The organism is Streptomyces luteogriseus (assembly GCF_014205055.1).
Classification (GTDB): Bacteria; Actinomycetota; Actinomycetes; order Streptomycetales; family Streptomycetaceae; genus Streptomyces; species Streptomyces luteogriseus.
In genome coordinates this window covers 2,166,435-2,223,300 of record NZ_JACHMS010000001.1, presented here as the reverse complement: position 1 = coordinate 2,223,300, position 56,866 = coordinate 2,166,435, and the positions used below count along the sequence as shown (strand labels likewise).

Annotated in this window: 50 protein-coding genes and 3 pseudogenes (2 of these 53 only partly in view); 25 read left to right on the top strand and 28 right to left on the bottom strand. The window is 70.4% G+C overall.

The features are described from left to right. The 4 genes from BJ965_RS09705 to BJ965_RS09690 all read left to right on the top strand — a co-directional run. On the top strand, positions 1-287 hold the end of the coding sequence (locus BJ965_RS09705) for a bifunctional acetate--CoA ligase family protein/GNAT family N-acetyltransferase (RefSeq protein ID WP_184908301.1). 2,539 nt of this gene lie to the left of the window's left edge; the window shows 287 of its 2,826 coding nt (coding positions 2,540-2,826); its start codon lies off the left edge, out of view; it ends in the stop codon at positions 285-287. Between the two features lie 51 nt (positions 288-338). Next, positions 339-926: a DUF5998 family protein gene (locus tag BJ965_RS09700; RefSeq protein WP_030845526.1), complete on the top strand. Its 588-nt coding sequence runs from the start codon at positions 339-341 to the stop codon at positions 924-926. Further along, entirely contained in the window at positions 926-2,122 is a 1,197-nt protein-coding gene (locus tag BJ965_RS09695) for an alkaline phosphatase family protein (RefSeq protein WP_184908300.1), read from the top strand. Before BJ965_RS09700 ends, BJ965_RS09695 begins: the two co-directional genes overlap by 1 nt. 63 nt (positions 2,123-2,185) lie before the next feature. Next, positions 2,186-2,836, top strand: coding sequence for a thymidine kinase (locus tag BJ965_RS09690; RefSeq protein ID WP_184908299.1), 651 nt, complete (start codon positions 2,186-2,188; stop codon positions 2,834-2,836). Positions 2,837-2,936: 100 nt separating this feature from the next. Here the strand turns inward: BJ965_RS09690 and lpdA are convergent, their stop codons facing one another. From lpdA to BJ965_RS09615, 15 genes are all read right to left on the bottom strand, one after another. Continuing rightward, positions 2,937-4,343, bottom strand: coding sequence for a dihydrolipoyl dehydrogenase (gene lpdA, locus BJ965_RS09685; protein ID WP_184908298.1), 1,407 nt, complete (start codon positions 4,341-4,343; stop codon positions 2,937-2,939). Between the two features lie 19 nt (positions 4,344-4,362). Then, a complete protein-coding gene (locus tag BJ965_RS09680) occupies positions 4,363-5,889 on the bottom strand; it encodes a class I adenylate-forming enzyme family protein (protein WP_184908297.1) in 1,527 nt (508 codons plus the stop codon). A gap of 164 nt (positions 5,890-6,053) precedes the next feature. After that, positions 6,054-6,524, bottom strand: a complete 471-nt coding sequence (locus BJ965_RS09675) for an ester cyclase (protein ID WP_184908296.1) — start codon at positions 6,522-6,524, stop codon at positions 6,054-6,056. Beyond that, on the bottom strand, positions 6,521-7,777 hold the full coding sequence (locus BJ965_RS09670) for an MFS transporter (protein WP_184908295.1): 1,257 nt from the start codon (positions 7,775-7,777) through the stop codon (positions 6,521-6,523). Before BJ965_RS09670 ends, BJ965_RS09675 begins: the two co-directional genes overlap by 4 nt. 10 nt (positions 7,778-7,787) lie before the next feature. After that, positions 7,788-8,231, bottom strand: coding sequence for a 3-aminobutyryl-CoA ammonia lyase (locus BJ965_RS09665; RefSeq protein ID WP_184908294.1), 444 nt, complete (start codon positions 8,229-8,231; stop codon positions 7,788-7,790). A 9-nt stretch (positions 8,232-8,240) separates the two neighbouring features. After that, positions 8,241-8,714, bottom strand: coding sequence for a holo-ACP synthase (locus BJ965_RS09660; RefSeq protein WP_184908293.1), 474 nt, complete (start codon positions 8,712-8,714; stop codon positions 8,241-8,243). Between the two features lie 10 nt (positions 8,715-8,724). After that, positions 8,725-9,567: a hypothetical protein gene (locus BJ965_RS09655; protein WP_184917001.1), complete on the bottom strand. Its 843-nt coding sequence runs from the start codon at positions 9,565-9,567 to the stop codon at positions 8,725-8,727. Positions 9,568-9,569: 2 nt separating this feature from the next. Next, a complete protein-coding gene (locus tag BJ965_RS09650; RefSeq protein WP_184908292.1) occupies positions 9,570-9,827 on the bottom strand; it encodes an acyl carrier protein in 258 nt (85 codons plus the stop codon). Between the two features lie 49 nt (positions 9,828-9,876). After that, positions 9,877-11,148: a diaminopimelate decarboxylase gene (locus BJ965_RS09645; protein WP_184908291.1), complete on the bottom strand. Its 1,272-nt coding sequence runs from the start codon at positions 11,146-11,148 to the stop codon at positions 9,877-9,879. Continuing rightward, entirely contained in the window at positions 11,145-12,143 is a 999-nt protein-coding gene (locus BJ965_RS09640; RefSeq protein WP_184908290.1) for a ketoacyl-ACP synthase III family protein, read from the bottom strand. Before BJ965_RS09640 ends, BJ965_RS09645 begins: the two co-directional genes overlap by 4 nt. Before the next feature lie 26 nt (positions 12,144-12,169). Continuing rightward, the gene (locus BJ965_RS09635; protein ID WP_184908289.1) at positions 12,170-13,120 is read right to left on the bottom strand and encodes a ketoacyl-ACP synthase III family protein; all 951 of its coding nucleotides are present in this window, start codon (positions 13,118-13,120) and stop codon (positions 12,170-12,172) included. Then, entirely contained in the window at positions 13,117-19,299 is a 6,183-nt protein-coding gene (locus BJ965_RS09630; protein WP_246545874.1) for a type I polyketide synthase, read from the bottom strand. Before BJ965_RS09630 ends, BJ965_RS09635 begins: the two co-directional genes overlap by 4 nt. A gap of 65 nt (positions 19,300-19,364) precedes the next feature. Then, a complete protein-coding gene (locus BJ965_RS09625; protein ID WP_184908288.1) occupies positions 19,365-20,378 on the bottom strand; it encodes an ester cyclase in 1,014 nt (337 codons plus the stop codon). Continuing rightward, positions 20,375-21,718, bottom strand: coding sequence for an NAD(P)/FAD-dependent oxidoreductase (locus BJ965_RS09620; protein WP_184908287.1), 1,344 nt, complete (start codon positions 21,716-21,718; stop codon positions 20,375-20,377). The genes BJ965_RS09625 and BJ965_RS09620 overlap by 4 nt, the downstream gene beginning before the upstream one ends. A gap of 55 nt (positions 21,719-21,773) precedes the next feature. Continuing rightward, positions 21,774-22,811 (bottom strand): 3-oxoacyl-ACP synthase, encoded by a 1,038-nt coding sequence (locus BJ965_RS09615; RefSeq protein WP_184908286.1) that lies wholly within the window; start codon positions 22,809-22,811, stop codon positions 21,774-21,776. A 367-nt stretch (positions 22,812-23,178) separates the two neighbouring features. Here BJ965_RS09615 and BJ965_RS09610 point away from each other — a divergent pair, with 367 nt between their 5' ends. Beyond that, on the top strand, positions 23,179-23,712 hold the full coding sequence (locus BJ965_RS09610) for a sigma-70 family RNA polymerase sigma factor (protein ID WP_184908285.1): 534 nt from the start codon (positions 23,179-23,181) through the stop codon (positions 23,710-23,712). A 110-nt stretch (positions 23,713-23,822) separates the two neighbouring features. On the opposite strand, the pseudogene BJ965_RS09605 reads toward BJ965_RS09610, so the two are convergent. After that, a pseudogene (locus BJ965_RS09605) lies at positions 23,823-24,624 on the bottom strand (VOC family protein). Between the two features lie 250 nt (positions 24,625-24,874). On the opposite strand from BJ965_RS09605, the gene BJ965_RS09600 reads away from it, so the two are divergent. Beyond that, positions 24,875-25,723: a sulfurtransferase gene (locus tag BJ965_RS09600; RefSeq protein WP_184908284.1), complete on the top strand. Its 849-nt coding sequence runs from the start codon at positions 24,875-24,877 to the stop codon at positions 25,721-25,723. Between the two features lie 115 nt (positions 25,724-25,838). On the opposite strand, the gene sepH is transcribed toward BJ965_RS09600, so the two are convergent. Next, positions 25,839-26,867 (bottom strand): septation protein SepH, encoded by a 1,029-nt coding sequence (gene sepH / locus BJ965_RS09595; protein WP_184908283.1) that lies wholly within the window; start codon positions 26,865-26,867, stop codon positions 25,839-25,841. Between the two features lie 427 nt (positions 26,868-27,294). On the opposite strand from sepH, the gene BJ965_RS09590 reads away from it, so the two are divergent. Then, positions 27,295-27,729, top strand: coding sequence for a hypothetical protein (locus BJ965_RS09590; RefSeq protein WP_184908282.1), 435 nt, complete (start codon positions 27,295-27,297; stop codon positions 27,727-27,729). Here BJ965_RS09590 and BJ965_RS09585 read toward each other — a convergent pair. After that, positions 27,653-28,972, bottom strand: coding sequence for a D-arabinono-1,4-lactone oxidase (locus BJ965_RS09585; RefSeq protein ID WP_184908281.1), 1,320 nt, complete (start codon positions 28,970-28,972; stop codon positions 27,653-27,655). The two genes, BJ965_RS09590 and BJ965_RS09585, sit on opposite strands and share 77 nt — an antisense overlap. Next, positions 28,932-30,170, bottom strand: coding sequence for an MFS transporter (locus BJ965_RS09580; protein WP_184908280.1), 1,239 nt, complete (start codon positions 30,168-30,170; stop codon positions 28,932-28,934). Before BJ965_RS09580 ends, BJ965_RS09585 begins: the two co-directional genes overlap by 41 nt. 166 nt (positions 30,171-30,336) lie before the next feature. Between BJ965_RS09580 and BJ965_RS09575 the strand changes: the two genes are divergently transcribed. After that, entirely contained in the window at positions 30,337-31,464 is a 1,128-nt protein-coding gene (locus BJ965_RS09575) for a ferrochelatase (protein WP_184908279.1), read from the top strand. Between the two features lie 8 nt (positions 31,465-31,472). After that, a complete protein-coding gene (locus BJ965_RS09570; RefSeq protein WP_184908278.1) occupies positions 31,473-32,303 on the top strand; it encodes an inositol monophosphatase family protein in 831 nt (276 codons plus the stop codon). Positions 32,304-32,473: 170 nt separating this feature from the next. Here the strand turns inward: BJ965_RS09570 and BJ965_RS09565 are convergent, their stop codons facing one another. Then, positions 32,474-32,647: a hypothetical protein gene (locus BJ965_RS09565; protein WP_179878997.1), complete on the bottom strand. Its 174-nt coding sequence runs from the start codon at positions 32,645-32,647 to the stop codon at positions 32,474-32,476. A gap of 415 nt (positions 32,648-33,062) precedes the next feature. Between BJ965_RS09565 and BJ965_RS09560 the strand changes: the two genes are divergently transcribed. From BJ965_RS09560 to BJ965_RS09545, 4 genes are all read left to right on the top strand, one after another. After that, the gene (locus BJ965_RS09560; RefSeq protein WP_003993508.1) at positions 33,063-33,716 is read left to right on the top strand and encodes a response regulator transcription factor; all 654 of its coding nucleotides are present in this window, start codon (positions 33,063-33,065) and stop codon (positions 33,714-33,716) included. 6 nt (positions 33,717-33,722) lie between these two features. Then, complete coding sequence (locus tag BJ965_RS09555) at positions 33,723-34,970, top strand: sensor histidine kinase (protein WP_184908277.1); 1,248 nt, start codon at positions 33,723-33,725, stop codon at positions 34,968-34,970. 406 nt (positions 34,971-35,376) lie between these two features. After that, the gene (locus BJ965_RS09550; RefSeq protein ID WP_003993510.1) at positions 35,377-35,673 is read left to right on the top strand and encodes a DUF4193 domain-containing protein; all 297 of its coding nucleotides are present in this window, start codon (positions 35,377-35,379) and stop codon (positions 35,671-35,673) included. Positions 35,674-35,686: 13 nt separating this feature from the next. After that, complete coding sequence (locus BJ965_RS09545; RefSeq protein ID WP_184908276.1) at positions 35,687-36,655, top strand: hypothetical protein; 969 nt, start codon at positions 35,687-35,689, stop codon at positions 36,653-36,655. Between the two features lie 45 nt (positions 36,656-36,700). On the opposite strand, the gene BJ965_RS09540 is transcribed toward BJ965_RS09545, so the two are convergent. Beyond that, on the bottom strand, positions 36,701-37,159 hold the full coding sequence (locus BJ965_RS09540) for a DUF3093 domain-containing protein (RefSeq protein WP_184908275.1): 459 nt from the start codon (positions 37,157-37,159) through the stop codon (positions 36,701-36,703). Between the two features lie 58 nt (positions 37,160-37,217). Here BJ965_RS09540 and BJ965_RS09535 point away from each other — a divergent pair, with 58 nt between their 5' ends. From BJ965_RS09535 to BJ965_RS09500, 8 genes are all read left to right on the top strand, one after another. Then, positions 37,218-37,802, top strand: a complete 585-nt coding sequence (locus tag BJ965_RS09535) for a PaaI family thioesterase (protein ID WP_184908274.1) — start codon at positions 37,218-37,220, stop codon at positions 37,800-37,802. 86 nt (positions 37,803-37,888) lie between these two features. Further along, entirely contained in the window at positions 37,889-38,458 is a 570-nt protein-coding gene (gene dut / locus BJ965_RS09530; protein WP_184916995.1) for a dUTP diphosphatase, read from the top strand. 1 nt (position 38,459) lies between these two features. Continuing rightward, positions 38,460-39,212 (top strand): DUF3710 domain-containing protein, encoded by a 753-nt coding sequence (locus tag BJ965_RS09525; RefSeq protein ID WP_184908273.1) that lies wholly within the window; start codon positions 38,460-38,462, stop codon positions 39,210-39,212. 160 nt (positions 39,213-39,372) lie between these two features. Then, positions 39,373-40,548 carry an alginate lyase family protein gene (locus BJ965_RS09520; RefSeq protein ID WP_184908272.1) on the top strand — a complete coding sequence of 392 codons (1,176 nt, stop codon included), beginning with the start codon at positions 39,373-39,375 and terminating at the stop codon, positions 40,546-40,548. A 174-nt stretch (positions 40,549-40,722) separates the two neighbouring features. Continuing rightward, positions 40,723-43,266 (top strand): sensor histidine kinase, encoded by a 2,544-nt coding sequence (locus BJ965_RS09515; RefSeq protein ID WP_184908271.1) that lies wholly within the window; start codon positions 40,723-40,725, stop codon positions 43,264-43,266. Then, a complete protein-coding gene (locus BJ965_RS09510) occupies positions 43,263-43,946 on the top strand; it encodes a response regulator (protein ID WP_030845575.1) in 684 nt (227 codons plus the stop codon). Before BJ965_RS09515 ends, BJ965_RS09510 begins: the two co-directional genes overlap by 4 nt. Before the next feature lie 41 nt (positions 43,947-43,987). Continuing rightward, positions 43,988-44,386: an OB-fold nucleic acid binding domain-containing protein gene (locus BJ965_RS09505; protein ID WP_184908270.1), complete on the top strand. Its 399-nt coding sequence runs from the start codon at positions 43,988-43,990 to the stop codon at positions 44,384-44,386. A gap of 3 nt (positions 44,387-44,389) precedes the next feature. Beyond that, complete coding sequence (locus BJ965_RS09500; RefSeq protein WP_142158689.1) at positions 44,390-45,124, top strand: DUF3159 domain-containing protein; 735 nt, start codon at positions 44,390-44,392, stop codon at positions 45,122-45,124. A gap of 126 nt (positions 45,125-45,250) precedes the next feature. Here BJ965_RS09500 and BJ965_RS09495 read toward each other — a convergent pair whose 3' ends face one another. Both BJ965_RS09495 and BJ965_RS09490 read right to left on the bottom strand, forming a co-directional pair. Next, complete coding sequence (locus BJ965_RS09495; protein WP_030845583.1) at positions 45,251-45,925, bottom strand: potassium channel family protein; 675 nt, start codon at positions 45,923-45,925, stop codon at positions 45,251-45,253. Continuing rightward, a complete protein-coding gene (locus BJ965_RS09490; protein ID WP_184908269.1) occupies positions 45,925-46,596 on the bottom strand; it encodes a potassium channel family protein in 672 nt (223 codons plus the stop codon). Before BJ965_RS09490 ends, BJ965_RS09495 begins: the two co-directional genes overlap by 1 nt. A 248-nt stretch (positions 46,597-46,844) precedes the next feature. Here BJ965_RS09490 and BJ965_RS09485 point away from each other — a divergent pair, with 248 nt between their 5' ends. The 3 genes from BJ965_RS09485 (at position 46,845) to BJ965_RS09475 (ending at position 51,581) form a co-directional block, all read left to right on the top strand. Further along, entirely contained in the window at positions 46,845-47,813 is a 969-nt protein-coding gene (locus BJ965_RS09485; protein ID WP_184908268.1) for a PfkB family carbohydrate kinase, read from the top strand. 265 nt (positions 47,814-48,078) lie between these two features. Continuing rightward, a complete protein-coding gene (locus BJ965_RS09480; RefSeq protein WP_184908267.1) occupies positions 48,079-50,130 on the top strand; it encodes an APC family permease in 2,052 nt (683 codons plus the stop codon). Between the two features lie 122 nt (positions 50,131-50,252). Further along, positions 50,253-51,581, top strand: a complete 1,329-nt coding sequence (locus BJ965_RS09475) for a class I SAM-dependent RNA methyltransferase (protein ID WP_184908266.1) — start codon at positions 50,253-50,255, stop codon at positions 51,579-51,581. 514 nt (positions 51,582-52,095) lie between these two features. Here the strand turns inward: BJ965_RS09475 and BJ965_RS09470 are convergent. Continuing rightward, positions 52,096-52,560 carry a barstar family protein gene (locus tag BJ965_RS09470; RefSeq protein ID WP_184908265.1) on the bottom strand — a complete coding sequence of 155 codons (465 nt, stop codon included), beginning with the start codon at positions 52,558-52,560 and terminating at the stop codon, positions 52,096-52,098. A 1,080-nt stretch (positions 52,561-53,640) separates the two neighbouring features. Here BJ965_RS09470 and BJ965_RS40415 point away from each other — a divergent pair. Beyond that, a pseudogene (locus BJ965_RS40415) lies at positions 53,641-53,804 on the top strand (YjbQ family protein); the annotation flags it as partial. Between the two features lie 95 nt (positions 53,805-53,899). Here the strand turns inward: BJ965_RS40415 and BJ965_RS09465 are convergent. The 4 genes and pseudogenes from BJ965_RS09465 to BJ965_RS09445 all read right to left on the bottom strand — a co-directional run. After that, positions 53,900-54,229 (bottom strand): hypothetical protein, encoded by a 330-nt coding sequence (locus BJ965_RS09465; RefSeq protein WP_184908264.1) that lies wholly within the window; start codon positions 54,227-54,229, stop codon positions 53,900-53,902. 250 nt (positions 54,230-54,479) lie between these two features. Further along, positions 54,480-55,435 (bottom strand): annotated as a pseudogene (locus BJ965_RS39885) (RHS repeat-associated core domain-containing protein); the annotation flags it as partial. A 659-nt stretch (positions 55,436-56,094) separates the two neighbouring features. Next, positions 56,095-56,415, bottom strand: coding sequence for a hypothetical protein (locus BJ965_RS09450; protein ID WP_184908261.1), 321 nt, complete (start codon positions 56,413-56,415; stop codon positions 56,095-56,097). Between the two features lie 20 nt (positions 56,416-56,435). Further along, positions 56,436-56,866, bottom strand: the 3' end of a protein-coding gene (locus tag BJ965_RS09445; protein WP_184908260.1) for a putative T7SS-secreted protein. Its footprint extends 4,291 nt past the window's final position; the window shows 431 of its 4,722 coding nt (coding positions 4,292-4,722); the start codon falls outside the window, past its right edge — the gene reads right to left on this strand; it ends in the stop codon at positions 56,436-56,438.

The following is a 56,866-nucleotide window of genomic DNA, read 5'->3' as shown; positions in this document are numbered from 1 at the left end:
GGCTGATCCCGGTCACGGACCGGGAGGCGAACTCGCTGGTGCGTTCGATCCGCACCGCCCCGCTGCTGTTCGGCTGGCGCGGCTCCGCACCGGCCGACACCCGTGCCCTGGAGGAGCTGCTGCTGCGGGTGTCCCGGCTGGTCGACGACCACCCCGAGGTCGTCGCGGTCACCCTGGAACCGGTCGTCGTCGCCTCACACGGTCTGAGCGTCCTCGGCGCCTCCGTGCGTCTCGCGCACCCGCCCGCCCGCGACGACCTCGGCCCGCGGACCCTCCCCGCGTACTGACAGGGGGCGAGCTGTCCCTCGCAGTCAGTGGTCCCCCGTAGGATGGGCGTCATGGCCAAGACCAGTACGACGACCCAGGGGCTGCGGGCGGCGATCGAGCGCAGCGGCTACTACCCGGCCCTCGTGGCCGAGGCGGTGGAGGCCGCCGTGGGCGGCGAGCCCATCCGGTCGTACCTGGTCCACCAGGAGACGACGTTCGACCAGAACGAGGTCCGGCGGCACGTGACGGTGCTCGTCCTCACCGACAACCGCTTCATCGTCAGCCACACCGACGAGCAGGCCGCCGACAGCACCTCCCCGACGCCGTACGCCACGACATCGACGGAGTCCGTGAAGATCGGCCGCATCTCGTCGATCGTGGTCAGCCGTGTGGTCGCCAACCCCGAGTCCTACAAGCCGGGGACCCTGCCCCGCGAGGTCGTCCTGACCATCGGCTGGGGCGCCGTCTCCCGTATCGACCTGGAGCCCGCCGCGTGCGGCGACCCCAACTGCGAGGCGGACCACGGCTACACCGGCAACTCGACGGCGGACGACCTCAGCCTGCGCGTCAGCGAGGCCGGAGACGGACCGGAGACCGTGCGCGAGGCGCTCGCCTTCGCGCAGTCCCTCTCCGAGGCGACCGCGGACACGACCCGCTGATGGCACAGCCCAAGACGGCCTGGGACCAGTACCCGGAACCGCTCACCGTCGCCTCCGCTCCCGTCCCCGAGTACGGCAGCGGATCGCTCGCCGATCTTCTGCCCACCCTGGCCGCCGGCCTGGGCGTCCCGGGCATGAACGCCGCGATCGGCGAGCTGACCCCCGCCGACCGCAACTGCGTCTTCCTGATCGACGGCCTCGGCTGGGAGCAGCTGAGGGCGCACCCCGAGGACGCCCCCTTCATGGCGTCCCTGCTCGCCACCTCCCGCGGCGGCACCGGGCGTCCGCTCACCGCCGGCTACCCGGCGACCACGGCGACCTCCCTCGCCTCCGTGGGCACCGGCCTGCCGCCCGGTGCGCACGGCCTGCCCGGCTACACCGTCCGCAACCCCGACACCGGCGAGCTGATGAACCAGCTGCGCTGGCAGCCGTGGACCCCGCCCGGCCCCTGGCAGCCGTACCCCACGGTCTTCCAGCTGGCGCACGCGGCCGGGGTGCACGCGGCGCAGGTGTCGTCCCCGACCTTCGAGAACACCCCGCTGACCAAGGTCGCGCTCAGTGGTGGAACGTTCCTCGGGCGGCTGTCCGGCGAGGACCGCGTGGACCTGGCGGCCGAGCAACTCGCCGCGGGCGACCGCTCCCTGGTGTACACCTACTTCGCCGAGGTCGACGGCGCCGGCCACCGCTACGGCGTCGACTCCGACACCTGGCGCGGCCAGCTCATGTACGCCGACCGCCTCGTCCAGCGCCTGGCCGAGCAACTGCCGCCGCGCAGCGCGCTCTACGTCACCGCCGACCACGGCATGATCGACGTGCCCTTCGACGAGCAGCACCGCATCGACTTCGACGAGGACTGGGAGCTGAGCGCCGGGGTCGCCCTGCTCGGCGGTGAGGGCCGCGCCCGCCACGTGTACGCGGTGCCCGGCGCGGCGAACGACGTCCTGACCTGCTGGCGCGAGGTGCTCGGCGAGCAGTTCTGGGTGGCCTCACGCGACGAGGCCATCGCGGCGGGCTGGTTCGGCCCGCAGATCGATGAACGGGTGTACGGAAGGATCGGTGACGTGGTCGCCGCCGCGCGGGACGACGTTCTGCTCATCGCCTCCGAGCGGGAGCCGAAGGAGTCGGCGATGGTCGGCAACCACGGGTCCATGACCCCCGCCGAGCAGCTGGTCCCCCTGCTCGAAGTACGCTCCTGAGACGACCCCGCCCCGCCCCACACCACGCCCTGTCCTTCCACGCCGAAAGGTGCTCAACTCCACATGCCCGAGCTGGTGTTCTTCTGCGGAACGATGGACTGCGGGAAGTCGACGCTGGCTCTCCAGATCGAGCACAACCGCTCGGCGCGCGGCCTGCAGGGCATGATCTTCTCGCGCGACGACCGCGCCGGCGAGGGCAAGCTGTCCTCACGTCTCGGCCTGGTGACGGACGCGGTGGAGGTCGGCGACGGGCAGGACCTCTACGGCTACCTCGTCGACCATCTCTCGCAGGGCGGCCGCGCGGACTACGTGATCGCCGACGAGGCGCAGTTCCTCGCCCCGGAGCAGATCGACCAACTGGCCCGTGTGGTCGACGACCTGAGCCTCGACGTCTACGCCTTCGGCATCACGACCGACTTTCGGTCCAAGCTGTTCCCCGGCTCGCAGCGGCTGGTGGAACTGGCCGACCGGGTCGAGGTCCTCCAGGTCGAGGCCCTGTGCTGGTGCGGAGCCCGCGCCACCCACAACGCCCGCACGATAGGCGGGGTGATGGTCGTCGAGGGCGCCCAGGTGGTCGTCGGCGACGTCACCCACTCCGCCGACGAGGTCGGGTACGAGGTCCTGTGCCGCCGTCATCACCGCCGCCGGATGACGAGCGCATCAGCCCGTGCCGGCGCACTCTCGCCGGATGTCCTGCCCATCGCATCCGCCTGAGTGCCGTGGGCCGGGAAGCCGGGGCACATCACCTACCTGCCGCCGGCCGCCGCTGCCCTCTGGAGCCTCGGCAACCGACGAACGGCGGCCAGGTCGGTCCCTACATGTTGATCATGTGTCCGGCGAGGCCGTGGACCGCTTCCTTCACCGCCTCCCCGAGCGTGGGATGCGCGTGGATGTTGCGGGCGACTTCATGCACCGTCAGGTCCCACTGCTGGGCCAGGGTCAACTCGGGGAGCAGCTCCGTCACCTCGGGGCCGATCAGGTGGGCGCCCAGCAGCTCTCCGTGCCGTCCGTCGCTGATGATTTTGACGAAACCGGTGGGATGGCCGAGCCCGTGGGCCTTCCCGTTGGCCGTGAAGGGGAACTTCGCGACCTTGACGTCGAACCCCCGCTCCCTGGCTTCGGCCTCCGTCCAGCCGAAGCTCGCGATCTGCGGCTGACAGTAGGTGGCGCGTGGAACCATCGTGAAGTCGAGTTCCATGGTGTCGGCGTCCGCGATGGTCTCGGCGGCGACGATGGCCATCGCCTCCGCGGCGTGCGCCAGCATCAGCTTCGCCGTGACGTCGCCGATGGCGAAGAGGTGTGGAACGCTTGTCCGGCCGCGGGCGTCGACATCGATCGCGCCGCGCGCGGTCAGCCGTACGCCGGTGTTCTCCAGGCCGTATCCGCGCACGCGCGGGGCGAAGCCGATGGCCTGGAGGACCCTGTCGGCCTCCAGGACCTCCTGCCGGCCCTCGCGTGTCACGGTGACACGCACCTTGGAGGCCGGGTCGGTGTCGTCGATGGCCTCGACGCGGGTGGAGGTGAGCACCTGGATGCCCAGCTTGCGGTAGTGCCGGGCGAGTTCCGCCGAGACGTCGGCGTCCTCCAGCGGCACCAGACGGTCGAGGAACTCGACGATGGTGACCTTGACCCCGTAACTGTTGAGCACGTAGGCGAACTCGACGCCGATGGCGCCCGCGCCCGCGATGACGATGCTCTCCGGCAGCGTCTCGGAGAGGATCTGCTCCTCGTAGGTGACGACCCGCTCGCTCCTTGACGTGCCCGGGAGTAGGCGGGTGGTCGCCCCGGTCGCGATGACACAGTGGTCGAAGGTCACGGCCTCGGTGCCACCCGCGGCCAACTCCACCCGCAACGTGTGGTCGTCGGTAAACGTGCCCCGGCCGTCGTACTCGGTGATGCCGTTCTTCTTCATCAAGTAGTGGACGCCGTTGACCCGGCCGTCGGCCACCTTGCGGCTGCGCCGGAACGCCTCGCCGTAGTCGAAGCTGACGCTGCCCTCGACCCTGATACCGAAGGTCTTCGCCTCGCGGGTGAAGATCTGGGCCAGTTCGGCGTTGCGGAGCAGCGCCTTGGACGGGATGCATCCGACGTTGAGGCACACCCCGCCCCAGTACTTCTCCTCCACGACGGCCGTCCGCAGCCCGAGTTGCGCGGACCGCACCGCGGCCGTGTAGCCGCCGGGCCCGGCGCCGAGAACGACGACATCGAAGTGTGAGCTCATGATCCGGTCTTCCCTCCGTTCACGCCGAGCCGGTCAGGCCGGAGCGGCCCTCGATGGTGGTGGCGAGTTTCTTGCGGTCGACTTTCCCGTTGCCGCTCAGCGGTAGTTCCTCCAGAACGACGCAGCGCCGCGGGACCTTGAACTCCTCGATCTGCTCGCGCATCCTGTCGAGAACCTGCTCCGCGCCGATCTCCGCGACCACGGCGAGGACGGCCGGCTTCTTGCCGGACGGCGGCAGGACGGCGGCCGAGACGACTCCGGGCACCCGATGCGCGGCGGCCTCGACCTCGGTGGCGCTGACACGGAAGCCACGCTCCTTGTACAGGTCGTCGCGGCGGCCGGAGAAGTACAGGTACCCGTCCTCGTCCACGTGGCCGTAGTCACCGGTGCGCAGCTCGGGGAAGAGGCCGTCGCGACGCGGGAAGCGCTGGGCGTTCAGTTCGGGCCGCCGCCAGTAGCCGGCCATCACGTGCGGGCCGCGGACGACGATCTCACCCACGACGCCGGCGGGCACGGGGTCACCGTCGTCGTCGACGACGAGGATCTCGGTGCCGGGCAACGGCAGTCCGCAGGAACCGGGGCGTTCCAGGTCCCCGTCCGGTGGCATGATCACGGCGCGCTTGCACTCAGTCAGGCCGTACATCACCTGGGCGCGCAGTCCGGGTATCGCGGCACGCAGCGCGTTGACCGTCTCGGTCGACAGAGCGGCACCGGTGTTGGTCACCAGCCTGAGCGGCGGGCGCTGGGCCGAGGCCCGCTTCAGCAGCCACACCAGCGACTCGGCGACCGATGGGACGGCGGGCAGGACGGTCGCCTTGCTGTCCAGCAGACTGCGCAGCAGGGCCGGTCCGGCCTCGGCCGCGCTGCCGAGCACGACGTGCGCACCGCTGAGGGTGCCGAGGAAGACCTGGTAGAGGCCGTAGTCGAAGGAGAGCGGCAGAGGACAGTAGACGACGTCCTCGTCCTGGTACCCCAGAACCTGCTGAATGGCCCGGGCTGCGAAGACGACCTGCTGATGGGTGCTCACCACGGCCTTGGGAAGGGAGGTGGTGCCCGAGGTGTAGATCAGGCAGACCGGGTCGACGGCGAGCGGCCCGGGTACGGTGATCGGCTCCACGGGGGCGGCCGTGCCGGGCTCGGGGAACGCGACCGGCAGCAGGTCTTCGGGGCGGGCGGCGACGATGCCCCGGTCCCGCGCGGTCTGGCGCGACGCGGGATCGTCTGCTACGACGAGGCTCGGCTCGCAGTCGTCGAGCACATGCTCCAGCGGTACGCCCCGCACTTGCTCGTGGAGGACGGACCATGGGGCGCCGAGGCGGGAGGCCGCGAAGACGAGCGCGGGGATCAGCGGCCCCGAGGGCACGGCGATGACCACGCGTCGGCCTCGCTCGACGCCTTGGGCGTGCAGCCAGGCGGCCAGCCGGTGGCTGGCGTCACGCAGGGCCGTGAACGTCGTGGTGGACCCCGCTCTGCTGACGGCCGGGCGCTCTGGCCAGGCCTGGGCTGCGACGTCCAGGAGGTGGTGAAGGAGCGTGTTCTCGGACAACTTGCTCAGTTCCCTTCAGGCGACGACTCCCCCGTCGCCATGTCGAATGGCTCGATCGCCCGGGCACCGGTCCCGGCACCGTCGTGCCGGAACCGGTGCCCGGCCACGGCACGACGAATCGGCGCGGGCCGTTCCCGACCCTCTCCTCGGGTGCGTCCGTGAGGTCAGGGGCCGGGCACGGCGCCCAGCTGGGACAGCAGTCCGAGGGCGTCGGACAGCACCCAGTACTCGGCGATCTTGTCGTTCTCGAGACGGACGATGGACATACCGGAGTAGCTGACGGCTGTTCCCGGGGCGACGGTGGCGGTGGGGGCGCCACCGGCGTAGGTGCCGGTCACGGTGTATCCGCCGGCGACGAGGTCGCCCTCCGCGAGGGGTCCGGGACACGTGGTGAAGCGCACGTCGTGCAGGAGCGTGCGGACTGCGGTGACCCAGTCGAGCAGGCCGTCGCGGGTGGTGATCTGTCTGGAGTCGGGAAAGCCGAGGTAGCGGGCCAGTTCGGCGCTGTGCACGGTGAAGTCGTCGGCGATGAACTCCGGTGTGTCGGCGAAGTCCACCTCTCCGTTCCACAGGTCGACGAAGCGCTCGAAGAGCGCCTTGCCGTGATCGGTCGGCGCGAGGCGGGTGTCGGTCATGCCTTCGCCCCGGTTTCCGGCGTGGGCGCCGCGACCGCGCTGGAGGCATCGGCCTTGCCGGCCACCCGGACGCCGATGAGCAGGGGCAGCACGGCGAGCGCGCAGGCACCGCAGATCGCGCCGATCACACCGAAGGAGACGCCGTTGTCCAGAAGGAGGGCGGCGATGGTGGTCGCCAGCGTCATTCCGCCGTACTGGGCGGAGCTGTTGAGTGCGAGTGCGGTGCCGCGCGTCTCCGGCCGCAGCTCGCTCACCAGGGCGTTGAGGGAAGGCTGGCCGACGCCGACCGCCGTACCCCAGATGACGAAGACGACGAGAACGGGGACCAGGTGGTCGCCGATGAGGGCCACGGAGGTCACTCCGGCGGCCGCGACCAGAGCGGCCGCGACGATCACGGTGCGCTTGCCCAGTTTGTCCGCGATACGGCCGCCCAGCAGCGCACCGGCCATGCTGCCGGCGCCCGATCCCATGATGGCGAGACCGGTCTGCGCCTCGTTGAAGCCGAAACGCTCGGCGTAGAAGACACCGATGTTGGAGAACATGCCGTACAGGGCGAAGGCCCACAGCAGGGTGCAGCCGAGCACACAGAGCACGGCGGGCGTCGTCACGGCGCGGCCGACCATGCCGAGATAGACGGCCACGGGGCTCTTCGTGCTGTGCTGTTGCGCCGCCGGCGGCACCGTCGCGGGGATCATCGAGAGCACCAGCGCGCACACCAGGACGGCCACCCCGCCGACGGCGAAGAACGCGACGCGCCAGCCCGCCAGATGGGCGAGGTAGGAACCGAGCGGCACTCCGATGACGGTGGAGCTGAGCAGACCTGCCACCACGATGCCCATGACCTTGCCCCGACGCTCGAAGGGGAAGGTGTCCGCGATCATCGCGTAGACACTGGGCATGATCATCGCAGCGCCCAGACCGGCCAGGGCGCGGCAGCCGAGCAGCAGGGTGAAGTGGGAGGTGGCGCCCGTCAGGGCGTTGCCGAGGGCGAAGACGACGAGGCCGCTCGTGAGGACCGTGCGACGGCCCAGCCGGTCCGACATGGCGCCGCACAGGGGGGCCGCGAGCGCGAACAACAGGGCGTAGGCGCTGACGAAGAGACCACCCAGCCGGGCTGCTGTCCCGGTGTCCTCGGCGATGGCCGGTACAAGCGGAACGGTGATCATCGAATCCAGGCCCACCAGGAAAGCACTGGCTACGGCTACGAGCAGCACCCGGCTGGGCTGCGGGGACGTGTTTGCGGATAAGGACATGACACCTTTCTCACTCTGCTCGGGACTCGTCGGCGTTCGCCGTCCCCACGGCGCCGGCGGACGGACGCCGCGCGGCGTCGCGGGGAATCACGGCGGTGCCCACCGCCCGGCAGACGACCACGGGTTCACCGAGCAGTTCGGCTCGGGTGGCCCCTTGCTCGTACCGGGCGGCAATGTATTTACGTGCCGTGAATTCCACGACGCGCCGGAGTCTACTCCTGCCCACCAGAAGTCCGCTCACCTCGATGTAATCACCGACATACACGGGCGTCTTGAATTCGATCTCACTGTAGCCACTGAGCAGACCCTCGTCCCCGTCCATTCGGACGGTGATCTCTGTCACAACGTCGCCGAACAATTGAAGTATCCGGGCGCCGTCGACAAGATTTCCGCCGTAATGGGCGTCCTTTTGAGTCATTCGCGCGCGAAGCGTCGCGGTAACTGTTTCAGACATGCTTCGACCTCACTCCGACCGTCCGCCGCGCACCGACTCGCGCAAGGCGATTTCTTCCAGGACCGTCCGTGCGGTCGCTCCGGCGTCACCGGTTCGTGACGCCGTCTCGTGGTCGCCGTGGCCCAAGGCCACGGCGACCACGTACTCCCCCTTGTGCGCGATGGACACCGTCAGGTCCGACAGCCCGATCTCCGCCGCCCTGCGCTGTGCCGCCCCCGTCAGCCGCACCAGGGGCCCTGACCGCGCCCCGCGGGTGACGCAGATGTGCCGGGGCAGCAGCCCGCCGCGGCACCCCGTGCCGAGCACCTTGAGCACCGCCTCCTTCGCGGCGAACCGGCCGGCGAGGAACTCCCGCGCCCGCTCCCGGCCGAAACCGTCGGCGAGGGCCAGCTCGTCGGTGGCGTAGGTGTACCGGCGGAACCACGGGCGAGCCTGGAGTCGGTCCAGTTCGCCCAGGCCGAGGACATCGATCCCGATGCGCATCCCGGCCGTCCTACCCGGCCCCGCCGGGAGCCGAGGGCGAGCGGAACACGGCCAGCTGCCCCTCCTTCGTCAGTGGATCGACGTCGCCGAGGACCACCGTGGCGGTGTCCCGGCACCAGTCCTGCCAGTGACGGGCCAGTTCCAGCCACACACTCGTGCAGTAACTGGTCTCCCCGGTGCGGCTGATCCGAGCCCCGGCCGCGTCCACGGCGTCCTCCTGGACGCCCGGGCCGAGCACCAGCAGCGTCCCCGCCGGGTCGGCGGCGGCCAGCTCGCTCAACCGGGCGGCGGTGTCCTCCGGTGACGCGAACGACTCGACGCCGGAGAGGGCCGGCCCGCCCTCCCCGTCCGGCCCGCCTGCGTCGCCGAGCACGAGCAGGGCGCCGGAGTCGGTCAGGTCCCGGGTGTCCACGAGCGGATGAGCGGTCGGCAGGGTGGTCTGCTCCAGGACGGCGAGGACGGCCCGTCGCGCCCGGCCGGCACGCTGGTAGGCGGCGATGATCCGCAGTGCGGTGAACGGGGCGGCGAGGCCCTGCTCGGACACGCAGAAGCTCTGCGCCGCACCACCGAGCAGCATGTTCAGGTGCGACGCGACCGCGGTGAACGGGTGCACGTCGGGCAGCGCATGGGTGACGACCACCAGGTCCGCGGGGCCGTCGATTCCCACCGCCGTGACCAGCTGGTCCACGAGGTCGCGGTGGGACACGTTGGCCCCCTCGCGCAGGCGCTGCTCGTCGACGGTGGAACCGAACGGCTCCACCAGGTCACGGAAGAAGCCGACGATGGACGGATCGTCGTGGTACGGCCGGCGGGGCGGGTCGGCGATCGCGGCGGCCGAGCGCAGGACCGGCATCGTCACTTCCCCTCACCGAGCAACCGCTGAAGGTAGGCGGTGAGCGTACCCACGGTCATGAAGTCGTCCATGTCCAAGGTCTCGGGGTCGATGGCGACGTTCATGCTGTCCTCCAGGGACATGAGCATCTCCATCACCGAGGTCGAGTCCAGGTGCAGGTCCTCGAAGAGCCGCACATCAGTGGTGAGCCCGCTCACCTCGCGTTCGAGCACCTCGGTGAGCGCGGTCTCGACCGACTCGACGACAGCCGTGTTCTCCATGGGGTTCCATCCTCTTGTCGAAAAGCCAATATCCGGGGGAGCGGAAACGTCAGAAAGCGATGAGGTGCTGCTTGCCCAGCAGGTCGTCCACGACGTCCCGGCGGCGCACCAGATGGGCGGTGCCCTGGTGGACCATGACCTCGGCCGGGAACCCGTGGCTGAGGAAGAGCCCCGGCGACGCCGACGGCCCGTACGCTCCGGAGCGCTCCACCCCGATGAGGTCCCCGGGACGCACCTCGGGGAGCGCGACCCGCTTGCCGATGACGTCGTTGGGTGTGCAGAGGGGGCCGGTGACCGTGTACTCGCCGGTGGGATCCTCGTGGTAGCGGGTCAGCGAACGAATAGGGAAATTCCGCTTGACGAAGCTCCCCACCCCTACGGCGGCCATGTGGTGGTTGGTCCCGCCGTCGGCCACCACGAACCGCTCGCCCATGGATTCCTTGACGTAGCGGGCCCTGGTCACATAGGTACCGCACCCGGCGGTGAGATAGCGGCCGAGCTCGTTGATCAACCGGCAGTCCGGGTGGTCCTCCAGGAATGGGGTGACCGTCGCCTCGATGCCCGCCGCGAGTTCCGGAATATTCAGGTCCGGTTCATTGTCGAAGTACGGTATCCCAAAACCTCCGCCGAAATCTACGATACCCAGTTCGATTCCGGTCTCGTCGGCGAGGGAAGAGGCAACGGACAGAATCTCCCGAGTGTTGTGGACCAAATCCTCGTGGCGAAGGAAACGCGTTCCCATATAGGCGTGGAAACCGGTGACCCGGGTGCGCCGCAGCCCCTTCAGCAGCCTGCCGGCACCGCGCAGCAGGGCCACGTCGATGCCGAACTGGCGTGGTTTACCGCCCATCGCGAGCCCCGACCCCTTGGTGTGGAAGTCCGGATTGACACGCAGCATGACCGGCACGTCGGCGCGGCCGGCCGCCACGGCCATGTCGTCCAACTCCGCCAGTTCCTCCAGCGACTCGCACACGATGGCGCGCAGCCCCGCGGCGAGGCATGCCTCCAGCTCCGCGCGGGTCTTGCCGGGACCGAGGAAGATCGTGTCCGCCGGCGCGATACCGGCCCGCCGCGCCGTCTCGAGCTCCACCAGCGACGACACCTCGGCACCCGCGCCGAGGCCGCCGAGGTAGCCGCAGACACTGATGTTGGGGTTGGCCTTGAGTGACAGGTAGATGTCGACCGCGGGGTGCGTCAGACCGCGCAGTTCGTCGTAGGTCCGGCGCAGGACGTCCGCGTCGTACACGTACAGCGGCGTGCCGAACTCGTCGGCCAACGCCGACACCGGCAGTCCCTGCACATGGAATTCGGTGGCGGTCATGCCGCTTCCCTCCCCGCTTTCCGCTCCGTCCCCGCTGGAGTGACGGACGCCCCGTGAGTGATGACCATGGCCGCGAAGGTGGCACCCAGGCCCACAGTCGCGAACAGGTAGTGCCGCCCAGGAACCAGTCGCCCCGCCTCACGCAACGTCGTGTGGTTGAGGAAGACGTCCGAGGCGAAACAGTGGCTGAAGCGCTCCACGTTCTCCAGGAACACCTGCGCACGCGGTATGCCCAGCTCGTTGATCGTCTGACGCCACGACTGGAGGTTGACGTTGTGCGGAACGACCAGGTCGATGTCCGCGAACTCCAGCCCCGCCGCGACGACGGCACGCCGCATGACCTTCGCGAGTTCCGGCGCGTACACCTTCGAGAAGCGCAGCGACCTCTCCTCGTCCAGCAGCATCGCGGCCGCGAACTCGCCCATCGTGCTGGTGACGTAGGACCGCACCGCGTCGCCCGCTCCGTCCAGCGTGACGAGACAGGCCGCCGCGGCGTCGCCCATGATGGCCACGTCCTCGATGAGCTGGATCTTGGGGGAGAACGCCTGCTCCCCGGTCACGACCAGGGCACAGTCACCTGGCCTCCCCTCCGCCCGCAAGAGCTCGCCGGCCACGTCGACGGCGGCCATCCCGCTCGCACAGTTCTGATGGCTCAGTCCGAAGGCCTCGGCCCGGTGCAGCCCGAGCCGGTCCCTGATCTCCCGCGCGGGATCGAGGTGAGCCGGTGCCACCGCCTGCGTGGTGTGGGCGTACAGCACGTGTCGGACCCGGCTCGCGGTGCTCTCATCGGCGACCACGCGGCGGGCCGCCGGCAGCACGACGTCGAAAAGGCTCAGCTTTGGGTCGAAGCGGATCTCCTTGAGCCCGTGCACCCGCTGGAAGAGCCGGAGCTTGGTACGGCGCAGCCCCAGCCGGTCCACCAGGTCCTCGATCGGCACCCTGCGATCGGGCGCGTACGACGCCATCGCCTCGAGGGTCGTGACTCCCGTGTTCACTGCCGAACTCCCCCCTCCGTTCTTGGTCATCGCGGCCCTCGGTAGGTCAGGACCGCGGCGTGGAAGGTGGCGCCCGCGCCAACCGAGGCCATCACGTAGTGCCGGCCCTCCGTCAGTCGGCCCTCCTCGCGCAGCGTCGTGTAGTTGACGAAGACGTCCGAGGCGAAGCAGTGGCTGTAGCGAGCGACGTTGTCCAGGAAGACCCGCTCGGACGGCACGTCCAGCTCCGCGATGGTCTGCCGCCACGCCATCAGGTTGACGTTGTGCGGGATGATCAGATCGACGTCGGACAGCGAGAGCGAGGCCTCGTCGACGGCCCGGCGGACCACCTCCGCGAGCGTCGGGGCGTACACCTTCCCGAACCGGGCCAGCTCTTCCGCGGGCAGGGAGACGAGGTCCGAGAACTCGCCGAGGGTACGGCTGACGTGAGACAGGACGGGGTGGCCGGTGCCGTCCGCGGCGACCAGGCAGGCCGCCGCGGCCTCCCCCATGATCGCCGTGTTCGGAACCAGCCGGACCAGCGGGGAGAAGGACTTCTCACCCGTCACCACCAGCGCCCGGTCGCGGGGGTCGCCGCCGCGCAGCAGCGCGCCGGCGACGGCAAGGGCGCCGAGCCCGGTGGCGCAGTTCTGCTGGGTCAGCGAGAAGGCCTCGGCGTGACCCAGCCCGAGCCGGTCCCGCACCTGCCGGGCGATGTCGGTCGCCGGCGGTGCCACCTGGTGGATGGCCCGGGCATGGATCACGTACCGCACCCGGTGCGGCTCGGCGAGCCCGGCCACGATGTCCCGGGCCGCCGACACCACCATGTCCACCAGGGGAACTTCCTCGTCGAGCCGCAAGGTGTGCAGCCCGTGCACCCTGCGGAACAGCGCGACCTTCGCCCGGCTCAGACCGAGAGGCCGGGCCATCGCCTCCACCACGACCGTGCGGTCGGGCATGGCGGACTCGATCCTCTCCAGGGTCAGCAGGGGCGTCATACGTCACCCCCCTCCCGGTCCGCAGGGAGGGCCGTCCGGAGCCAGTCGTCCACCGCACGAGCCGTCGTCGCCGCGTGCTCGCCCAGCATCGTGAAGTGGTCACCGGGTACGTCGACGACCGTGTCCGCCAGCGGCCAGCGCGGCCGGTCGTGCGTTCCGGAACGCTTCTGGGCCCGCACCAGCAGGGTGGGCACCCCGGTGCTCTCCGGCGCCCAGCCGTCGAAGGCACGCAGGTAGCCGCCCATCGCGATCAGCCGGTGGTCGTCCATCCAGACGCTGCTCTCCGGGGCGAGCATCTGGTCGGCCACCATGGAGAGGTCGTCCAGGTCCAACGGGCAGGCGAGAGTGTCGATCAGCACCACTGCCCGGGGCGCCGCGCCCCGCTCCACCAGCCGCCGCGCCACGGCGTGGGCGATCCAGCCACCGGTGGACCTGCCGAGGAGCACCAGCCCTCGGTCTCCGGCGAGATCCAGGGCGGCCTGCGCCTGCGCGTCGGCCAGGGCCGCGAGCGACGCGGGCAGCCCCTCGCCGGGAGCGAATCCGGGAAGCGGCGGGACCGACACCGCACGGCCAGGCAGAGCGGAGGTGAAGGTGGCGTACTCCTGCGGCCCGGAGATCGCGATCATGGAGGGGAAGCAGACCACCACGGGTCCGTCCTCCGGCCCGGCCGCCTTCGGGAAGGCGGCCGGCGTCGCGCTCCCGTCGAGGGGCGGCCGCAGCCTCGACGCCGTGACGAGCAGATCCACCGCCTCCCCGAGTCGATGCCGTTCATGGGCGTCGCGGAAGAGACCGACCAGGGTCTCCCCGCCGTCATGTCCCGTAGCCGGTGCCCCGGCCGTGACGGCTCCGAGCTGACCGTCCACGAAGACGGCCAGCTGGGCCGGCGTCGGATGGTCGAAGACCGCGGTGGCGGGGAGCCGCAGACCAGTGGCCCGGTTCACCGCGTTGCGCAGCTCCAGCGAGGTCAGCGAATCGAATCCCAGGTCCCTGAAGGAGGTCTCGGGGTCGACGGCGTCGGCGCTGTCGTGGCCGAGCACTCCGGCGACGGCGGCCGACACCGCCTCGGTGACGGCCTTCGACCGCTCCGCACCCGCCAGCCCGGCCAGCCGGTCGTGCAGGGTCGGACCTGCCGTGACGCCCGTGGCGGGTGCGGCGGACGCGGAGCGCCGTGCCGTGCCGCGCACCAGGCCCCGCAGCAGGGGCGGCAGCGGCTGTGCCGAGTCGCGCAGGGCCTTGCGGTCCAGCCGCACCGGCACCAGGACGGGCCGTCCGCTCGAGCACGCGGCGTCGAACAGGGCCGTGCCCTGGTCGGGGGAGATGGCCAGGACCCCGTAGCGCTCCATCCTCTTGAGGTCGGCGGCCCCGAGCGTGCCGGCCATGCCGCCGCTGGGCTGCCACATGCCCCACGCGAGCGCGGTGGCGGGCAGCCCCCGGGCGGCGCGGTGCTGGGCCAGGGCGTCGAGGAAGGTGTTGCCTGCCGCGTAGCTTCCCTGTCCCGGGCTGCCCAGCGTCCCGGCGACCGAGGAGAACAGCACGAACGCCTTCAGGCCGGCGCCCTCGGTGAGTTCGTGCAGGTGCAGGGCCGCGTCCGCCTTGGGCCGCAGCACTGTGTCCAGCCGCTCGGGTGTCAGCGAGGTGACGACCCCGTCGTCGAGGACGCCCGCGGTGTGGACCACCGCGGACAGCGGATGCTCGGCCGGGATGGTGCCGAGGAGCACGGCCAGCGCCTCACGGTCGCTGACGTCGCACGCCGCGAGGGTGACGTCCGCACCCAGCCGGCGCAGTTCCGCTCCGAGTTCGGCGGCTCCGGGCGCGGAGGGCCCCGAGCGGCTGGTGAGCAGCAGCCGGCGGGCGCCGTGCTCGGTCACCAGATGCCGGGCGAGCAGCGCCCCCAGTTCGCCGGTGCCGCCCGTGATCAGAACGGTGCCCTGCCAGGCGGCCGGATCCGGCTCGACGTACACCGGGCCGGTGGACCTGACCAGGCGGGGAATGACCAACGAACCGCCGCGCACGGCGAGTTGAGGCTCACCCGAGGTCAGCGCCGCCTCCAGGGCCGCGCCTCGGAGCTGTTCGCCGATGTCGCCGTCACCGTCGATGTCGACGAGGACGATACGCTCGGGCGCCTCCGACTGGGCCGACCGGACCAGACCCCACACCGGGGCCGCGGCCAGGTCGAGAACGTCCTCGCCGGGTTGCGCCGCGACGGCCCGGCGGGTGACGAGCACCAGCCGGGACGGAGCCTCAGGCCCCCCGGTCAGCCAGGCCCGCAGCAGTTCCAGCACCTGGCCGGTGGTCTCCCGCAGAGCGCCCGCGAGGTCCGAACCGGAGGTTCCGGCACACTGCACGACGGTGTCCTGGGCCATGCCGCCGTCACCCTTCAGCGCCTCCAGCACGGCCGACGGGGTGTCGAAGTACCGTGCCGTGCGTGCCGGGACGGTGCGGGAAGCCGACGGGAGCTCCGTCCAGTCCACGTGGTGGAGCCCGTCGGGCGCGGTCGCGCGGGCGGCGCCGAGTTGCTCGCCCGACGCGGCACGGGAGACGAACCCCTCGACGGTGACGACCGGGTTGCCCTCGGGATCCGCGGCCGTGAGTGTGACCGTGTCGGCGTCCTGGCGGGTGTAGCGGACACGCAGCGAGGAGGCTTCGAGCGCGTGCAGCCGCACGCCGTTCCAGGAGAAGGGCAGCCGGCCGGAGGGGATGCCCGCACGCAGCTCCTCCCACGCCAGGGCGTGCAGGGCCGCGTCCAGCAGGGCCGGGTGCAGCCCGAACAGCGCCGCCTCCGCCGCGGGCTCCTCGGGCAGGTCGACCTGCGCGAACAGCTCCTCTCCCCGCCGCCACACCGCGGTCAGGGCCTGGAAGGCGGGTCCGTAGGCGAAGCCGGAGTCGGCCAGCCGGTCGTAGAGGCCGTCGAGGTCCACCTCGACGGCGTCCCGTGGCGGCCACTCGGCGACGCCGGTCTCCGGCGCGGCCTGCGCGGCGCGGGTGAGCCGGCCGGCCGCGTGCAGCGTCCACACCGCTTCGTCGTCCCCGGCCTCGTCGTCGGCCCGGGAGTGCAGGGTCACCGGACGGCGGCCGTCCGGCTCCGGAGGGCCGACGATCAGCTGGACCCGGATGCCGCCCTCCTCCGGCAGGACCATCGGCGCCTGGAGCGTCAGCTCCTCCACCGTCTCGTACCCGGTGTGGGCACCGGCCAGGTTCGCCATCTCCAGCAGTGCGGTACCGGGCACCAGTGTCGTGTCGAAGACGACGTGGTCGGCGAGCCACGGGTGGGTCGGGCGGGAGAGACGGCCGGTGAAGACCGCGGTGTCCCCGGCGGCCAGGGAGGTGACGGCACCGAGCAGCGGGTGGTCGGCCGGGGTGAGGCCGACCGAGGAGACGTCGCCGGGAGCGTCCGGCTCGTCGAGCCAGTACCGCTGCCGCTGGAAGGCATAGGTGGGCAGGTCGACACGGCGTGCCCCGAGGCCCGCGAAGAACGCCTCCCAGTCCGCGGAGACGCCGCGGACGTGCAGCTCGGCGATGGCCGTGGTGAGGGAGTGGGGTTCGGGGCGGTCCCGGCGCAGCAACGGCACGACCAGGGCGTCGTGTTCGTCGCCGAGGCACTGCCGGGTCATGGCCGAGAGGGTCCCGTCCGGGCCGAGCTCGACGAACGTCCCGACCTTGTCCTCCCGCAGCGTGGCGACCGCGTCGGTGAACCGTACGGCCTCGCGCACGTGCCGCACCCAGTATTCGGCCCGGCCCAGGGTGTCCGCACCGGCCACCTCTCCGGTGACGTCCGAGACCACGGGGATGACGGGAGCCGCGAACGTCAGGCCCTCCACCACGGCGGCGAAGTCGTCCAGCATGCCGTCCATGTGCGGCGAATGGAACGCGTGGCTGACCGTGAGCCGCTTGGTCTTGCGTCCCTCCTGCTCGAAACGCGCGGCGACGGCGGTGACGACGTCCTCGTCACCGGAGAGGACGAGCGAGCCGGGGCCGTTGAGCGCGGCGATCGACGCGCGGTCCTCGACGCCGGCGAGAGCGGCGAGGGCTTCCTCCTCGGTGGCCTGTACGGCGACCATCGCGCCGCCCCCGGGCAGGCCCTGCATGAGCCGCCCGCGGGCCGCGACGAGCTTGGCCGCGTCGGGCAGCGAGAGCACCCCGGCGACATGCGCGGCGGCGATCTCCCCGATGGAGTGGCCGGTGACGAAGTCCGGCCGCACACCCCAGTCTTCGAGCAGCCGGAAGAGCGCCACTTCCAGAGCGAACAGGGCCGGCTGGGTGTACTCGGTCCGGTCGAGCAGACCACCGGAGTCGTGGTCGGCGAAGACGACCTGGCGCAGCGGTCGGGCGAGGTGCTCGTCGAGCGCGTCGCACACGGCGTCCAGGGCGGCGGCGAACGCGGGGTAAGTGGCGTACAGGTCACGGCCCATGCCCAGTCGCTGGCTGCCCTGGCCGGTGAAGAGGAACGCGGTCTTGCCTGCCGCCCGGGCCTGGCCGCGGACGGCGTGCGCGGTGGTAGAGCCGTCGGCGACCGCCTGCAGGGCGGAGACCAGGGTGTCCTGGTCGCCCGCGGTGAGGACGGCGCGGTGCTCCATGGCGGCGCGTGAGGTGGCCAGGGAGTAGGCGACGTCGAGGGGATGCTCCCCGGTCAGGGTCGCCAGCAGCTTCCCCGCCTGGGCGCGCAGTGCCTCCGCGCTCCGTCCGGAGAGTATCCAGGGCAGGACGAAACCCTCCGGCGGCTCCGGTCGCACCATTGCCTCGGGCGCTGCTCCGGCGGTGTCGGCGGGGGCGGGCTCCTCGAGGATGACGTGAGCGTTGGTGCCGCTGATGCCGAAGCTCGAGATACCCGCCCGGCGCGTCCGGCCGGAGGCGGGCCACTCGACCGGCTCGGTGAGCAGCCGGACATCGCCTGCCGACCAGTCCACGTGCGGGCTCGGCGCGTCCACGTGCAGGGTCTTGGGCAGTCGGCCGTGCTCCATGGCCTTGATCATCTTGATGATGCCGCCGATTCCCGCGGCGGACTGGGTGTGGCCCACGTTGGACTTCAGCGACCCCAGCCACAGCGGTCGTCCGTCGCGCCCCTGACCGTAGGTGGCCAGCAGTGCGTTGGCCTCGATGGGGTCACCGAGCTTGGTGCCGGTGCCGTGTCCTTCCACCGCGTCCACGTCGCTCGGCTTGAGCCCGGCGGCGGCCAACGCCTCCCGGATCAGTTTCTCCTGCGAAGGGCCGTGCGGAGCGGTCAGCCCGTTGCTCGCGCCGTCCTGGTTGACCGCCGAGCCGCGGATCACGGCCAGAACACGGTGACCTCGGCGGCGGGCGTCGGACAGTCGCTCCACGATCAAGGAACCCACGCCCTCGGCCCACGAGGTGCCGTCGGCGGCGGCGGCATAGGACTTGGCCCTCCCGTCGGGCGCCAGGCCCCGCTGCCGGCTGAACTCCGTGAAGGAGAAGGGCGTGGCCATCAGCATCACACCGCTCACGACCGCCAGGCCGCACTCACCGCGCCGCAGTGACTGGCCCGCCATGTGCAGGGCCACCAGCGAGGAGGAGCAGGCCGTGTTGACGGTCACGGCTGGGCCGTCGAAACCGAAGGAGTACGAGATGCGGCCCGAGGCGACGCTTCCCGCGCTGCCCACGCCGAGGTAGCCGTCGAAGCCCTCGACCGGCGTCTTGAGGAAGCGGAGGCCGTATTCGTCGAACATGATGCCGACGAAGACGCCGGTGTCGCTGCCGCGCAGAGTCTCCGGGATGACCCCGGCGTTCTCGAACGCCTCCCACGTGGTTTCCAGCAGAAGACGCTGCTGTGGGTCGACGGTGACGGCCTCGCGCGGGGAGATGCCGAAGAAGTTGGCGTCGAAGTCGGCGGCGTCGTGCAGGAAGCCGCCCTCGCGGACGTAACTCTTGCCAATGCTCTCCGGGTCCGGGTCGTACAGGTCATCCAGGTCCCAGCCCCGGTCGGTCGGGAACCCGGTGATCGCGTCGCGGCCCTCGTCCACCAGCCGCCACAGCTCGTCGGGGGTGGTCACACCGCCGGGGAACCGGCAGCTCATGCCGACGATCGCCAGGGGCTCGGTGTCCCGTTCCCTCGCCTGCCGCAAACGGGCCTCGACGCGGTCGAGTTCGGCGGTCGTGCGCTTGAGGTACCGCAACAGCTGCGCTTCGGTGGACACGTTCTCGTCGGACATGTTCTGGTCGGGCATCCTCAGCTTCTCTTCGCTAGGCACGGTCGGGTCCGGACGTCGTGGGCGCGAGGACCGGGGCGGGGTCACCTGGCGTCATCCAGGGGTCGGAGCCTGGTGTCCAGATAGGCGAGCAGTTCCTCGGCGGACGTCTCTTCGACGGGCTTGTCGGCGGTGGCTCGCTCCGTCACGGGCGTGAGCCGGTCGAGCAGGGCGCCCAGCCGTGTGACGAGTTCGGCGCGCAGGTTCCCGTCGGCGGCGTCACCGGTGAGTTCGGCGGCGGCCGTCTCCAGCCGCTCCAGGGCCGCCGTCAGGGACACGGACGCGCCGTCCGCGGCTGTGGTGAGGCGGGTCCACAGGTGGTCGGCGAGTGCCCGTGGAGTGGGCTGGTCGAAGACCGTCGTAGAGGTCAGCGGGATCCCCGTCAGCTCGCCGAGCAGTTCGCCGAGGGCCACGGCGGCCAGCGAGTTGACGCCGAGGGCCAGGAAGCTCTCCTGGCCGGACGCGGCGCGCAGTTCCGCATTCTCCGTCGCCTCTGCTGCGGCGTCGAGCACCTGCTTCAGGAGCAGTGTGCGGCCGGCGTCCGCGGACAGCTGCGCGAGCCGCTCGCGCAGTTCCGCCGCCGGGTCCGCACCCTGTGACGTGGTGGCGGCATCGCCGAGGACGCCCAGTTGGGCGTAGAGGTCGAGCTGGTCGTCCGAGAGCCAGTACTCGGCGATCCGGCCGTCCTCGAAGCGCAGGATGTCAACGCCGCGGAAGGTGACGCGGGTACCGGCGGGCACGGTGGCGGAGGCGGGGCGGCCACCCTGCCAGGTGCCCTCGAACACCCACCGGCCGATGGCGTAGTCGCCGACGATGAAGGGACCGAGTTCTCCGGTGATCCGGGCGTCGTCGTCGAAGGAGGAACGGAAGGCGGCGATCCAGGAGGCGACGGACGGGCCGTCGTGGAGGGTTGTGGGGTCCGGCATGCCGTACTGGGGGATGTTGACCCGCATGGAGCGCGCCAGGATGGTGTCGGCGATGGCGAAGTCGCCGTTCCACAGCCGGGACCAGGCGTCCCACAGCTCCCGGTGCGTCAGGACGGTGGCCGGCGCGGTCATCGGGCGGCCTCCGTGCTCTCCGGGCGAGCGCCGTCCGTCCGGGCCGGGTGCGTCGCGGCCCCCGGAACCTCCCCGGACAGGATCCGCAGGGAGTCCTCCGACAGACTCCAGCCGGTCACCTTCTCCGTACGGGCGACGATCTCGGGCGCCATGTAGTCCTCCACCGTCATCAGGCGGGAACCGAAGAGATGGAAGTGCTCCGCAAGGCGGGTATCGCGTGCCGCACCCTCGAACATGAACGCCTCGATCTCGTTGAAGGGGCGCGCCAAGGCGTAGTCGGCGATGAGGTGCTGATGGCCTCCGGTCTCCGAGGCGTGCCGTTTCGCGTAGTCGGCGAGCGCGCCGTCGAGCGGGCCGCCACCGGAGAGGGCGGGAGCCGTGGTCTCGACCAGCCATGAGGCCGACTGCATGGCCCAGGCGCAGCCCACGGCGGAGAGGGGATCACTGGTGAGGGCGGCATCGCCGATCAGGGCGAATCCGGGACCGGACGGCTGACGCGCGATCAGCGGGTAGTTCACGGTGCCGATGACCTTGGATATCCGCTCGGCCTTGTCGATCTCGGGGCCCTCCGGCAGCGAGCGGATGAAGTCGAGGTAGGCGCCCTCGATGTCCTCGCGGAAGTCGTCGAGCCGCGTCTTGGACAGCACGGCGGCGACGACGGTCACCCCGTCCTCGTTCGGCATCACGTAGGCGTTGTCGGGGTCGAGGTAGTAGACACGTGCGCAGGTGCGGCCCTCGGGGTGGCGCAGCCCGCGGAAGTACGCGAAGTAGCTGAAGCGGTTGTTCTCCGCGGTCTCGGACGGAGCACCCGTCAGACGCGCGACCGTGGAGTCCTTGCCGTCGGCGCCCACGACGAGTGGGGCCCGCAGGGTGAAGGGGCCGTCGGCCGAGGTGCCGGCCACACCGGTAGTCCGGCCGTCCTCCGTCAGCAGCTTGTTCACGGTGTGACCGAGCCGCAGGTCCACGCCCTCGGTGCCGGCGGCCATCCTCCGTAACACCGGGTCGAGCGACTCCCGGCGAACGCTGTAGCCGTGCGGCAGGACACCCGGGCCGGCCTCGGCCTCGGGCCTGATCCAGCCCCATTTCGTCCAGTAGTCCGCGGAGTTGCGTATCGCGCCTATGCCGTCGAGGGCGTCGGCCAATCCGAGTTCGGCCATCACAGGATAGGCGGAGGCTTGAATGTAGTGCGTGCACAGCACTTTGTGCGCGGTCATACGGGAACGACGTTCCAGCAGGGCCACCTTGGCACCCTGACGTGCATAGAGAATCGCCGCCGTACAGCCGGCCACGCTGGCCCCGTTGATGACGACGTCATAACTTTGAGTCTCGCTTTTTGGCACGACTGACCTCTCGGACGTTCTTGACTGGGCGCAAACAGTTGGTGCGCGGGTGATGTCAGACGGCCTGTACCACGGCGCACGACCAGGTAAAGCCGCCACCACCGCCGAGCAACACGGCGATTTCCCCTGATTCGAGATCCGGGGACGAGAAGATGTGGGTCATATTGGCGAACATGTCTCCGGCCCCCAGGTGCCCGCTGCCCTCTCGCTCCCGGAGTAGCTTTCCGGTCAGCAGTCCCTCGAGAACGGGCAGATACATCATGTCGAGAACACTGTTGCTCAGGCGCGGCAGGGCCACATAGCGGATTCGGGCGTCGCTCGGATCCACGTCTGCTTCGGCAAGTGCCTTCAGCAGGACGGCGCGCACGTTCGCTCGCGCCGACTCGGTGAATGCGGCAATTCCCCCGTGCTCCTCCAGGTAAGCCTTCTTCGGTCTTCTGACGTCGATACGGCCGCCACGCCAGAGCGGAATGGGACTGAACTCGTCACGACCGCGGTACATCGACTCGTATCGGGCGTCCGTCACGAAGGCGAGCGACATCAGAGCAAGCCCGGAACGGCCCCGTCCGGGATCCTGGCGGCGCAGGAGTGCCGCTGTGCCGGCGTCGCCGTACACCACGCCGTAGTCCGAGGCCCAGCGGTCGAATCCGGGCGGGCAGAAACGGTCTGCGGTGGTCACCAGGGCGACCTGCGCGCGGGCGTCCGCCGTGAGCTTGTCCCTGGCGACGCCGAGCGCCGCGGCGCCGGCGTTGGACATCTGCTGGACACCGATCGGGAGCGCGGCGGCGGCGCCGATCCGGGCCGCGATGTAGTGGGCGGGGGACCAGAAATCGTGCCCCTGGTGGTACAGCCAGCCGTGCACCACCACGTCGATGTCCTCGGGGCCGCACGTCGAGGCGCCGAGCGCACGCTCCGCGGCCAGGACCGCCATGTCGGGTGCCGACTCTTCGGACACCGGTACCGCGGTCAGTCCGAGGTCATGGCTCTCATCCGCGGTGATCCTGCCCGCGGCCACCATGGCCGACGCCGCCTCACGCTCCTCCGGTAACCATGTCGCCACAGCTTCCAGGACCAGAAGTCCTGCGCTTTCCATAGGTCTTTCCCCCGTGTAGCCGCATGGGGGCGGCTGGGTCCGGCCGCTCCCTTTGCGTGATCGCGATATGTACCCCTGGCGGGTCCCTGCTTGCTCACTTCGCATCACTTGGTTGCGCGAAGCACGGATTGGTTTACAGGCGGAGCCCAACAAGCGTGGGTGACGTCCGTCACACCCGCCGTGAGCGGGTATTTGTGGCACGCTCGCATGAATGCGGAACGTCGTCTATCGTTTTTGGATTCTGTCTCTCACCTGCCCGTGAGGTGGCCGAAATCGGCCCGATGGCGCGGAGTTGCCCATGGCATGATGAACCGGTGGCGGCCCGTGCAGCGAGGGTGCGGGCTACGGAGAGAGTTGGACAACGGGGATGACCTCAGCACTGATTTCGCGCAGCTCACACGAATCCGATCGGTCGACAGAAATAGCCCACCTCTTCGTCGCCTATCGGTCACATCTACTCAAGCTTGCCGTCGCGTTGGGTGCGGAGGCTGATGCTGAGGACATCGTTGCAGAGGCCTTCTTTCAGCTCTACAAGAATTGGGACGATTTACGCTCCAGGGAGGCCGCCGCAGCCTACCTGCGGTCGGTGGTGAGGAACCTGGCTCGTATGAGGTTGAGGCGGCTCGTGATTGCCCGCCGCTATGCCGAGCCCCGGCTGTGTGAGCCCGTAGTGCGCTCGGCCGAACAGCAGGCACTGCTCAACAATGATCAGCGGGCTGTGGTCAAGGCCCTCAGGAACCTTCCCCGTCGACAGTTCGAGGCCTTGATTCTGAAACACTGGATGAATCTCAAGGAATCGGAAATTGCCGACGCGATGGGAATATCGGTGGGTGCCGTGAAGTCCCATACGTCACGGGGGATGACGAGGCTCTCAGAGATGCTCGAGTCGCGGGTCGCGTAGCCCGGGGCTTTGCCCGGGAGTGGCCTCACGGCAGGGCGGTGGCACATGCGGCGTCGGCTCCGAGCCGGTACGCCGCGGCTCTGGTCCACAGATGCCGCAAACCGTGGGCGTCAGGGGCGGCGTTGCAGCAGCGCGAACCGCGCCCCTTCCGGGTCCGCCACCTTCGCCACCCGCCCGTGGGCGGTGTCGTGCACCGGCTTCAGGACGTGCCCGCCCAGATGGACGAGATGGTCCAGCGCGTCGTCGGCGTCGGCGACCTGGAAGTACGTCACCCAGTGCGGTCCCTGGTCGCGGGGCAGCGTGCCCCAGGCCGTGGATTCCGGCGACGGGTTCGCCGTCCGACTGCAGGGTCACGTAGTCGAAGTCGGCGGAGACCACCGGCTCCTCCTCGTAGCCGAACACCATCCGGTAGAACTTGGCGACGCTCGCCGACTCGAAGGTCAGCAGTTCGTTCCAGGCGGGTGTGCCGGGCACGCCCGACATGGTGGTGCCGAGGTGCGCGGAGGCCTGCCAGATGCCGAACACCGCGCCCGAGGGGTCGGAGCCGATCGCCAGGCGGCCGGCGTCGGCGGCGTCCAGCGGGCCCACGCCGATCGTGCCGCCGCGGCTGCGCACCGTCCCGGCCGTGAGATCCACGTCCTCCGAGGCGAAGTACGGCGTCCACGCGATGGGCAGATGGCGGTCCGGGGGCAGCCGTCCGATGCCGGCCACCTCCCGCCCGTCGAGCAGGGCGCGCACATACGGGCCGAGCTGCTGGGGGCCCGGCTGGAACTCCCAGCCGAACAGCGCTCCGTAGAACTCCTGGGTCGCATCCAAGCCGTGCACCATCAGGCTCACCCAGCAGGGTGCGCCGGGCGCGTGCCGGGAGGGTGTGTCACCGTTCGGTCCGGCGGACCCCCGTGCGTCGGTCATCGTCACTCTCTTCTCGGCCTCGCGGTGGCCGTGCTCTCCGCAGCCTGACGGGGCGGCCCTGTAGGGCGTCCCTTGTCCGGGAGAATGCCCGATGTGCGGGCCCTGTCCCTCGCGGCGCGCTTGTCGGCGGGTGTCGTTCAGCTGTACAGCATGTGCCCGTTCCCGCACGCCGCGTGACCGCTTCGCTCCGGCCGAGCAGAGTAGCCGGACACGGACGGCTCGGCCACCCCCGTGCGCGAGGATGGGGACCATGAACGCCATCATCTCCGCATCCGACCTCGCGAGGGATCTCGCGGGTGCCCGGCCGCCGGTCCTGCTCGACGTCCGCTGGCAGCTCACCGCGGCCAAGGCGGCCGGGGAGCCGCCGTTCGACGGCCGGGCCGCGTACGAGGCAGGGCACCTCCCGACGGCCGTGTACGTCGACCTGGACCGGGAGTTGGCCTCCGCGCCGGGCAAGGGCGGCCGGCACCCGCTGCCGGACCTCGCGCACTTCGGTACCGCGATGCGCCGGGCGGGCGTGTCGGCCGGGAGGCCGGTGGTCGTCTACGACGGCGGCCAGGGGTGGGCGGCGGCCCGGGCGTGGTGGCTGCTGCGCTGGACGGGTCACCCGGACGTGCGGGTCCTCGACGGCGGGTTGCCGTCCTGGGAGGGGCCGTTGGACACGTCTGTGCCGGCTCCGGCGGAGGGTGACTTCGTGCCGGAGCCGGGGGCGGGACTGCTCGACGCGGACGCCGCCGCGGCGCTGGCACGTTCCGGTGCGCTGCTGGACGCGCGGGCGGGGGAGCGGTACCGGGGCGAGGTGGAGCCGATCGATCCGGTGGCGGGACACATCCCGGGCGCGGTGTCGGCGCCCACCACGGAGAACGTGGGGGCCGACGGGCGTTTCCTGCCCGCCGGGGAACTGCGGGCACGGTTCGAGGGACTTGGTGTGACCGAGGGGGCGCGGGTCGGCGTGTACTGCGGCTCGGGTGTCTCAGCCGCCCACGAGGTCCTGGCCCTGGCGGCCGCCGGTATCCCGGCGGAGCTGTACGTGGGGTCCTGGTCGGAGTGGTCCTCGGACCCGGACCGGCCGGTCGCCGTCGGCCCTGACCCGCAGTGACCTGACACGAAGAACCCGAAGGGCCCGACACGAAGGGCCCGACACGAAGGGGTCCGACACGAAGAGAGGGCCGCGCCCGGACAGCGCGGCCCTCGTCCTTCGGCAGCCGGGTCGGCTACTCCTGCTTCTTGCGCCGCGTCCCGAAGACGATCTCGTCCCAGCTCGGCACGGCCGCCCGGCGGCCGGGACGCACCCCGTCCGCCTCGGCCTGGCGGTCGGTGGCACCGATGAGCCGGTCGCGGTGGCTGCCCACGGATCGCGGCATGAGGACGTCCGCGTAGGCGGAACCGGCCGAGGCCGCGGGGGCCGGGGGCTCCTCCTCCTCGACCTCGGCGACGGCGGGCTCCTCCTCGGACTCCGCCGGGGGGAGTTCCGGAACGACCAGGTCGCCGCGGAAGCTCGGCACCGCCTCGAGGAGGCTGGTCAGCGAGTCGCGCTCACCCGTGGCCTCCTCGATCGGTTCGGATGCCTGCGCGGGCAGGCTGGGCCGCTCGGGGCGGTCCAGCGGTCTGTCGCGCGGCAGCCGGGCGATCCGGGGAACGAACGGGAAGCTGGGCTCGGGCGCGGCCAGGTCGTCGGACTCGCCGATCAGGGAGCGCGCCTCGTCGTCGACGGCCTGGACGAGCCGCCGGGGCGGGTCGTACGTCCAGCTCGCCGCGTGCGGTTCGCCCGCGACGCGGTAGACCAGCAGGACCTCCCACGTGCCGTCGTCGCGACGCCACGAGTCCCACTGGACGGTGTCCTTGTCGGCGCCGCGCAGCAGCAGCCGCTCCTGCACGGCCTCGCCCAGCGGTGGACCGGAGTTCTCGCCGGGGCGACGGACGGGGGTCTTGCGGGCCCGCTCGGCCATGAAGGCACGCTCGGCGAGCACGGGGCCCTCGAAGCGGCGCACCCGGTCGACGGGGATGCCGGCCATCTGCGCGACCTCTTCCGCGGTCGCGCCGGCACGTATACGCGCCTGGATGTCGCGGGGGCGGAGGTGGCTTTCGACCTCGATCTCGATCTGGCCGAGACGGGGACGGTCGCCGCGCACGGCGGCGCGCAGGCGTTCGTCGATCGGAAGCGTGTACTCCGTAGAGTCGGCAGCCTTCAGCACCAGCCGTGTGCCGTCATTCGAGACGGCCACGACACGCAGTTCGGGCATGGGGACCTCCCGGGTGGTGCCTGCCGACGTCACGTGCGTCGCTGCTTCCGCTAGTCGAGTGTGGCCTGCCCGGGTGCAGCCTGCCACAACCTTGCCGAGTTGCCCGGCGTGTCGGGCACGGGCCCTGGATCGCCGTTATGGCACGGTTACCTATTCGCAACGCTAAGTGACGAACTCTGTCACCCTGTGCAACTAGCCCCCTCCCGGCGGTCCTTAAAGGCCCTGTACACCCTGACGGGAGACCGGACCCAGGGCTCGCCACAGTACTCCATTCGGGCCACCTGCGTGGATTGGCGCGCCGCCCGAGTTCTCGCAAGAGGAGGGACTCAGCCGCCTCTTGCCCCCATTCCGTGATCTTGAACGTGGGGTACTTCACGTCACCACCAGAATCGGAACCAAGGGTTTCGGGGGCGCCGGCGTCGTCAGTGTGGTCGCCACCTGCGGCGGCACCCTCTTCCAGCACTTCTTCAGACGCACCGGCGAGCAGATCCGGGACGCGACGGCGGTGGCCGCGAGACCATCGGCCGGGCAAGCCCCGTCGCGGCCCGGCGAGTTCACCGACGGCACCTTCTACCGGGTGCGGGCCGGAGGCTGGAAGCGGCCCGCGCTCGCGGCGGTCGCGGTCTTCGGCCTGACGATGACCGGAATCACCACCTACGAGCTGATGTCGGGCCACAACCTCAGCGGCGGCCGCAGCACGACGGTCGGCGACACCCTCGCCTGCCCCGGCGCCTCCGAGCGCCACCGGGAGCGAGGACGCCGGGAGTTCGACCCCGGTGCGACCCCTACGCCCCCAGAACCCTCCGCAAGTAGTCGTTCTGGAACCGCCGATCCGGATCGAGACGATCCCGCAGCGCCGTGAACTCGCCGAAGCGCGGATACACCCGGGAGAAGTACTCGGCGTCCCGTGTGTGGATCTTGCCCCAGTGCGGACGGCCCTCGTGGGCGGTGAAGATGCGTTCGGCCGCCGTGAAGTACCGCTGGAAGGGCGTGCCCTGGAACATGTGGACGGCGATGTACGCGCTGTCCCGGCCGGAGGCGGTGGACAGTGCGATGTCGTCGGCCGGGGCGGTGCGCACCTCGACGGGGAAGCTGACCCTGAGACCGGAGCGGTCGACCATGGCCTTCAGCTCGCGCAGCGCCCCGACGACGGCCGCGCGCGGAACGGCGTACTCCATCTCCACGAAGCGCACCCGGCGCGGGGACGTGAAGACCTTGTAAGGGATGTCCGTGTAGGTCCGTGCGGACAGGGCCTTGCTGGAGATCTGGGCGATGGCAGGGATCGTTGCGGGCACCGCGCGGCCCACCCAGTTGGCCACCTGGAAGACGCCGTTGGAGAGGAACTCGTCCTCGATCCAGCTCTTGAGCTGCGGCACCGGCCTCTCGGGACCCGCGCTGCGGTTGTTGCGCTTGGTGTTGGTACTGCCGGTGTGGGGGAACCAGTAGAACTCGAAGTGCTCGTTCTCGGCCCACAGTTCCTCGAAGTCGGAGAGGACCTTGTCGAACGGCATCGGTTCCTCGCGGGCCGTGAGCAGGAAGATCGGCTCGACGGCGAAGGTGATCGCGGTGACGATGCCCAGGGCGCCGAGGCCGATGCGTGCGGCGGCGAAGACGTCCGGGTTCTCCTTCTCGGAACAGCTCAGCACCGAGCCGTCGGCGGTGACCAACTCCAGGCCCTTGATCTGCGCGGCGATCGAACCCGAGTCGCGGCCCGTGCCGTGCGTGCCGGTGCTGGTGGCCCCGGAGACCGTCTGCTCCATGATGTCGCCCATGTTCGTGAGCGACAGACCCTCGCGCGCGAGAGCCATGTTGAGCCTCTTGAGCGGGGTGCCGGCCTCCACCGTGACCGTCATGTTCTCGCGGTCGATGTCGCGGATGCCGGTCAACAGTTGAGGGCGGATCAACACGCCGTCCGTCGCGGCTATGGACGTGAAGGAGTGCCCGGCACCGACGGCCTTCACCGTCAGTCCGTCCTCGGCGGCCCGCCGCACGGCGGCGGCCAGCTCGTCGACCGAGGCAGGGGCGACCTCCCGCGCGGGACGTGCCGAGACGTTGCCGCCCCAGTTACGCCACGTGCCGTTCTTTCCGTTCGCTGTGCTGCTCAACGGAGCCTCCCCGACCCGGTGCCGGTCGCTTGAGCCGGCGGAACCCGAGGAAACCCACCGCGACCGCGACGGCCCCGGCCACCGCCGGAACCCCGTACCCGGCACGCGCCCCGGCCGCGTCGATCACCCAGCCGGCCGTGGAGGAGCCGAGTGCGACTCCCGCCGTGAGCCCGGTGCTCACCCAGGTCATACCTTCGGTGAGCTGCGCGCGTGGTACGTGCTCTTCGATGAGGGACATCGTCGTGATCATCGTCGGAGCGATGGACAGACCCGCAACGAACAGCGCCACGGCCAGAAACGGCAAGTTTCCGACCAGTAGGAGGGGGATCATACTCACGGCCATGGCACATACGCCCAGCAGCCACCGTCGTTCCGGCGCCCCGGCGAAGTGCAGCAGCCCGAAGACCATGCCCGCCGCACAGGAACCCGCCGCGTACACCGCGAGGACGATGCTCGCCGCGGCCTTGTGCCCCTGCTCGTCGGCGAAGGCCACGGTGACCACGTCGACGGCCCCGAAGATCGCCCCGGTGGCGACGAAGGTGGCGACCAGGACCTGGAGCCCCGGCGCGCGCAGCGCGCTGCCGCCGCCCTTGCGTTCACGCGGGTGCGGCTCGGGTTCGGTGGCGCGCTGCGAGGTCAGCCAGAACACGCCGACGGCCAGGAAGCAGGCGGCGAGCAGCGGACCGGCCTCCGGGAACCAGGCCGTGGACAGGCCGATGGAGATGATCGGCCCGAAGATGAAGCACACCTCGTCCACCACGGACTCGAAGGAGTACGCGGTGTGCAACTGCGGCGTCCCCCGGTACAGGGCCGCCCAGCGGGCCCGGATCATCGCGCCGACGCTCGGCACGCAGCCGATGCCCACGCACGCCACGAACAGCACCCAGTCCGGCCAGCCGTAGTGCGCCGCGCACAGCAGCAGGGCCGCCGCGGCCAGGGAGATCAGCGTCGCCGGGCGCAGCGCGCGCCGCTGCCCGTACTGGTCGACAAGCCGCGAGACCTGAGGTCCGGCCACCGCGGCGGACAGCGCGACGGTGGCCGACAGGGCACCGGCCAGGCCGTACCTCCCGGTGAGCTGGGAGACCATCGTGATCACGCCGATGCCCATCATCGACACCGGGATCCGACCGAGGAAGCCCGCAGCGGAGAAACCCTTGGAGCCGGGGGCTGCGAACAGGGCGCGGTAGGGGCTGGGCACGGGGTCTCCGAGAGCTCAGTAAGCTGCGAACGCAGTCGACACAGCTTACGGGCCGGGACGCCCCGATGCACCCGTCGGAGCAGCCCCGCGGCGCCCCCGGCCTGCCTGCCGCGCTGGTGTCCCCCGCCGTTTCCCGGCTGTCGGTGCAGGGTGGCAGGATCGACTCATGCCAGACGCGCGCGATGTCAGCCCCTACGACGCCCTGCTCCTGCTCTCGTTCGGCGGCCCGGAAGGCCCGGACGACGTGGTCCCGTTCCTGGAGAACGTGACGCGTGGGCGCGGCATCCCCAAGGAACGCCTCAAGGAAGTCGGGCAGCACTACTTCCTCTTCGGCGGGGTCAGCCCGATCAACGACCAGAACCGCGCCCTGCTGGACGCCCTGCGCAAGGACTTCGCCGAGCACGGCCTGGACCTGCCGGTCTACTGGGGCAACCGCAACTGGGCGCCGTACCTGACGGACACGCTGCGCGAGATGGTCCGCGACGGCCGCCGCCGCATCCTGGTCCTCGCCACCAGCGCCTACGCCTCGTACTCGGGCTGCCGCCAGTACCGCGAGAACCTCGCCGACGCGCTCGCGGCCCTGGAGGCGGAAGGCCTGGAGCTGCCGAAGGTCGACAAGCTGCGGCACTACTTCAACCACCCGGGCTTCCTGGAGCCCATGATCGACGGGGTGCTCCGGTCCCTCGCCGAGCTTCCCGAGGACGTCCGGGACGGGGCGCACCTCGCCTTCTCGACGCACTCGATCCCGACGGCCTCCGCCGACACCTCCGGCCCGGTCGAGGAGCACGGCGACGGCGGCGCGTACGTGAAGCAGCACCTTGACGTGGCGCAGCAGATCGCCGACGCCGTGCGGGAACGCACCGGCGTCGACCACCCCTGGCAGCTCGTCTACCAGTCCCGCTCCGGCGCCCCGCACATCCCGTGGCTGGAGCCCGACATCTGCGACCACCTCGACGAGCGGCACGCGGCCGGCGCCCCGGCCGTCGTCATCGCCCCCATCGGCTTCGTCTCCGACCACATGGAGGTCCTCTACGACCTCGACACGGAGGCCAAGGCCCGGGCCGAGGAGCTCGGGCTGCCGATGCGGCGCTCGGCCACCGTCGGCGCCGACCCGAGGTTCGCCGCCGCGATCCGCGAGCTCGCCGTGGAGCGTGCCGCGGTCGAGCGCGGGCAGGACGTCACGCCGTGCGCCCTCGGCGCCCTCGGGGCGAGCCACAACCTCTGCCCGGTCGGCTGCTGCCCGGCCCGCGCCCCCCGGCCCGTCGCCGCGGGCGCCGACAGCACCTACGCGTGAGGAGCCCCGTGACCGACCCCCTGCACACCGACCTGCTCGCACTCGCCCAGGAGGCCGCGCGCCGCGCCGGCACGCTGCTGCGGGACGGGCGCCCGGCCGATCTCGCGGTCGCCGCGACCAAGTCCAGCCCCATCGACGTCGTCACCGAGATGGACATCGCGGCGGAGAAGCTGATCACGGGCCTGATCGCCGAGCACCGCCCGGACGACGGCATCCTCGGTGAGGAGGGCGCCGCCACAGAGGGCACGAGCGGTGTCCGCTGGGTGATCGACCCGCTCGACGGCACGGTGAACTACCTGTACGGGCTGCCCACCTGGGCCGTCTCCATCGCCGCCGAGCAGGACGGCGAGACCGTCGTCGGAGTCGTCGCGGCCCCGATGCGCGGTGAGACCTTCCACGCCGTGCGCGGCCGGGGCGCCTGGGCCACCGGTGCCTGGGCCACCGGTGCCTGGGACGGCGAGCGCAGCCTGGCCTGCCGCCCCGCGCCGCCGCTGGACCACGCGCTGGTCTCGACGGGCTTCAACTACGTCGCCGACGTCCGCGCCCACCAGGCGGATGTGGCCCAGCGGCTGATCCCGCTGCTGCGCGACATCCGGCGCGGCGGCTCGGCCGCGGTCGACCTGTGCGACGTGGCCGCGGGCCGCCTCGACGGCTACTACGAGCGTGGTCTGCACCCCTGGGACCTCGCCGCGGGGGACCTCATCGCCCGGGAGGCGGGCGCGCTGACCGGTGGACGCCCCGGAGAGCGCCCTTCGGGCGACCTGGCAGTGGCGGGTACCCCCGGCGTCTTCGAGCCTCTCCAGCGCCTCCTGGAGGACTTCGGCGCCTGGCACGACTGAGGAGGCCGGCGCCCGCCCGGCGAGGGCCCGCGGCGCGCCGGACACGAGGTGGGCACGCCCCTGCGAACACGAAGCGGGCACGCCCCTGCGAACACGAAGCGGGCACGCCCCTGCGAACACGAAGCGGGCCCCGGCGCTGGATTCGCCGGGGCCCGCTTCGTCCTGCCTGATCAGACGCTCGTCGCGCTGACCACCACTCCGTGCTCGGCAGCGAGCCGGCGCAGGTCGTCGAGCTCGCCCTGCTCCACATCGACGAGGAACTCGTCGCCCTCGTCGCGAGCCCGGGACAGATCGGACTCGGTCGCCCTTATGCGCTGCAGAAGTCCTGCGGTGAATGCGTCCATGCTGCGCCCCCTCGTCCTGGGTCGTGGGTCGTTGGCACGGGGGTGTGCCGTTCGGAAGGGACGATCACGCCGCCTGTGGATGCCCAGCGCCGCTCGGCCGGGCGGCGACGGAGCCGGACATCCACGCCCGCCCTGCGGAAAGCGGACTGATGCGCACCGCATGGTGGTGCGGCGCCAGCAGAGCGTGATCGTGGGATGTAAAGCCGTCCTCCCCCAGCTCCCTTCCGTGGAAACCTAACCGGAGGAGAAAATCTCGTATTCCCTTCCGGGGCAGGAGCCTCTCACCCGCCTTACCTCCGACTTATGGCCGAAAAGGGCAGGATGGAGGGCAACACACCAAGGCACCGTCGAACACCCCTGCCCGCGTGCGCCCGGTGACGGGCCGCGCGGGTGGACATCAGGAAGGACCAGGAACGTGCGCGTACTCGTCGTCGAGGACGAGCAACTGCTCGCCGATGCGGTGGCCACCGGACTGCGCCGGGAGGCCATGGCCGTCGACGTCGTGTACGACGGCGCGGCCGCCCTGGAGCGCATCGGCGTCAACGACTACGACGTGGTCGTCCTCGACCGCGACCTCCCGCTCGTGCACGGCGACGACGTCTGCCGCAAGATCGTCGAACTGGGCATGCCGACGCGCGTGCTGATGCTGACGGCGTCCGGCGACGTCAGCGACCGGGTCGAGGGCCTGGAGATCGGCGCCGACGACTACCTGCCCAAGCCGTTCGCCTTCAGCGAGCTCATCGCCCGCGTACGCGCCCTCGGCCGCCGCACCAGCGTGCCCCTGCCGCCCGTCCTGGAACGGGCCGGGATCAAGCTCGACCCCAACCGCCGCGAAGTCTTCCGCGACGGCAAGGAGGTCCAGCTCGCCCCCAAGGAGTTCGCGGTCCTGGAGGTGCTGATGCGCAGCGAGGGCGCCGTCGTCTCCGCGGAGCAGCTCCTGGAGAAGGCCTGGGACGAGAACACCGACCCGTTCACGAACGTCGTGCGCGTGACGGTCATGACCCTGCGCCGCAAGCTGGGCGAGCCGCCGGTGATCGTCACCGTCCCCGGCTCCGGCTACCGGATCTGATACCCCGTGGCAACGACACCCGCGCCCCCGCAGGCGCCCCCCAAGCCCACCTGGGACCCCCGAAGGCCCGTGCCGCCGTTCCCGTGGCTGCGCCCGACCATCCGCATACGGCTCACGCTGCTCTACGGCGGCATGTTCCTGATCGCAGGCATCCTGCTGCTGTCGATCATCTACCTGCTGGCCGCGCAGGCGCTCAACACCGGGAACGAGCCGCTCTTCAAGATCGTCGGCGGCACGGAGATCAAGGTGGCCAGTGATCGCTGCCCCGCCGTCAACTCCGCCAGTCCGACGCTCACCGAATTCAACGCGGCGATCAGCAAGTGCATCGACGACCAGCGTCATGTCGCACTCGACAACCTGCTCAGCCGTTCGCTCCTGGCCCTGCTGGGCCTGGCGGTCATCGCCTTCGCCTTCGGCTACGCCATGGCCGGGCGCGTGCTCTCCCCGCTGGGCCGGATCACCCGTACCGCCCGCGCGGTGGCGGGCTCGGACCTCTCCCGCCGGATCGAGCTGGACGGCCCGGACGACGAGCTGAAGGAGCTGGCCGACACCTTCGACGACATGCTGGAGCGGCTGCAGCGGGCCTTCACCGCCCAGCAGCGTTTCGTCGGCAACGCCTCGCACGAGCTGAGAACGCCCCTGGCGATCAACCGCACGCTCCTCGAGGTGCATCTGTCCGACCCGAACGCGCCCATGGAGCTCCAGCAGCTCGGCAAGACGCTGCTGGCCACCAACGAGCGCAGCGAGCAGCTCGTCGAAGGACTGCTGCTGCTCGCCCGCAGCGACAACCAGATCGTCGAGCGCGGACCGGTGGACCTCGCCGAGGTCGCCGAGCAGGCCGTGGACCAGATGCACGGCGAGGCCGAGAGCAAGGGCGTGCTGATCCGGGGCGAGCAGAAGCCCGCGGTCGTCCAGGGCAACGGCGTGCTGCTGGAGCGGATCGCGCTCAACCTGGTGCAGAACGCCGTGCGGTACAACATCGCCGAGGGCGGCTGGGTCGAGGTCACCACCGACGTCCAGCACGGCCAGGCCGTCCTGGTGGTGTCCAACACGGGCCCGGTCGTGCCGGCGTACGAGATCGACAATCTCTTCGAACCGTTCCGGCGGCTGCGCACGGAGCGGACCGGCAGCGACAAGGGTGTCGGGCTCGGGCTCTCCATCGTCCGGTCCGTGGCCCGGGCGCACGGTGGGCACATCTACGCCCAGCCGCGTGAGGGAGGTGGACTCGTCATGCGCGTCACGCTGCCGATCTGAGATCATGTCGCCGATCAACTCGGCGGCAAACGGGGATGTTCGCTTTGCGCGGAATTTCTGAGGCTGCACCGCGCGTGCACCGTGTGTGATCGATCACAGGGACGCCTTTCCGGCCATCTACTCTCCGTGATCATGCACGCTGTCGGAAAGCCGGGAAAATCCCGGTTTTCGGGGGTCTTGATCACGGGAAGTACACGGTGAGACGCCTTTGGCGTGCAGCATTCGGACCGTGTACGGTCCCCATCGCCATCCAAGCCGATCACTCGTCAGGAGTCCGGTTGGGTGTCGATTGAGTAACAGACCTTGATGTGAGGCAAAATCTCCGCCTCAGGTCGGGCACAAGTCCGGCCTCTCACGCGTTACGTGCGCTGGAGACACCGCAGACACCCAGAGGGGGAGAGCGACCATGGCAACCGATTACGACACTCCACGCAAGACCGACGACGACGTCGACTCGGACAGTCTCGAAGAGCTGAAGGCTCGGAGGAACGACAAGTCGGCCTCCGCCGTGGACGTCGACGAGTTCGAAGCCGCAGAGGGCCTCGAGCTGCCCGGAGCCGACCTCTCGAACGAGGAGCTGGCCGTCCGGGTGCTCCCGAAGCAGCAGGACGAGTTCACCTGCATGAGCTGCTTCCTGGTCCACCACCGCAGCCAGCTGGCCCGGGAGAAGAACGGTCAGCCGATCTGCCGCGACTGCGACTGAGGACGGGTCGGCCGTGACTGGCTCGACCCCTCCCTGGAAGCGCCGCTTCTCCAAGCGGAAAGCGGACGAAGGGCCGACGGACGGCCCGCAGTACGGCGCGCGTGACGACGAGCGAGGCTCGACCGGTACGGGGGCGGCCTCGCTCGAAGCGGCAGAGCGGGGTGACCTCCCGGCGTCCATGGATGTCCCCGCACCCGTCGCAAGACGGCGGGCGGGGACGATCCGGGAGCGGGCCAGGGAAGGCGCCCGCAAGGGCAGCGACCGGGCCCGGGCCGGACTCGCCTACCTCGCCGACCGGATCATCGAGCTGGCCCCGCGCGTCCCCGTACGGGACCTGGCGACGCTGCGCAGGCAGTTCCCGGGCCTCGGGCCCGAGGAGCTCGCGGACAAACTCGTGGCGGGCGCCGCGAAGGCGACGGCGACGGTCGGCGCGGGCGTCGGCGCGGCCGCGATGCTCCCCGTACCCCCGGCGATGCCGACGGAGCTGGCCGCCGAGGTCACCGGCGTCGCGGCGATCGAGCTGAAGCTGATCGCCGAACTCCACGAGGTCTACGGCGTACGCCCGCCCGGCAACCTCAAGCAGCGCAGCACCGCGTACCTCGACTCGTGGTCGGGGGAGCGCGGCATCGACGCGACCAAGCCGTCGACGCTGAGCACGGCGCTGAACAGCCGCATGAAGCGCGAGCTACGGCAGCGGATCATGAAACGCACGCTCCGCAACATGCCGAACCTGATGCCGTTCATGGTGGGAGCCGCCGTGGGGGCGGTCATGAACCGGGGTGAGACGAGAAAGCTCGCCGGCCGGATCCGCGGCGACCTGCGCAAGATCCAGGTGCCCTGGGAGGCCCTGGAGGCGCTCCCCACCCTGGAACGTCCGGTGGACGCCCTGGAGATGGGCGAGATCACCAGAGACCCGCTGGGCCGTCACGAGGGGCATCCGCCCGACCGCGGACACGGCGGTCAGCACGGCGACGGGCACTGAGACCGGCCGTCGCACAGTGGCCGGGTGATGCCCCGCGCAGGTGTGCTACGCAGGGTTACCCGTCCGCAGCGCCTCGGCCAGCCGCTCCGGCTCGCGCGTGGACAGGTACAGGTACGGCGTGGGGTCCTGCGGGTCCGTGACCTCCACGCGCAGGGCCGTGGGGATGTACGCGCGCAGCAGGAGGAAGGCGCGCGGATCGGCCTTGTAGGTGCGCCAGGCGCGGGCCCCCTCCGCGTCCAGCACCTCCGCTTCACCCAGTGCCGCCAGCGGGATCTTCGCCTCGCCCGCGATCAGGGAGTCGCCGACCACGCGGATGCGGACCGAGCCGTAGGAGCTCGCGGCGACGGCCGCGACCGCGGTGCCCCCGGCGAGGCCGCCGAGCATCGGCAGCGTGCCGAACGGGAGCAGGACCAGGGCCATCGAGACGCCCACGAGGAACGAGATCAGCCACCAGGTCCGCGGGGCGGTGAGGCGTTCTTCGTAGGGGGCGGCGGAGAGCTGCATGGGGCCAAGCTTGACACGGTGTCCGACAAGGGCCGACGCGCGGGTAAGGTCTCCGGCTGTGAGTGGTACTTCCGCAGCTCTTCAGCCTCCGGCCGACGCCGTGAAACCGGTGCGACACCCGGACGCACCGGCGCCCGGTGAGCTCCTCGGCGCGCACTACGGCCAGTGTTTCGGCTGCGGCGGCGAGCAGCCGCACGGACTGCACCTGGAGGCACGGGCCGGGGAGGGCGTGTCGCTCACCGCCGAGTTCACCGTGCAGCCCGCCCACCAGGGCGCCCCGGGCCTCGCGCACGGTGGCGTGCTGACTTCCGCCCTGGACGAGACCCTCGGCTCGCTGAACTGGCTGCTGCGCACGATCGCGGTGACCGGGCGGCTGGAGACCGACTTCGTACGGCCCGTGCCCGTCGGCACCACGCTGTACCTGGAGGCGGAGGCGACGGCGGTCGCCGGGCGGAAGATCTACTCCACCGCGACCGGACGCGTCGGCGGCCCGGACGGGCCCGTCGCGGTGCGCGCGGACGCGCTCTTCGTCGAGGTGAAGGTCGACCACTTCGTCGACCACGGCCGCCAGGAGGAGATCCAGGCCGCCATGAGCGACCCGGACCAGGTCCGGCGCGCCCGTGCCTTCGAGGTGAACCCGTGAGCCCTGCTCGTCCCGAGCACCCGGACGTTCACACCGGCCCCGTGAGCCCGGAAAGCCCCATGACCCCCACGAGCCCCACGAGCGCCATGACCCCCACGAGCCCCGCGAGTCGGCCCCCGCTGGACGTGCTGATCCGGCGCGTCGATCCGGACGTACCGCTTCCGTCGTATGCGCAGCCCGGTGACGCCGGGGCGGATCTGCGCACCACCGAGGCGTGTCAACTGGAGCCGGGTGAACGGGCCGTGCTGCCCACGGGGGTGTCTGTGGCGCTGCCGGAGGGGTACGCGGCCTTCGTGCACCCGCGATCCGGTCTGGCCGCCCGCTGCGGCGTCGCCCTGGTGAATGCCCCGGGGACGGTTGATGCCGGGTACCGTGGGGAGATCAAGGTGATCGTGGTGAATCTCGACCCGCGCGAGGCCGTGCGGTTCGAGCGCTTCGACCGGATTGCCCAACTGGTGGTCCAGCAGGTCGAGAAGGTTCGCTTCCAAGAGGTGGCAAAACTTCCCGACTCGACGCGGGCCGAGGGGGGCTTCGGCTCCACCGGAGGCCACGCGGCGGTGGACGGGACGAGCGGCACAAGCGGTCAGGCCGCCGTGGGCGGTCGGACGGGTGGGAATCGATACGCTTCGGTCGTATCCGACCGGGAAGGACAGTGACGTGTTCGGACGTCGCAAGAAGAGGGATGCCGCCGAGGACGCGGCCGGCGAGGCCGAGCAGGTCGTCGACGGTGTCGACACTGAGGCGGACGCAGAGCGCGAGCGCCTGAGGCTGGAGCCCGCGCCGCGCCCCGACGGGCCCTGGGACGACTCGGAGGTCCGTGACCCGGGCGAAGGCCGGGTCGACCTGGGCGGCCTGTTCGTGCCGGGCGTCGACGGCATGGAGCTCAGGGTCGAGGTCGCGGGAGACGCGATCGTCGCGGCCACGGTCGTGCTGCGCGACAGCGCCATCCAGCTCCAGGGCTTCGCCGCCCCCAAGCGCGAGGGCATCTGGGGCGAGGTGCGCGAGGAGATCGGTACCGGCATCACCCAGCAGGGCGGCATCGTCGACGAGGTCGAGGGACCGCTGGGCTGGGAGCTGCGCGCCCAGGTGCCCGTACAGCTGCCGGACGGCACCGGCGGCTTCCAGGTCGTGCGGTTCGTCGGTGTGGACGGCCCCCGCTGGTTCCTGCGCGGGGTCATCTCGGGCCAGGGCGCGGTGCAGCCGCAGGCCGCCGGGCTGCTCGAGCAGATCTTCCGGGACACGGTCGTGGTCCGCGGCGAGGGCCCGATGGCGCCCCGCGACCCGATCGTCCTGAAGCTGCCGAACGACGCGCAGATGGTCCCCGAGGGCGTCCAGCAGGAAGAGGGCTCCCGTTTCGCCGGCGGAATGGGCCAGCTCCAGCGCGGACCGGAGATCACCGAGGTCCGCTGACCCCGCAGAGACAGCCAGGGCCGTACCCCACCGAGGGTGCGGCCCTTTCTCGTGCGCGGAACCTTGACGGCGTATTGGTCTGTACCTACCGTCTCCGTCCAACGCGTCTGTTCATAAAGGCGCTTCGCGTTCACATACGAGAACGGAAGGCCCCCCACGCATGCGCAGAACCGCTCTCCTCGCGGCCTCGGCCGCCCTCGTCGCCGGTGTCCTCGTCCGAACCGCCGACGCCGCTCCCAGCGCCCCCGCCGCCTTCGCCCACCCCGGAGTCACCGTCTCCAAAGGCCAGTTGGACTTCACCCGGTCCAAGGTCAATGCCGGCGCCCAGCCCTGGAAGGGCGCCTTCGAGCAGATGACGGCGAGCAAGTACGCCGACCTGAACCGCACGCCCAGGCCCCGGGCGGTCGTCGAATGCGGCTCGTACTCGAACCCCAACCTCGGCTGCACCGACGAGCGCGAGGACGCGATCGCCGCGTACACACACGCCCTCGCCTGGTACATCACCCGCGACGAACGGCACGCCCGCAAGGCCATCGAGCTGATGGACGCCTGGTCCGCCGTGATCAGGGACCACACCAACAGCAACGCGCCCCTGCAGACCGGCTGGGCCGGGTCCTCCTGGCCGAGAGCCGCCGAAATCATCAAGTACACGTACACCGGCACCTGGGCGAACTCCGGCCGCTTCGCGACCATGCTCCGCACCGTCTACCTGCCCGAGATCATCAACGGCTCGAACTCCAACGGCAACTGGGAGCTGTCGATGATGGAGGCCGCCGTCGGCATCTCCGTCTTCCTGGAGGACAAGGCGTCGTACGACAAGGCCATGGCGACGTTCCGCACGCGCACGGCCGCCTACGTCTACCTGGAGTCCGACGGCGCGTTGCCGAAGACCGTGCCGAGCCAGAACCTGAACACCCGGGAGAAGGTGGTCAAGTACTGGCAGGGGCAGTCGACCTTCGTCAACGGACTCAGCCAGGAGACCTGCCGCGACTTCACCCACACCGGCTACGGCCTCTCGGCCATCTCGCACGTCGCCGAGACCAGCCGCATCCAGGGCCAGGACCTCTACGGCACCGACGTGGGCGAGCGGCTGCGGCACGGGCTCGGCTTCCACGCCAAGTACCAGCTCGGTGCCGGTGCCGAGAGCTGGCTGTGCGGCGGCTCGCTCAAGCTCGGGCTCGGACCGGTGACCGAAGTCGGCCACAACGCCCTGGCCAACCGTCTCGGGCACGCCATGACCAACACCGCCACGCTGACGCAGCGGGGCCGTCCCGCCGGCAGCAACAACCTCTTCGTCGCCTGGGAGACCCTCACACACGGCGACAACCCCGCCTGACCCCCCGACCGGCCGGGCGCCGGGCGGGGACCCCGGCGCCCGGTCCGCCCGCGGGGCCGCGTCAGAGTTCCGTCAAAGTGTGCTCCGGAGCTCGGCCAGGAACCCGAACCCCGAGCCTTCCGGCCGTAGGGTCGACGCTGCGCAGTCGGCAGACCACCGGAAGACAATGAGGCCATGGCACGCGGCAAGCTTCGGATCCACCTGGGCGCGGCACCGGGCGTCGGCAAGACGTACGCGATGCTGTCCGAGGCGCACCGCCGCGTCGGGCGGGGCACGGACTGCGTCGTGGGCTTCGTCGAATACCACGGACGGCCCCGCACCGAGGTGATGCTGCACGGGCTGGAGCAGGTGCCGCGCCGGGAGCTGGAGTACCGCGGCGGCGTCTTTCCCGAGATGGACCTCGACGCCGTCCTCGCCCGCCGCCCCGAGGTCGCCCTGGTGGACGAACTCGCCCACACGAACGTCCCCGGGTCCCGCAATGCCAAGCGCTGGCAGGACGTGGAGGAACTGCTCGCCGCCGGCATCGACGTGGTCTCGACCGTCAACATCCAGCACCTGGAGTCCCTCGGCGACGTCGTCGAGTCGATCACCGGGGTGCGGCAGCAGGAGACCGTGCCGGACGAGGTGGTGCGCCGGGCCGACCAGGTCGAGCTGGTCGACATGACGCCCGAGGCGCTGCGGCGGCGGATGGCGCACGGCAACATCTACCAGCCCGACAAGGTCGACGCCGCCCTGTCGAACTACTTCCGCCCCGGCAACCTGACGGCCCTGCGCGAGCTGGCGCTGCTGTGGGTGGCCGACCGGGTCGACGCCCACCTCACCCGGTATCGCAGCGAGCACCGGGTGTCGGCGATCTGGGGCTCGCGCGAGCGGATCGTCGTCGGCCTGACCGGCGGGCCCGAGGGCCGCACGCTGATCCGCCGGGGCGCCCGGCTGGCCGAGAAGGGCGCCGGTGGCGAGGTGCTGGCCGTCTACATATCCCGCAGCGACGGGCTGACCTCGGCCTCGCCCAAGGAACTGGCGCAGCAGCGGACCCTGGTCGAGGATCTCGGCGGAACGTTCCACCACGTCGTGGGCGACGACATACCCGCCGCACTGCTCGCCTTCGCCCGCGGCGCGAACGCCACTCAGATCGTGCTGGGCTCCTCGCGCCGCAAGACGTGGCAGTACGTCTTCGGCCCCGGCGTCGGAGCGACGGTCGCCCGGGAGTCCGGGCCCGACCTCGACGTGCACATCGTCACCCACGACGAGGTCGCCAAGGGACGCGGACTGCCGGTGGCCCGGGGCGCGCGTCTCGGGCGCTCCCGGCGGGTGTGGGGCTGGATCACCGGTGTCGCGGGGCCGCCGCTGCTCGCCGTGCTCCTCAACACCGTCGACCTCGGCCTCGCCAACGACATGCTGCTGTTCCTGGCGCTGACGGTGGCGGCGGCCCTGCTCGGCGGGCTGCTGCCCGCCCTGGCCTCGGCCGCGGTGGGTTCCCTGCTGCTGAACTACTTCTACACACCACCGCTGCACCGGTGGACCATCGCCGACCCGAAGAACATCGTCGCCATCGTGATCTTCGTGGCGGTCGGAGTGGCGGTGGCCTCCGTGGTCGACGTCGCCGCCCGCCGGACCCACCAGGCGGCCCGGCTGCGCGCCGAGTCGGAGATCCTGGCCTTCCTCGCCGGCAACGTGCTGCGCGGCGAGACCGGCCTGGAGGACCTGCTGGAGCGGGTCCGGGAGACCTTCGGCATGGAGTCCGCGGCCCTGCTGGAACGGGCCGGTGACGTCGAGCCGTGGACCTGCGCCGGACGCGCCGGCCGGGGGCGTCCCGTCGAGCGTCCCGACCAGGCGGACGTGGACATACCCGTCGGAGACCACATGGCCCTGGCCCTGACCGGCCGCGTGCTGCCAGCCGAGGACCGCCGGGTGCTGGCCGCCTTCGCCGCCCAGGCCGCCGTCGTCCTGGACCGCCGCCGGCTCCGGGAGGAGGCCGACCGGGCCCGCACGCTCGCCGAGGCCAACCGCATCCGTACGGCCCTGCTCGCCGCCGTCAGCCACGATCTGCGAACGCCGCTCGCCGGTATCAAGGCGGCCGTGACCTCCCTGCGCTCCGAGGACGTCGAGTGGTCCGAGGAGGACCGCGCGGAGCTGTTGGAGGGCATCGAGGAGGGCGCCGACCGCCTCGACCACCTCGTCGGGAACCTCCTCGACATGTCCCGGCTCCAGACCGGCACCGTCACCCCGCTGATCCGCGAGATCGACCTCGACGAGGTGGTGCCGATGGCGCTCGGCGGCGTCCCCGAGGGCAGCGCCGGCCTGGACGTGCCCGAGACGCTGCCCATGGTCGCCGTCGACCCCGGGCTGCTGGAGCGGGCGGTGGCCAACCTCGTCGAGAACGCCGTGAAGTACAGTCCGCCCGGCGCGCCCGTGCTGGTCGCCGCCAGCGCGCTGGCCGACCGGGTCGAGGTGCGGGTGGTCGACCGGGGGCCGGGCGTCCCCGACGAGGCCAAGGAGCGCATCTTCGAGCCCTTCCAGCGCCATGGCGACGCCCCGCGCGGCGCGGGCGTGGGCCTGGGGCTCGCGGTGGCGCGCGGCTTCGCCGAGGCCATGGGCGGCACCCTGAACGCCGAGGACACCCCCGGCGGCGGGCTCACCATGGTGCTCACGCTCCGCGCGGCGGGAACGCGCCCGGAGCTCCACCCCGCGGCAGAACCGGAAAGGCAGGCCTCATGACCCGCGTCCTCGTGGTCGACGACGAGCCGCAGATCGTGCGCGCCCTCGTGATCAACCTCAGGGCACGTGCGTACGAGGTCGACGCGGCCCATGACGGCGCCACCGCCCTGAAGCTCGCGGCCGCACGCCACCCCGACGTGGTCGTCCTCGACCTCGGGCTGCCCGACCTGGACGGCGTCGAGGTGATCAGGGGCCTGCGCGGCTGGACCCGGGTGCCGATCCTGGTGCTGTCCGCCCGGCACTCCTCAGACGAGAAGGTCGAGGCGCTGGACGCGGGCGCCGACGACTACGTCACCAAGCCCTTCGGCATGGACGAGCTGCTGGCGCGGCTGCGGGCCGCCGTCCGCCGGGCCGAACCGGCGGGAGGCGTCGAGGGCGACGTGATCGTCGACACCGGCGAGTTCACCGTCGACCTGGCCGCGAAGAAGGTCAACCGCGCCGGCAAGGACGTACGGCTGACCCCCACGGAGTGGCACCTGCTGGAGGTCCTCGTGCGCAACAGCGGCCGCCTGGTCGGGCAGAAGCAGCTGCTCCAGGAGGTGTGGGGTCCGTCGTACGGGACGGAGACGAACTATCTGCGCGTGTACATGGCGCAGTTGCGGCGGAAGCTGGAGGCGGATCCCTCGCACCCGAAGCACTTCGTCACCGAGCCGGGCATGGGCTATCGGTTCGAGAAATAGGCTCCTCGCCCTTCGTCGGCAGGCCCCGGTACGCTTCAGATATGAGTGCTGTTCCTCGTTCCGAAAAGCCGGTGGGCCGGTTCCGGCGCATGCTCGACCGGCTCTCCTCGTCGCAGGAGGACCTGGAGTCCGAGGAGCTGCGGGAGGACACCGAGACCACCGGCTGCATCCGGATCGGAGACTGCCAGGACCGGCAGATAGTGACGGTTACTGGTACCTTGCGCACGGTCACCCTTCGGCCGCGCGCCGGAGTCCCGGCCCTGGAGGCCGAGCTGTTCGACGGCTCCGCCGCGCTGGACGTGGTGTGGCTCGGCAGGCGCTCCATCGTGGGGATAGAGCCCGGGCGCAAGCTGATCGCATCGGGCCGGGTCTCGATGAGCCGGGGCCGCCGGGTGCTGTTCAATCCCAAGTACGAACTGAGACCCCTCGGACGGGAGTAGCCGGTGACGTCGCTCGACAAGCCGACCGAAGAGACATCTGCGGACGACGCCCGGGCGGTGACCGAGGCCGCCCTGTTCGAGGCGTTCGGCGGCGTGCGGGGCATGGTGGAGACGGTGGTTCCCGGTCTCCTCTTCGTCACGATCTACACGATCAACAAGGACCTGCACCTGTCGGCGATCGCGGCGCTGGCCGTGTCGCTGGTGCTGGTCGTGGTCCGGCTGGTGATGAAGGACACCGTCAAGCACGCGTTCAGCGGTGTCTTCGGCGTGGCCTTCGGTGTCGTCTTCGCGATGATGACCGGCAATGCCAAGGACTTCTACCTGCCCGGCATGCTCTACACGCTGGGGCTGGGCCTCGCCTACATCATCACCACCCTGTGCGGCGTGCCGCTGATCGGGCTGATCCTCGGCCCGGTCTTCAAGGAGAACCTCTCCTGGCGCACCCGGAACCCGGGCCGCAAGAAGGCGTACGCGAAGGCCAGCTACGCGTGGGGCGCGATCCTGCTCGCCAAGTGCGCGATCCTCTTCCCGCTGTACTGGTGGGCCGACACCACGCAGCTGGGCTGGGTCCTGGTCGCCCTGAAGATCCCGCCGTTCCTGCTCGCGGTGTACCTGACGTGGGTGTTCCTGGCGAAGGCGCCCGCGCCGATCGACGTGTTCGCGGAGATGGAGGCGGAGGAGAAGGCGGCCGAGGAGCGGGACCGGCAGGCCGCCGCCGCCCGGTCCGCCGAGCAGTGAGCCTCCCACCGCCGAGCAGCGAGCCTCCGCCGTTGACGGAGAGCCGCCACCACTGACGGAAGGGGCGTCCCGAGCACTCGGGACGCCCCTTCCGCATGTCACCCGCCCTGCCCCGCAGCGAGGTGCTCAGCCCGCCGCGTTGCGCCGCACCGACAGCAGGTCCTCCAGCTGTTCCTCACGGGCCTGGGCGGCCACGAAGAGGAGTTCGTCGCCGGCCTCGAGCGAGTCCTCCCGGGAGGGAGTCAGGACGCGGTTGCCGCGGATGATCGTCACCAGGGACGTGTCCTGCGGCCACTCGACGTCGCCGACCTGTGTGCCGGCCAGGGCCGACTCCTCCGGCAGGGTCAGCTCGACCAGGTTGGCGTCGCCGTGGCTGAAGCGGAGCAGGCGGACCAGGTCGCCCACGCTCACCGCTTCTTCGACCAGGGCCGACATCAGACGCGGTGTGGAGACGGCCACGTCCACGCCCCAGGACTCGTTGAACAACCACTCGTTCTTGGGATTGTTCACCCGGGCGACGACACGCGGGACGCCGTACTCCGTCTTCGCCAGCAAGGACACGACCAGGTTCACCTTGTCGTCGCCGGTCGCGGCGATCACGACGTTGCAGCGCTGGAGCGCCGCCTCGTCCAGGGAGGTGATCTCGCAGGCGTCGGCGAGCAGCCATTCGGCCTGCGGGACGCGTTCGACCGAGATGGCGGTCGGCGCCTTGTCGATCAGCAGGACCTCGTGGCCGTTCTCCAGCAGTTCGCCCGCGATCGAGCGGCCGACGGCGCCGGCTCCGGCAATGGCGACCCTCATCAGTGACCGCCCTCCTCTTCGGGACCCTTGGCGAACGCCGCCTCGATCTTGTCGACCTCGTCGGTGTGCATCATCACGTGCACCAGGTCGCCCTCCTGCAGCACGGTCTGCGAGGTGGGCAGGACCGCCTCGCCGAGCCGGGTCAGGAACGCGACGCGCACGCCCGTCTCCTCCTGCATCCGGCTGATCTTGTGGCCGACCCAGGCGGTGGAGGTGTGCACCTCGGCGAGCTGGACGCCGCCGGTGGGGTCGCGCCACAGCGGCTCGGCGCCGGAGGGGAGCAGACGGCGCAGCATCTGGTCGGCCGTCCAGCGGACCGTCGCGACGGTGGGGATGCCCAGGCGCTGGTAGACCTCCGCGCGGCGCGGGTCGTAGATGCGGGCGGCGACGTTCTCGATGCCGAACATCTCACGGGCCACGCGCGCGGCGATGATGTTGGAGTTGTCACCGCTGGAGACGGCGGCGAACGCGCCGGCCTCCTCGATGCCCGCCTCGCGCAGGGTGTCCTGGTCGAAGCCGACACCGGTGACCCGGCGGCCGCCGAACGAGGAGCCCAGCCGGCGGAAGGCGGTGGGGTCCTGGTCGATCACGGCGACCGTGTGCCCCTGTTGCTCCAGGTTCTGGGCCAGTGCGGAACCCACCCTTCCGCACCCCATGATGACAATATGCATCGCGTCACACCGCGCTTCCTGCAGGCCCTCTGGCCCTCATGAATGTCGTGCTCATATCTCTCTTTCGGCTCGCCAGGCATCACGTCGCGGCCTGCGTGCGGGCCGCCGGGCAACATCATGCCGGTGGAATCACGTCATGATGCCCTCCGGGGGCGGTGCCGCGTGCGGCTGCCCGACACCAACGTATCCGCAAAGTCGAGGGGGTTGCCGAGGGCCCTGCCGGGCCCTCGGCAAGGGGAGGAACCGCCATGAGTACCGAGATCGACGTCCTCGTGCTGGGCGGCGCGGGTGTGGACACGATCGTGCACGTGCCCGAGCTGCCCGTGCCGTTCGCCGACAGCCACATGGTCCGGCCCGGGATCGTGACCCGCGCGGGCCAGAGCGGCGACTTCGTGGCTCTCGGGACGACCGCGCTGGGCCTGCGCACACACCACCTCGACCTCCTCGGCGACGACCCCGAGGGCGACCTCGTCCGCGCGCTGCACCGGGAGCACGGCATCGGGCTCACCGCCGTCCCGCAGCCCCTCGGCACCAAACGCGCGGTCAACCTCGTCGGCCCCGACGGCAGGCGGTCGTCCCTCTACGACGCCACCCGGGCCGCCGACACCGACCGGCTGCCCGAGGACACGGTCCGCGCACTCGCGACCGTCAGCCGGCACGCCCACGTCGTCATCACCCAGCCGTGCGCCCACGCGCTGCCCGCCCTGCGCGAGGCGGGCCTCACGATCTCCACCGACCTGCACGACTGGGACGGCTCCAACCCCTACCACGAGCCCTTCGCCCACCAGGCCGACCTGGTCTTCCTGTCCAGCGCGGCCCTGACCGACCCGGAGCGGACCATGCGGCGGATCACCGAGCGGGGCCGGGCCCGCGTCGTCGTCGCCACCGCAGGGGCGGACGGGGCGTACCTGCTGGCCGACGGGGAGCTCACCCACGTACCCGCCGCCGCGCCCCCGGCGCCGGTCGTCGACTCCAACGGCGCGGGCGACGCCTTCGCCGCCGCGTTCCTCCACGCCTGGCTGGACGGCACCCCGCCCCGCCGCAGCGCCCTGCACGGCACCGTGGCCGGCGCCTACGCCTGCACGATCCCGTCGACCCGGGCCGCCGCCATCGGACCCGAGGAGCTCCGCGCGGGGGTGGCGGAACTGGAGCGGCCCCTCCCCGTGCTCCCGGCGACTCCTAGCGCACCCCCTGCGACACGTCCTTGCGGCGGCTGATGCTGCGCACGCTCGCCACCGTCAGGATTCCGAGGGCGACAAGGGTGGCCGCGGCGCCGATCAGCTGGGCGGGCGTGTGCATGGGACCTCCAGGGGCGACAACGGCCGGAAGACGGACGGGGCTCAGTCATATAGGCATGCGAAGCGGGTGACCTGCGCAATCCGCAGCCGCATGCGCCTCTGAATTCACTCGGAGAGCAGACGGAACGCCGATGAGGGGTGGCGGGTGGGCGCCCCCGCAATCGAAGGCCTACGATCCTCTGTTGTGTCCAAACTGACCGACGTGCCCAAACGGATCCTGATCGGGCGCGCACTGCGCAGCGACCGGCTGGGCGAAACGCTCCTGCCGAAGCGCATCGCACTCCCCGTCTTCGCCTCCGACCCGCTGTCCTCCGTGGCGTACGCGCCCGGCGAGGTGCTGCTGGTCCTGTCGATCGCGGGTGTGACGGCGTACCACTTCAGTCCGTGGATCGCCGTCGCGGTCGTCGTGCTGATGTTCACCGTGGTGGCCTCGTACCGGCAGAACGTGCACGCCTACCCCAGCGGCGGCGGCGACTACGAGGTGGCGAACACCAACCTCGGCCCCAAGGCCGGCCTGACGGTCGCCAGCGCGCTGCTCGTCGACTACGTCCTCACCGTCGCGGTGTCGATCTCCTCCGGCATCGAGAACCTCGGCTCCGCGATCCCGTTCGTCGTCGAGCACAAGGTGCTCTGCGCGATCGGCGTGATCGTGCTGCTGACCCTGATGAACCTGCGCGGGGTGAAGGAGTCGGGCTCGCTGTTCGCGATCCCGACGTACATCTTCGTCGCGGGTGTCTTCACCATGATCGCCTGGGGCGCCTTCCGCGGCCTGGTCCTGGACGACACCATGCGGGCCCCGACAGCGGACTACGCCATCAAGCCCGAGCACGGAGGCCTGGCCGGCTTCGCCCTGGTCTTCCTGCTGCTGCGCGCCTTCTCCTCCGGCTGCGCCGCCCTCACCGGTGTCGAGGCGATCTCCAACGGCGTCCCGGCCTTCCGCAAGCCCAAGTCGAAGAACGCCGCGACCACCCTGGCGGCGATGGGCCTGCTGGCCGTCACCATGTTCTGCGGCATCATCGCGCTGGCTGCAGCGACCGACGTCCGCATGGCCGAGAACCCCGCCGAGGACCTCATCCACAACGGTGTCCCGCTCGGCCCGGACTACGTCCAGAACCCGGTGATCTCCCAGGTGGCCGAGGCCGTGTTCGGCAAGGGCAGCTTCCTGTTCATCATCCTGGCCGCGGCCACCGCGCTGGTGCTGTTCCTCGCCGCCAACACCGCCTACAACGGCTTCCCGCTGCTCGGCTCGATCCTCGCCCAGGACCGTTACCTGCCGCGCCAGCTGCACACCCGCGGCGACCGCCTGGCCTTCTCCAACGGCATCGTGCTCCTCGCCGGCGCCGCCGGACTGCTGGTGGGAATCTACGGGGCCGACTCGACGCGCCTGATCCAGCTGTACATCGTCGGCGTGTTCGTGTCCTTCACGCTCAGCCAGACCGGCATGGTCCGGCACTGGAACCGCCACCTGGCCGCGGAGAAGGACCAGGCCAAGCGCCGCCACATGATCCGCTCCCGTGCCATCAACGCCTTCGGCGCCTTCTTCACCGGTCTGGTGCTGGTCGTCGTCCTCCTCACCAAGTTCACCCACGGCGCCTGGGTCGCGCTCCTCGGCATGGTGATCTTCTACGCGACGATGACGGCCATCCGGAAGCACTACGACCGGGTCGCCGCGGAGATCGCCGCCCCCGAGGGCCCGAGCGACGACCTGGTACGGCCCTCGCGGGTGCACTCGGTCGTGCTGATCTCCAAGATCCACCGCCCGGCGCTGCGCGCCCTGGCCTACGCCAAACTGATGCGCTCGGACTCGCTGGAGGCGCTGAGCGTCAACGTCGACCCGGCGGAGATCAAGGCCCTGCGCGAGGAGTGGGAGCGGCGCGGCATCGACGTACCGCTGAAGATCCTGGACTCGCCCTACCGCGAGATCACCCGGCCGATCATCGAGTACGTCAAGAGCCTGCGCAAGGAATCACCGCGCGACGCGGTGTCCGTGATCATCCCCGAGTACGTCGTCGGCCACTGGTACGAGCACCTGCTGCACAATCAGAGCGCCCTGCGGCTGAAGGGCCGGCTGCTGTTCACGCCCGGGATCATGGTGACCTCGGTGCCGTACCAGCTGCAGTCCTCCGAAGCGGCCAAGCGGCGGGCCCGCAGGCAGCAGGACTGGAACGCGCCGGGGTCGGTGCGGCGGGGGCCCGCGCAGGTGCGGTCGAAGGAGTCCTCCGAGCCCAAGAGCTGACGATCCTCTGAGACGACGGCTCGTGTGAAACGGCCGGACGGCAGCCACGTAGACTGGTGGGCTGTTGTCCGGCCGTTTTTCCGTTCGGCCTTTCCCCTCACGTGTTTTGGAGTCACCCCGCCATGCAGGCAGAACCGAGGAAGTCGCTGGTGGGGGAGGAGTACGAGGTCGAGGTAGGCCCCGTCGCCCACGGCGGTCACTGCATCGCCCGTACGTCCGAGGGGCAGGTGCTGTTCGTCCGGCACGCGCTGCCCGGCGAGCGGGTCGTGGCGCGGGTGACGGAGGGCGAGGAGGGCGCGCGGTTCCTGCGCGCCGACGCCGTGACCGTGCTCGACGCCTCCAAGGACCGGATCGACGAGCCCTGCCCGTTCGCCGGCCCCGGCCGCTGCGGCGGGTGTGACTGGCAGCACGCCAAGCCCGGCGCGCAGCGGCGCCTGAAGGCCGACGTCATCGCCGAACAGCTCCAGCATCTCGCCGGGCTCACCCCGGAGGAGGCCGGCTGGGACGGCACGGTGCTGCCCGCCGAGGGCGACAAGGTGCCCGCGGGCCAGGTCCCCGCGTGGCGCACCCGCGTCCAGTACGCCGTCACCGCCGACGGCCGGGCGGGTCTGCGCCGGCACCGTTCGCACGAGGTGGAGCCGATCGACCACTGCATGATCGCCGCGGAGGGCGTCAGCGAGCTGGGCATCGAGAAGCGGGCCTGGACGGGTATGGACTCCGTCGAGGCGATCGCGGCCACGGGATCCCAGGACCGCCAGGTGATCCTCACGCCCAAGCCGGGCGCACGCCTCCCGCTGGTCGAACTCGACCGCCCGGTCTCCGTCCTGCGTGTGGACGAGCGCTCCGGCGGTGTCCACCGCGTCCACGGCCGCCCCTTCGTCCGTGAACGGGCCGACGGCCGTACGCACCGCGTCGGCAACGGCGGCTTCTGGCAGGTCCACCCGAAGGCCGCGGACACCCTGGTGACCGCGGTCATGCAGGGCCTGCTGCCGCGCAAGGGCGACATGGCCCTCGACCTGTACTGCGGCGTCGGCCTCTTCGCCGGAGCCCTCGCCGACCGCGTCGGCGACCAGGGAGCGGTCCTCGGCATCGAGTCCGGCAAGCGGGCGGTGGAGGACGCGCGGCACAACCTCGCCGAGTTCGACCGCGTCCGCATCGAACAGGGCAAGGTCGAGAGCGTGTTGCCGCGCACGGGCATCGAGGAGGTCGACCTGATCGTCCTCGACCCGCCGCGGGCGGGCGCGGGCCGCAAGACGGTGGAACATCTGGCCTCGCTCGGGGCCCGGCGGATCGCGTACGTGGCGTGCGATCCGGCTGCGCTGGCCCGGGACTTGGGGTACTTCCGGGATGGGGGGTACCGGGTGCGGACGCTTCGGGCGTTCGATCTGTTTCCGATGACGTCGCACGTGGAGTGCGTGGCGATTCTCGAACCTGCGGGCAAGAGGCCCTGACCTGCGCTTTTGTTGTCCGCGTGGGTTACTCGACCTGTTTCCCTCCGTGTAGCGGTTCGAGCGACGGATCGATCTTTGCAGCTCGCTGACCTGCGGATTCGTGGGCGAGGTGCCTGCACCGGCGACGTCTTCAGAGGGTTGTTCGGAGATTCTTGACGCTCGGATGACGCCCGAAGCGGAAGTCTCTGCTGCACATCCGCAGGCGGCGCGAGCGACCATCTCGGCCCCACGCTCCTGTGAGGGTCGTGAACACGGCTCGACCGCGCCGCTTTGAGACCGGTCAGGTATCAACCCTGTATGGCGATGACTCCCTGGCTGTCGAATTCGGGAAGTTTGTAGGCGCCGTTCTTCCCGCTGTTCTCGAATGGCTTGGGAATGGCGGCATCATGACCGGATTGGGCGCGAGTGTGAGGTCATGGTCCCGCCTTCCGGCAGGATCTGCCAGGTGCTCTCGACACCAAGTGCTCCGTGCGGGCGTAGAGGACCGATTCGGTCACGCCGAATTCACCGGGCCTCAGTAGGCCCTGATTTCGCGGAGTACCTCCTCATGGACGTCGGGCGGGCACAGCAGTACGGCCTGAAAAGTGATCTTCTCCTGGCCTGGAAGCTCGGGCTTTCCCGCCCAGAACTTAAAGGCGTCGTTCAGGGCACGGAAGAGGATTTCACGTTCTTCGGTGCTTTCGGAAAGCGCGACGTCGGCGTCATCGATGGTAAGGAGGAAATGCTTGGCGTTGATCCAGTGTAGATCGGTCAGGCAGTCCCGCAATGCGTTCCAGTTCCAGCCGAAGTAGTCCGGGAGGCGCAGTGCCTCGTAGAACTGAGTGAACACCCCGTCGGAGTCGTGCATTTCCTGTCCTCGCATCCGGGCCGAGTAGATCAATCCGGTGGGAGGCAGGGCGCGTGCAACGGAGAGCGAGGAGTCGGTCGGGACGACACAGACTTCTTCCTCGTTACGTTCCCACCAGGTGGCGTTGCTCATCGGCCGGTCACCATCACGATGTACGTCTGATAGTGGGTCGGAGTGTAGTACGCCGATCCGTCCGGCCCGGTCACGACCCTCTCACCGTCCCATTTCGGGTTGTCGATCGGCCGTACCGTGCCCCATTCTGTATAGCGGATATTATTCCCCTGACTGTCGAATTCGGGAGGTCTGTAGGCGCCGTTCTTCCCGCTGTTCTCGAATGGGCTTAGGGGATGGACGGTCCCATGACCTGACCAGCACGCTGACCCTACGCATCACTCAAACCGACCGGGAAATGGGGCTCGTGAAGCTCATCGGACCTCAGAATTCGTGCACTACGACCCAGTATTCAGATTCTTCGACCGAGGCGGCACACAGGTGGCGGCCGTCAACTGAAACGGTCATGAACTCGGGTGAACCCGTCGCCGCGCAGATTCGGGACGGGAGGTTCTTGCCGACCGGGTCTTTTACACGCACCCAGCCGACCTGGCTCCCGCCAGGTACGGGCGGGAGGATGAGGAACTCCCCGTTCTCCCCGTAGAGCGAAGCTTGTGCAGCATGGCGATGCCACGCCTCGTCCAGTCCGTCGGCGGCGTGGGGGGGTGGAGGCGAGGATTGCGGCGACCGGCTCCACCTCGAATCCGCTGACCGCATAGATGGCGGCGTTCACGGGTGGGCCGTCAGGTGCCGCCTTCCCCGTCACCTCAAGTCCGCAGCGCCCAAGGGTGCCCAGCCACTCCGGCGCCTGCCGGTCGTTCATGATCCCTGACCTCTCGTCGGACCCCACGGCATTCAGCCGCCTTCGTAGAACAGGTGATGATCGGCCCCCCCGGGGGTCCGTGGGCTTGCCGCCGATTGCCGTCACACCGGAGCCGCCGCCCCTGATCCCCGACGGCCCGTACGCCGTGATGGCCTGGCCGACTTGGGAGCCGACCCCTTGGTCACGACGATGTCCTCGCGGTGCCGGAAAATGAGACGGACGTGCCCTTCGGCTGGGACTCCGCGTCCGGCTTCTGCGAAATCTCCAGGGCCCCGGTCGGATAAGCCGTGCCGTGATCCGGGAGCGTCACGCGATGTCGTCGGACTCGCCGATCAGTTCGGTGGGCCTATCGATCAGGGCGGGGGCTATGGCGAAGAACCGCGGTCGATCTTCTTCCCTCGGTCGGCGGCGGCCGCCTGGAACTCGGTACTGGCGGTCGGTGTGTCTGGTGGACCACAGTGTCGACAACCCCTGCCGCCGGGTCCGGTTGTCGTTCCTCGGGCAGTCCAGGTCACGCCACAACTGCGGGGCCGCATTCGTGGCGCAACGGATGGGCTCGGACAGTGCATCTGGCAAGGCATCTACGGAATCCAGGCTCTATTCCAGTTCCGCCGCGCGCCTTTTGAGGTCCTCGGCGAACTCGTCCCAGTCGGGTCCGAAGGACAGCAGGTCTGAGGCTGCTTCCCGGAGCAATTGCGGGTCGTCGGGACGTTGCAGGCAGGCCAGACGGTAGGCGAGGTTCCGGGCCCAGGGCGGCAGGGCCATCCAGTCCTCGGTGAGGACGTCCTCGAGCATGGCGAGGATTTCGTCCGCCGTCGCGAAGGTGAGCTTCTCGATGAACTCGCGGGTCGTTTCGTTGACCTGCCGGCTGTCACCGCCGTCGATCGCCTGGCTGAGACTCCTGGCCGCAGGGGTCGGATCGGGCATGGCGTGCTTCTCCAGACGGATTGCTTCCGGCGCCCCGGAGCGCCGTGGTTGTGGACGGAATGGGCGCCCAGACCCTAGCAGTCGATCCCGGCGCCGCCCGGGCAGCCGGTGCGGTGCCGGGTTCGGGGGACCCGGCCCTACGGATTGCGCCAGTAGGTGGACAGTTGAACCCACCGTCCTGCGCTCTCTCGACGATGTCGTCCACGACCTTGTTGATCCGCTTCTGGGCCCGTTCCTCCTTCGTGTACTTGGGCATGAGGCCCAGCGGGCCGCACCCGCTGTGCGGGTTGTCCACGTACGCGACGGGGTTCGGGCCGGGAGCGAGGCCGAGGGGGTCGGGGGAGGTGTAGCGGCCGGTCTCGGGGTCGTAGTGGCGGAAGTAGTTGTAGTGGAGGCCGGTTTCGGGGTCGTAGTACTGACCGGGGAAGCGCAGAGGAGTGTAGGTGCTGCTGTCACGGGCCCAGGCCGTGGTGCCCCAGAGCGTGCTGCGGGTGCGCCAGGCGATGTCGCCGGACTCGTCGACAAGTTCGGTGGGGGCACCGACAAGGTCGGTGGCGATGGCGAAGAAGCGCCGGTCGATCTCCTCCTGGCGGGCATCCGCGGTGAGGATCCGTTCGGTTTGGGCCATTGGGGTCAGGCCGCGGTGGTCCCATGTGAGCGCCACGTGATGGGCGATGTCCTGCGACGCCGTGATCTGCTCGCACAGGGTGGTGCCGTCCTCCGTTCGCTCCAGTCGTCGGCGGTCACGGCGGTGACGCGGCCGACCGGGTCGAGGCCGAAGGTGCGGGTGCCCGACAACCGGTCGTAGACGACGGAGAGGTGGCCGTCGGCGCGGTAGGTGTAGGTGCGGCTGTTGAGCACGCGTCCGTCGGTGATCAGGTGCTCGGCGGACAGACGCCCGGCTTCGTCCCAGGCCGAGGTGACGGTGAGAGAGCCGAAGACGCGGGACAGTTCACGGCCTGCCGCGTCATGGGTGAAGGTGACCTCCTGACCACCAGTGGTCAGGAGGCCGGGGCGGCCTGCTGTGTCATGGGTGTAGGTGGTGACATGGCCGGTGGGGGTGGCACGTCCCACGCGACGGCCCACGGCGTTGTAGCGAATGGTGGTGGCGTGGCCGTCGATGAGTTCCGTCTTGATCAGGCCGCGTCGGTCGTACTGCCGGATCAGGTCGCCGTCCGGGCCGGATGCCCGCAGGAGGCGCCCGGCCGGGTCGTACGCGTAGCTGGTTGTCCGTCCGGCGGCATCCTTGCAGGTGACACGGCCCAGCTCGTCGTGTGTGAAGGAGATGACGTCACCGAGCGGGTCGATTCGTGTGGTCAACTGCCCTACCGCGTCGAGGCGGTAGTCGTTGGTGCGTTCGTCGAAGGTTTCCGAGACCAGGCGGCCGGCCGCGTCGTACCAGTAGCTCCGGCCCAGACCTTGTGGGTTGGTGACACGGTAAGGCGTAGGGCGGTGTCGTACCCGAACGCGTAGCGGGCGCCGTCCGGCCCGGTGCGGGCAGCGAGGAGGTCGAGTGGGTGTACTCGAACCGGGTCACTCCTCCAGCCGGGAGGTGTGGGTCAGGCTGTTGCCCTCACTGTCGTAGGTCCATGACTGCCGAGGGCCGGCCGCGCTGCCTTCCCGATCGTCCTCGTCGGCGACTCGGCGGGGAGCTCCAAGCCCTGCGTCCTGCTCGGCCTCGAGCGGAGCCAATCGAATTCGTTGGTGCTCGGTGAGCAGTTGACGCGTGGCCTCGGACGCAGGTGCGATGTCGAGCGGCGAAAGCCGTGGTCAGGTGGTGCGCGGCGTCGGTGAGGCTTCGGCCCACTACGGCGCCGCGCTGGGCCAGGTCCATGCCGGTGGCTGTGCCTGCCCGTCCTGGGTCTTCATCCTTCCAGTAGGTCGCTGACATATTCGCGGAGTTGAGGAGGAAGATCGGCGAGAACGATCTCCCGCAGAGGTGCGATGTGCTCAAGGCCGACATGGCCGGTGGACGTCAGTTCGATGATGGCGTGCAGTTCGGCTTCCAGGGCGGAGTGCTCCCTTTCGCAGACAGCGGTCGCCGCCAGCAGTGTCGCCAGTGCCGACGCCTGGGCGGGTGTGTACGCACCCAGGTGGTCGGTCACTTCGTCGGCCGCGCGTTCTCGCGCCTGTGCATCGGCTTCCGAAATCATTCGCGCGATACCGATGAAGTCATGAGACTTCAATGCGAAACACCCGTTCGTCACTAGTACGGAAGTGGAAACTGAGCCGGCCAGGGGATGTGTGTGGCATGGGCCGCGTCCGGATTGTAGTGGGGACTGTTCGGGTTGTGGACCTGTCGGTGATACAGGTTCCCCGCGTCATCTTGGTATTTCCCGCCGATCGATATGCGGTAGATATCCCCGTTTGCCGCGTTGGAGCCCACGGGGGCGGTTCCGTCCTTGTCGTGCACCCGAAGGCGAACCATATTGCCCGTCTCGGGGTCTTCCCACTTGTATTCCACCCCCTTCTGCGCACCACCATGAGGGTCGGGCTTAAGTACTCGCATATCGGCACCGTCGGGAACGATGTCGAGCGGGTTGTGACCGCGCACATCCCAGCCACCCCCTTCGACGCGGGAAGGATAGGGAGACAGACCCAGCGGGTCGGCCCATACATGTGGGTTGACCACATACG

Excerpts from the sequence above, each read along its gene's own strand:
- BJ965_RS09700 (WP_030845526.1), top strand. The coding sequence starts at position 339 with ATGGCCAAGACCAGTACGACGACCCAGGGGCTGCGGGCGGCGATCGAG.
- BJ965_RS09695 (WP_184908300.1), top strand. The coding sequence starts at position 926 with ATGGCACAGCCCAAGACGGCCTGGGACCAGTACCCGGAACCGCTCACC.
- BJ965_RS09690 (WP_184908299.1), top strand. The coding sequence starts at position 2,186 with ATGCCCGAGCTGGTGTTCTTCTGCGGAACGATGGACTGCGGGAAGTCG.
- lpdA (WP_184908298.1), bottom strand. The coding sequence starts at position 4,343 with ATGAGCTCACACTTCGATGTCGTCGTTCTCGGCGCCGGGCCCGGCGGC.
- BJ965_RS09675 (WP_184908296.1), bottom strand. The coding sequence starts at position 6,524 with ATGACCGACACCCGCCTCGCGCCGACCGATCACGGCAAGGCGCTCTTC.
- BJ965_RS09670 (WP_184908295.1), bottom strand. The coding sequence starts at position 7,777 with ATGTCCTTATCCGCAAACACGTCCCCGCAGCCCAGCCGGGTGCTGCTC.
- BJ965_RS09665 (WP_184908294.1), bottom strand. The coding sequence starts at position 8,231 with ATGTCTGAAACAGTTACCGCGACGCTTCGCGCGCGAATGACTCAAAAG.
- BJ965_RS09660 (WP_184908293.1), bottom strand. The coding sequence starts at position 8,714 with ATGCGCATCGGGATCGATGTCCTCGGCCTGGGCGAACTGGACCGACTC.
- BJ965_RS09655 (WP_184917001.1), bottom strand. The coding sequence starts at position 9,567 with ATGCCGGTCCTGCGCTCGGCCGCCGCGATCGCCGACCCGCCCCGCCGG.
- BJ965_RS09650 (WP_184908292.1), bottom strand. The coding sequence starts at position 9,827 with ATGGAGAACACGGCTGTCGTCGAGTCGGTCGAGACCGCGCTCACCGAG.
- BJ965_RS09645 (WP_184908291.1), bottom strand. The coding sequence starts at position 11,148 with ATGACCGCCACCGAATTCCATGTGCAGGGACTGCCGGTGTCGGCGTTG.
- BJ965_RS09635 (WP_184908289.1), bottom strand. The coding sequence starts at position 13,120 with ATGACGCCCCTGCTGACCCTGGAGAGGATCGAGTCCGCCATGCCCGAC.
- BJ965_RS09630 (WP_246545874.1), bottom strand. The coding sequence starts at position 19,299 with ATGCCCGACCAGAACATGTCCGACGAGAACGTGTCCACCGAAGCGCAG.
- BJ965_RS09625 (WP_184908288.1), bottom strand. The coding sequence starts at position 20,378 with ATGACCGCGCCGGCCACCGTCCTGACGCACCGGGAGCTGTGGGACGCC.
- BJ965_RS09615 (WP_184908286.1), bottom strand. The coding sequence starts at position 22,811 with ATGGAAAGCGCAGGACTTCTGGTCCTGGAAGCTGTGGCGACATGGTTA.
- BJ965_RS09610 (WP_184908285.1), top strand. The coding sequence starts at position 23,179 with ATGACCTCAGCACTGATTTCGCGCAGCTCACACGAATCCGATCGGTCG.
- BJ965_RS09600 (WP_184908284.1), top strand. The coding sequence starts at position 24,875 with ATGAACGCCATCATCTCCGCATCCGACCTCGCGAGGGATCTCGCGGGT.
- sepH (WP_184908283.1), bottom strand. The coding sequence starts at position 26,867 with ATGCCCGAACTGCGTGTCGTGGCCGTCTCGAATGACGGCACACGGCTG.
- BJ965_RS09575 (WP_184908279.1), top strand. The coding sequence starts at position 30,337 with ATGCCAGACGCGCGCGATGTCAGCCCCTACGACGCCCTGCTCCTGCTC.
- BJ965_RS09565 (WP_179878997.1), bottom strand. The coding sequence starts at position 32,647 with ATGGACGCATTCACCGCAGGACTTCTGCAGCGCATAAGGGCGACCGAG.
- BJ965_RS09550 (WP_003993510.1), top strand. The coding sequence starts at position 35,377 with ATGGCAACCGATTACGACACTCCACGCAAGACCGACGACGACGTCGAC.
- BJ965_RS09540 (WP_184908275.1), bottom strand. The coding sequence starts at position 37,159 with ATGCAGCTCTCCGCCGCCCCCTACGAAGAACGCCTCACCGCCCCGCGG.
- dut (WP_184916995.1), top strand. The coding sequence starts at position 37,889 with ATGACCCCCACGAGCCCCGCGAGTCGGCCCCCGCTGGACGTGCTGATC.
- BJ965_RS09520 (WP_184908272.1), top strand. The coding sequence starts at position 39,373 with ATGCGCAGAACCGCTCTCCTCGCGGCCTCGGCCGCCCTCGTCGCCGGT.
- BJ965_RS09515 (WP_184908271.1), top strand. The coding sequence starts at position 40,723 with ATGGCACGCGGCAAGCTTCGGATCCACCTGGGCGCGGCACCGGGCGTC.
- BJ965_RS09510 (WP_030845575.1), top strand. The coding sequence starts at position 43,263 with ATGACCCGCGTCCTCGTGGTCGACGACGAGCCGCAGATCGTGCGCGCC.
- BJ965_RS09505 (WP_184908270.1), top strand. The coding sequence starts at position 43,988 with ATGAGTGCTGTTCCTCGTTCCGAAAAGCCGGTGGGCCGGTTCCGGCGC.
- BJ965_RS09495 (WP_030845583.1), bottom strand. The coding sequence starts at position 45,925 with ATGAGGGTCGCCATTGCCGGAGCCGGCGCCGTCGGCCGCTCGATCGCG.
- BJ965_RS09490 (WP_184908269.1), bottom strand. The coding sequence starts at position 46,596 with ATGCATATTGTCATCATGGGGTGCGGAAGGGTGGGTTCCGCACTGGCC.
- BJ965_RS09485 (WP_184908268.1), top strand. The coding sequence starts at position 46,845 with ATGAGTACCGAGATCGACGTCCTCGTGCTGGGCGGCGCGGGTGTGGAC.
- BJ965_RS09475 (WP_184908266.1), top strand. The coding sequence starts at position 50,253 with ATGCAGGCAGAACCGAGGAAGTCGCTGGTGGGGGAGGAGTACGAGGTC.
- BJ965_RS09470 (WP_184908265.1), bottom strand. The coding sequence starts at position 52,560 with ATGAGCAACGCCACCTGGTGGGAACGTAACGAGGAAGAAGTCTGTGTC.
- BJ965_RS09465 (WP_184908264.1), bottom strand. The coding sequence starts at position 54,229 with ATGCCCGATCCGACCCCTGCGGCCAGGAGTCTCAGCCAGGCGATCGAC.